This window comes from Streptosporangium sp. H16 (assembly GCF_051918855.1).
In the GTDB taxonomy this organism is placed as follows: Bacteria; Actinomycetota; Actinomycetes; order Streptosporangiales; family Streptosporangiaceae; genus Streptosporangium.
On the sequence record NZ_JBPXMD010000027.1, the window covers coordinates 56,688 to 110,609 of the forward strand.

Genomic DNA, 53,922 nt, shown 5'->3' on the forward strand with positions numbered 1-53,922 from the left:
TTCGGAGACAGCGCGAGAAGCAGGGACGGCTGTCCGGAACCCCTGCGTCGCGCGGTTCCGGACAGCCGGGGCACGGAAAGCCAGGGCGCGGAAAGCCGGCCGTCCGGCTCCCTGGACGCCCGGCACTCCCGCCGCATGACTCGGCGCGACCCCCGCACGCCCGCACCCCACGGGACGCGGGGGCCGGCGAAGGGCGAAGGCCGGGACGAGGCCAGGACAGGACGGGGAAGGCGTGCGGTGGGGTCAGGCGGTGATGTCCTTGCCGGTGAAGCGCGCCCAGGCGACGGAGCCGAAGACGACGACATAGGCGGCGAAGACCAGCAGCCCCTGCCCCATCTCGCCGGTCGCCACCGGATCCCGCAGAACCCCGTCAAAGCCGTTCCACCAGTCGGTGAGCAGGTACGGCCGGATCACCGACAGCTGCGGGATGACTCCCAGCACCTGGGCCACGATGACGACGACCACGGTCGAGGCGATGGCCCCGACGGACACCTCGGTCAGGGTCGACAGGGCCAGCGCGATGGCGGCCAGCGCGGCCATGCCCGCGGTGACGTACAGCACGACGACGCCGATTCGCAGCACGCCGTCGAGGAAGGGGATCGTCCCTCCCGACAGCAGCGTGATCGGACCGGCGGGGAACAGCAGCAGGCCGGTGAGCAGCGCGGACAGCGCCACGGCGGTGACGGCGGCCAGGCAGAAGAAGATCACGCCGACGTACTTGACGGCCAGCAGGCGGCTCCGGCCGGCCGGGGCCGCGAGCAGGTAGCGCAACGTGCCGATGCCCGCCTCCCCGGCGATCGAGTCTCCGGCGACGACGGCGACGGTGACCGGCAGCAGCAACTGCACCAGGACCGAGAGCGCGGCGAAGGTGAGGAACAGCCCGTTGCCGGTGACCTGCTCGAAGATCGCCGACCCGCCACCGGGCCCACCGGGCCCGTCGCCCACGGATCCGCTGAAGGTCAGCAGCGTGATCCCGATCAGCGCCGGGATCACGGCGAGCACCGCGAGCATGGCGAGGTTCCTCGGCCGCCGGAAGATCAGGCCGACCTCCGAGCCGAGCAGCCGCAACCACGCCCGGGGGGCGCCCACCGCCCGCCCGGCGGGGGCCGGGCCCCCGGAGACGTGCCCGCCGCCCGCGAGGCCCGTTTCCGGCGTAAGGGCCGTTTCCGGCGCGAGGCCCGCACCCGTGGCGGGCTCCCCGCCGGGAGTGGCGCGTGTGGCGTTCTCGGTGGACACGGCTTCCTTCCCGCTAACCGTCGACATCGAATCCCTCCCCGGTCAGGCCCACGAACATGTCCTCAAGGCTGGGCCGCTGGACGGCCAGGCCGCGGACGGCGACGCCGCCCGCGACCAGGGCGGCGCACACCCGCTCCGGCACGTCGGTGCCCAGCGCGGCGCTGACGTCGCCGTCGCCGAGACGGATCTCCGACAGGCCGAGTCCGGCCAGCACGGCCGCCGCCTCGACGGTGTCGGGGGTCTCCACCCGGATCCTGACCGTCTCCCCCGCGCGCAACTCGGCGATGGATCCCTGGGCGACGAGCCGCCCGGTCCGCATGACGGCGATGTGGGAGCACATCTGCTCCACCTCGGCCAGCAGGTGGGAGGAGACGAACACCGTCGTCCCCTCGGCTGCGATCTCCTTGACCAGGCCGCGCACCTCGCGGGTGCCCTGCGGGTCCAGGCCGTTGGTCGGCTCGTCGAGGATCAGCAGTTCCCTCGGGCCGAGCAGCGCGGCGGCGATGGCCAGCCGCTGGCGCATGCCGAGCGAGTAGGCCCGGTAGCGCTTGCGGGCCGCGGCGGCCAGGCCCACCCGCTCCAGCGCGTACCCGATCCTGGCCGTGACGGTGCGCGGGTCGGCCGAGGGGTCGGCGGCGTCGTAGCGGCGCAGGTTGGCCTCGCCCGACAGGTAGGGGTAGAAGGCCGGCCCCTCGACCAGGGCACCCACCCTGGGCAGCACGCCGCCCGCCCCGCCGGGCATCGGCGTGCCGAGCAGTTGCCAGTCCCCCGCCGTCGGGGTCACCAGGCCGAGCAGCATGCGGATCGTGGTGGTCTTGCCCGAGCCGTTGGGACCGAGGAAGCCGAACACCGACCCGCCGGGGACGGCCAGGTCGAGGGCGTCCACGGCCACCTGGCCACCCCCGAAGCGCTTGGTCAGCCCGCTGGTGACGATGGCGAACTCCCCGCCGGAGGGGCTCGGGGCCGGTCTCTCGCCGGTCAGCACGGCGCTCCCGCCCGCCGGGTCCTCCCGGACCTCGCCGGTCGGGTTCTCCCCGCTCCCGCTGTTCCTCACGTTCTGGACGATCGGCACTTCTTCTCCACTGCTCGTCGGTTCCGGGGCGGCCGCGCGGCCGTCCCGGTCAGGGCTCGCGCCCCGGATGTTCACGAGCGCCCCCGAGCGCCCGTGAAGCGGCTGATACGTCGTATGCGCTGGATTTCCGGAACGTCGTACGTGGCCCGGACGGCCTCCCCGATTCGCGCCACCGGACCCTGGCCGGGAGCCCTGGCCGGGAGCCCTGGCCGGGAGCCCTGGCCGGGAGCCCTGGCCGGGAGCCCTGGCCGGGAGCCCTGGCCGGGAGCCCTGGCCGGGAGCCCTGGCCGGGAGCCCTGGCCGGGAGCCCGACGCCGCCCTGTGCGGGGGCGTCGGGCTCCCGGCGCCGGGCTCACTTCTGACCGGCCGCCTCGGAGAGCTTCTCCGGGGTGACGGCGCCGACCAGCAGGCGTCCGTCGTCGGTCAGCAGCGCGGAGACCAGCTTGGTCTGGATGACCTTGCCACTGCCCCACGTGCCGCTGATCGGCTTGGCCGACTTCAGCAGGGTGTCGGTGATCGCAGCGGCGTCCTGTCCCGCGCCCTGCCCCGCGGGGCCCTCGCCCTGGGGCGCCGAGGCCAGTTTCGCCATCTCGGAGGCGGGGATCACCGCGACCGTGGTCCAGCCCTTACCGACGGTCCTGGCCTTCTCCCTGATCTCCTCGCCCTGCCTGAGCTTCTCGCCCTGCCGCGCGCCGCGCTCCTCGGCGAGTTCGCCGATCGACGCCTCCTCGACCTTGGCCCCCGCGGGCGGGGTGAAGGTGAAGTTCTCCGCGGCGGGCGGGGTGAAGGTGACCGAGGTGAAGCCGACCTCGAAGGCGGGCTCGGCCGCGCTCCTGGCGTACACCTGGATCCGCAGCGGGACGAAGGTCTCCCCGTCCAGCGCCAGCTTGACCTCCTTGACCAGGGACGAGGTGTCCTTGGGCGCGAGGACGAGCTGGTAGGCCGCGCGGTCGGCGACCTTCTCGGTGTTGGTCACGCTGACCACGGTGTCGGCGCCGATCCGCCCCAGCAGCTCCTGGGCGAGCTGCTGCGGTGTGGTCGCCGTGGGCAGCGCCTTGTGCGCGTCGGCGGCACCCGGCTTCCCCTCTCCGAGGCCCTCGGCGCCTCCCGCCTTGACGCGGGTGGCCTTGTTGGCGTCGCTCTGCCACAGCCATACCTGGTCGCCGTTGGCGATCAGGTCGGTCTCGCTCATCCGTCCGGGGAGGGCGAAGCGGAACTTGTCCTCCCCGCCGTACCAGACCTTGAGCTCGTGCGAGCCCGCCAGCAGGGCGGCGGGCGAGGATCCCCCCATGCCCGGCACGCCGGGCAGCGCGGGCAGCCCGAGCGAGGCGGTCTGCATGACGGTGCCCGACATGGGCTTCAGCCCGCTCCGGCTCGCCTGGGCCGCGCTCGCCAGCAGTTGCTCCGCGGTGCGCTCGGGCAGCGTGGGATCCCCCTGGACGGCGGCGATGACCGGTCCGGCTCCGATGGCTCCGGCGACCAGCGCGATCGCGGCGGCCGGCACGGCCCACCTCACCGCGCGGCCCCGTCTCGCTTGCTCAGACATCTCATTCCTCCACGGTATGCCGTCAATCCCTGTCAACAGCAGACTGCGTGACAGGTCCTGTGCCGAAGCTGAGACAGACTGAGAGTGCTCACAGGCTTCTCAGCCGCCTCTCAGGCGGGGTGGTCGAGGATGGGCACGTCCGACATGGCGAAAGGGGCGTTCACATGCGGGTTCTCGTCGTGGAGGACGAGCGGAGGATGGCGGCCGCCCTGCAGCGTGGCCTGCAGGCCGAGGGGTTCGCGGTCGACCTCGCGCACGACGGGGAGGACGGCCTGCACCAGGCCAGGCACGGCGAGTACGACGTCGTGGTGCTGGACATCATGCTGCCCAGGATCTCCGGCTACAACGTCTGCAAGCAGCTGCGTGCCGAGGAGAACTGGGTGCCGATCCTGATGCTGTCGGCCAAGGACGGCGAGTACGACATGGCCGACGGGCTCGACCTCGGCGCCGACGACTACCTGACCAAGCCGTTCTCGTACGTGGTGCTGGTGGCCAGGCTGAGGGCGCTGCTGAGGCGCGGGGCGAACCGGCGCCCGTCCGTACTGAGGGCCGGGGACCTGGCGCTCGACCCGGCGCGGCGGCGGGTCACCAGGGGCGAGACGCCGATCGAGCTGACGCCCAGGGAGTTCGCGCTGCTGGAGTTCCTGATCCGCCACCACGACGAGGTGGTCTCCAAGACGGAGATCCTGGAGCACGTCTGGGACACCTTCGACACCGATCCCAACGTGGTCGAGGTCTACGTCGGCTACCTGCGACGCAAGATCGACGTACCGTTCTCCCGGAACGCGCTGCAGACGGTGCGGGGAGCGGGATACCGGCTGGCCGGCGATGGCGGCTGATCCGGCCTCCCCGGCCCGCAGGGACCCCCGGGCCCGCCAGGACCGGCCCGCCGCCGGAGCGGACGCGGGACACCCCGCCGGCACGGCCTCCCCGGCCGGCGCGGTCGCGCACGGAGGAGGGCGCGCGGTCGGCCGGTGGCGGCGCAAGAGCCTGCGCTTCCGGCTGACGGCGGTCGCCTCGGCCGTGCTGGCGGTGGCGCTGGTGGTCTCGGCCTACGTGATGATCACCGTGCTCGGCAACGCGCTGCTGGCCACCATCGACGACTCGATCTACCAGCGGGCCAGGGACACGGTCTCGCTGGCCGACGCGGGGCGGCTGCCCGACGAGATGACCTCACCTGACGGCACGCTCCTGCAGGTGATCGACGGCACGGGACGGATCACCCACACGACCACCGGCACCGACAGGCTGGTGCCGCTGCTGGGCGCAGGGGAGCGGGCGGCGGCGATCGGCAGGGGCGAGGCTCGCTTCCTGGACGGGAAGCCGTACGGCATCCCGCACCTGCTCCGAGTCCGGGTGCTCAGCGCCGACCGGGGGCAGACGGTGATCGCGGCGCGCCCCTTCAGCGAGGTGCAGACCAGCATCTCCACGGCCGGGCACGTGCTGATCGTCGGTACGCCGCTGCTGCTGATCCTGCTCGCGGGAGCCAGCTGGGTGATCATCGGTCGGACCCTGCGGCCGATCGCGGCGCTGCGCCGGGGCGCGGACGAGATCACCGACACCGCCCGCTCGCGCCGCCTGCCGGTGCCCGAGGCACGCGACGAGGTGCACAGCCTGGCCACGACGCTGAACGCGATGCTGGCCCGGCTGGAGAAGGCCGGTGTCCGGCAGCGGGCCCTGGTCTCGGACGCGGCGCACGAGCTGCGCAGCCCGCTGGCGAGCATCCGGCTCCAGCTGGAGGTGGCGCTCGGCCACCCCGAGGGACAGGACTGGCGGGAGACGGCCGAGGGCGTGCTGGAGGACACCATGCGCCTGTCCAGGCTGGCCGAGGACCTGCTCTCGCTGGCCCGGCTGGACGAGCGCGGCGGCACGCCCGCGCGGGGGGAGCCGGTGGAGCTGGACCAGCTGGTCGCGCAGACCGTCGAGCGGTACGGCGAGGCCGTCACGGTGCGGATCGCGGGCGAACCGGAGAGGGAACCGGGGAACGCACCCGGCGCGGCCGGCGACAGGCCGGAAAGCGGACCCCGCACGGCCGCCGCACCGAGGAACGGACCCGGCAGGGCCGGACCGGGAAGTGCACCCGGCACGGCCGGCGGACCGAGGAGCGGGCCGGTCAGGGTCACCGGGGACGCGCTGGACCTGAGCCGGGTGCTGGTCAACCTGGTCGACAACGCGCTGCGGCACACCTCCGCCCCCGTGGTGGTCGAGCTGCGGGCCGAGGGGGCCGACGCCGTGCTGACCGTCACCGACGACGGGCCGGGCATCCCCGAGGCCGACCGGGAGCGGGTGTTCGACCGGTTCACCCGGCTGGACAGCGCGCGCAGCCGCGACGAGGGCGGAGCCGGGCTGGGCCTGGCCATCGTGCGCGAGACGGTCCACGCCCACGGCGGCGCCGTCCACCTGGAGGACGCCTCCCCGGGCCTCCGGGCGGTCGTACGGCTTCCGTTATCTTGACCGAGGCATGTGAATCATCCGCTTGGCCGGGCGATCGATCGGGACCTAGCGTCACACTCATGACTTCCGTTGACGGCAGCCGGCGGGAGCTCATCCTGCGGGTCGCCACCGGCCTGTTCGCCGCGCTGGGGTACGACAGCAGTCCACGAGCCAGGTGGCCGAGGCCGCCGGGCTGAGCGTCGAGGCTCTCGGCGAGGAGTTCGACGGCAAGCGCCAGGGCGTGGAGGATCCCGCCGTTCTGCGGCGGTTCCGCACCTACCTGCACCGGATGGTCCACCGCGTCGCCGCCCTGCCCGGCCTCCCGCCCCTGCCCTGACCTCCGCCCGGCCCCTCCCCCGCCCTGACCTCCGCCCCGCTCCCCTTCCCTCCCCTGCCCGGCTCGCCGCCCCCTGTCCTGACCTCCGCCCGGCTCCCTGCCTCCATCCTGACCTCCGCCCGGTTTCCCGGCTCCGTCCCGTATGCCGGGCCGGTGCGCGCCACCGGATCTCCGTACGGCACGATTTCGTGTTATTTCGTGTGATGCTGGCATTTCCCTGGCGGCCCCTGCGGGCCGCGTCCTTCCGGCCCGCGCGAGCCGTATCCCCGAGGAGACCGATGAGCCTGCCTGACAAGGGCCGCAACACCGACGAACTGCTGGCCGAGATCGCCCGCCTCAAGCAGGACGACCTGCCGGTGCGCGGCGGCAAGGTGACCGCGTACGTCTACGACACCGGACGGCCCGAGGTGCACGAGGCCGCCGCCAGGGCCTACTTCGAGATGCTGGAGGTCAACACCCTCGACCCGACGGCCTTCCCCAGCGTGGTGGAGATGGAGAAGCAGGTCGTCGGCGCGGTCGCCGAGCTGCTCGGCGGGGGGTCGGGCATCTTCACCAGCGGAGGTACCGAGTCGATCATGCTGGCGGTGAAGGCCGCGCGGGACTCCCGCGAGACGGCGGGCCGCCCCCGGATGGCGGTGCCGGTGACCGCGCACCCCGCCTTCCACAAGGCAGGGCACTACCTGGGGGTCGTGGTGGACGCCGTACCGGTGGACCCGGTGACGTTCCGGGCCTCCGCCGCGGACGTCGAGGCCGCGATCACCGAGGACACCGTCCTGGTGGTCGCCTCGGCGCCGTCCTACCCGCAGGGCGTGATCGACCCGATCGCCGAGATCGCCGGGATCGCCGCCGCGCGCGGCGTGCTCTGCCACGTGGACGCCTGCGTGGGCGGGTGGCTGCTGCCGTGGCTGCGCGAGGCCGGGGCGGACGTCCCGCCCTTCGACCTTTCGGTTCCCGGGGTCACGTCGCTCTCCTGCGATCTGCACAAGTTCGGGTACGCGCCCAAGGGCGCCTCGGTCGTGCTGTTCGCCGACCCGGCGCTGCGGCGCAGGGCGTACTTCGCCTCGGCGTCGTGGCCCGGCTACACGGTGATCAACGCCACCGTGCAGAGCTCGAAGTCCGCGGGCCCGCTGGGCGGGGCGTGGGCCACCTTCCAGGCCCTGGGCCGGGAGGGCTACCTGGAGCTCGGACGCACCACCCTGGCGGCGGCCCGCGAGCTCCGCGAGGGCATCGCGAAGATCCCCGGGCTGCGGGTGCTCGGCGACCCGGAGTCGGCACTGGTCGCCTTCGGCTCCACGGACGACGTGGACGGGGTGGACGTGTTCGTGCTGTCGGACGAGGCCAGGAAGCGCGGGTGGTTCCTGCAGCCGCAGCTGTCCTACGCGGGCATCCCGGCCAACATCCACATCACGGTGACCGGGGTGACCCTGCGGGGCGTCGAGGCGATGCTGGAGGTGATCGCGGAGGCCGTGGAGGCGGCCCGCGAGCGGGGTCCCGCGGAGCTGCCGGAGGGGCTGGTGGAGCTGGTGGCGGGCCTGGACCTGGACGCGCTCGACGACGCCGCGTTCGGCGAGCTGGCGGCGGCGGTCGGGGTGGACCTGGGCGGCTCGGGGCAGCCGGAGATGGCCGTGGTCAACGCGGTTCTCGACGCCCTGCCCGCCGAACGGCGAGAGGCGATCCTGATCCGCTTCCTTTCGGTCATCTACTCCTGATCGTCAGCTCTCAACTCCCGATCGCCCAAGGACAACTACATAACAAATTGATTTACCCCTGTCACGATATTGCAGTAAATATCGTGCTGGCCGACGATGGGGACGCTCCACCGCCGCCCGGGATCCCCGACCGGGATGCCGGGCCCACCCCCCTCCAGGAGGTCCGCGAACATGAGCAAGACCCCCGCCCTCCGATTAGCGGGCTTGGTCACCGCCACACTCCTGCTCGCCCTCGGGTCGGTCACCCCGGCCTCGGCGCTGCAGCACACGGATTCCGCCGGTTCCGCGGATTCCACGCGTTCCACCGGTTCCATCGTCAAGGCGGACAGCGCGACCGCGCTCGCCGACAGCTACATCGTGGTCCTCAAGGGCCGCTTCAGCCTCGTCGACCGCGACCGCAGGGCGCGCGAGGTCGCCGAAGGCGAGGGCGCGCAGGTCGGCACCGTCTACCAGCGCGCCATCAACGGCTTCGCCATCCGGGCGAGCGAGGAGCAGGCCCGGCGGATCGCCGCGCGGCCCGACGTCGCCTACGTCGAGCAGGACCAGGAGTTCACCCTGGTCAACCAGGCCGTGTCCTCGTGGGGCCTGGACCGGGTCGACCAGCGGAACCTGCCGCTCGACGGCAACTACACCGCGCCGAACACCGGTTCCGGCGTGCGGGCCTACATCATCGACACCGGCATCCGGGTCACCCACTCCGACTTCGGCGGGCGGGCGCAGGCCGGACGCGACGTCTACGACGACGACAACGACGTGGCCGACTGCAACGGCCACGGCACCCATGTCTCGGGAACGGTCGGCGGCGGCCAGTACGGCATCGCCAAGGCCGTCACGCTGGTCGGCGTGCGGGTGTTCGGCTGTGGCAACAGCACCTCCACCTCGATCATCATCGAGGGCGTGGACTGGGTCACCGCCAACGCGGTCAAGCCCGCCGTGGCCAACATGAGCCTGGGCGGCAGCGCGAGCACCGCGCTCGACACCGCGGTCTCCAACTCCATCGCCTCCGGCGTCGTGTACGCGCTCGCCGCGGGCAACGAGAGCACCAACGCGTGCACCCGCTCCCCCGCGCGGCTTCCCGCCGCGATCACGGTGGGCGCCACCACCAGCACCGACGCCCGCGCGTCCTACTCCAACTTCGGCACCTGCCTGGACCTGTTCGCCCCCGGTTCGGCCATCACCTCGGCCTGGAACACGAACGACACGGCCGCCAACACGATCAACGGCACCTCGATGGCCTCCCCGCACGTCGCGGGCGCGGCGGCGCTGGTCCTGAGCGGCAGCCCCGCCGCCACCCCGGCGCAGGTGCGCGACACGATCGTCACCAACGCCACGCCCGGCGTGGTGACCAACCCCGGCACCGGATCGCCGAACCTGCTGCTGTACGTCGGAGGCGGCGGCCCCGGACCCGAGCCCACGGTGGTCTACTCCGACGACTTCGAGGCCGAGCGCGGCTGGACGGTCAACCCCGGCGGCACCGACACCGCGACCACGGGCCGCTTCGAGCGCGGCGACCCGGGACAGACGTCGAGCGGCGGCGTGACCACCCAGCCCGGCACCACCCCCAGCGGCACGTACGGGCTGGTCAGCGGCGCGGCGGCCGGGTCGAGCGCGGGTGACGGCGACATCGACGGCGGCGTGACGAGCGCGCAGTCGCCGGCGATCACGCTGCCCGCGAGCGGGACGCTCACGCTGTCCTTCTCCTGGTACCTCGGCCACCTGAACAACGCGAGCAGCGCGGACTACGTCCGGGTCCGCGTGGTCGGCACGACCACCACGACCGTGCTGAACCAGACCGGTGCCGCGTCCAGCCGCGCCGCCGCCTGGGCCACCGCCACGGCCAACGTCTCCGGCCACGCCGGGCAGGTCGTCCGTGTCGTCGTGGAGGCGGCCGACGCCTCCGGGGCGAGCCTGGTGGAGGCCGGGGTCGACGACGTCAAGATCACCTCGCAGTAGACCCTCCTGGAATGCGAGGCGCGCCCTCGCCTCGCGATCGGGCCACCCTTCCCCCCGAGGGTGGCCCGGCCCTTCTCTCCCTCGGGACGACGCTCTGAAAGCTCTCCCTCGGGACGGCGCTCTAAATGGACGCTCTAAAAGAGCGTGACCCCGCCGATCACGGCCACCAGGCGGGGTTCGTCACCGGCGGCCACCTCCAGCTCGGCCCGAGCGCGGCCAGGTCCGCGGCGACGGCCGCGGGGTCGGGGTGGCGGGCGGTGAGGGAGGTCAGCTCCACCACGGGCAGGCCGCGCTCGGCGGGATGCGCCGTCGTCCCCCAGTCGATCAGGAACGGGACCAGGCCGTCGCCGGTGTCGTCGGGCGAGGACGTGAGCCGCCACTCCAGCAGCTCGCCCTCCGGCGTGCGGCGCGACATCGGGTGGATCTCGCCCGGCTCGTACCCGCGCTCGCGGGCCCGCGCGACGGTCGCGTCGAGGTCGACCGGGCGGATCGCCCAGGTGACCAGGCGCGGGCCGGGCAGCAGGTCGAGGCCGAACGGCCGGGCGAGACCGGGATCGGGCTGGTCGGGATCCGGGCCGATGATCTCCAGGTAACGGCGCCCGCCCAGGCCCAGCAGGTGGTTGCGGGTGCCCAGGCCCACGTGGCGCCCGCCCTCCACGGGCTCGGCGCCGAACAGGCCGGCGATCTCCCGTACGGTCGCGTACAGGTCGGGGGTGGCGTAGACGAGGTGGTCGAGTCGTTGTTCCGGCATGGGTGGGGCTCCCGTCCGTGTTCGCGGCGGGCGCGGCGCCCGCGGGAGAGGTGTGCCCGCGAGGCGGGCGTCATCGGCGGCGCCGGCGCTGGAACGGTCATCGGCGCAGCCTCGCGACGGTGGCCAGGGCGGCGCGGGCGGACGCGGCGTCGTGGACCCGGAAGACCCGGGCCCCCTGCCAGGCGGAGACCGCCAGCGTGGCCATGGTCCCGGCGTGGCGCTCGTCCACCGGCAGGCCGCCGAGGGTCTCGCCGACGAAGTCCTTGTTGGAGACCGCGACCAGCACCGGCCAGCCGGTGGCGACCATCTCGTCCAGGCGGCGGCTGACCTCCAGGGAGTGCCAGGTGTTCTTGCCGAAGTCGTGCGCCGGGTCGATGAGGATCGACTCCCTGGGCACCCCCGCGGCGACGGCGCGCTCGGCGAGGTCGACGGTGTAGCCGATGACGTCGGCGACCACGTCGGCGTAGGCGATACGGTGCGGGCGGGTGCGCGGGGTCACGCGACCGGCGTGCGCGCAGACCAGGCCGATGCCGTGCTTGGCGGCGACCCCGGCCAGTTCGGGGTCGACCCCGCCCCAGGTGTCGTTGAGAAGGTCCGCGCCCGCCTCGGCGACGACCTCGGCGACCTCCGCGCGCCAGGTGTCGACGCTGACGATGAGCCGAGGGTGACGACGTCTCACCTCCGCGACCAGGTCGGCCACCCGGCGGATCTCCTCCGCGGGGTCGACCTCGTCGCCGGGACCCGCCTTGACGCCGCCGATGTCGACGATGTCCGCGCCTCCGGCTACGGCACCGTCCACCGCCTCCAGGGCCGCCGCGAAGCCGTACGTCCTTCCCCTGTCGAAGAAGGAGTCGGGGGTGCGGTTGACCACCGCCATGATCGCGAACTCGCCGGGCCGGAACTCACGGCCGCGCAGGCGCAAGATAGTCATCGAGACCGAGCCTATAGCCCGGTGTCGGAGAGGACGGCGCTCCCACCTGCGCCGCCTCTGGGGGAAAACTGGAAGAACTGACGAGCCTCGGGGCTCCTACGCGGCCGACCCACTTTCGGCCACGGACAGGAACTCCTGGGCGATGGCGGGCAACCGCCGTCGCGCGTGCACGATGGCGATCACCCGGCGGACCGAGGGATCGAGAGTGCGGACCACGAGCCCGGCGCGGGCGGCCTGCTCGGCCATCCCCCGGTACCAGAGCATCGAGGCCGTACCCGAACGGACGGTGCTCAGCCAGTTGCCGCGCTCGTCGAGCTGCGTCGCCACCACGGGGGCCACACCGTGTTTGGCGAAGAGCGCGTCGAACTCCCTGCGCCGGGAACTGCCGGGAACCGGCAGCACCAGCCGCATGCCGTTGAGTCTCCTCATCGGCACCGGGTCGGGCAGGTCCACGCCGGGCGGAGAGATCAGCACGATCTCCTGGCGCTCCAGCGGATGACTGATCAGATCGGTGGGGACGGGCAGGTCCGTCAGGCCGAGGTCGGCCCGCTGGTCCCTGATGGCGCTCACCACGCCGTCCCGCCCGTCACAGCGGACGATGTGAATGCGTACCCCGGGATGTTCGGCGGTGTACGCGGGGAGGAGGCGTCCTGCCAGCCCCGGTTCGAGGCTGGGTATCGAGGCGATGCGAAGCTCCGCCTCGGACGCGTGGCCGTGCGTGGACAGTGACTCGATCTCGCGGACGGCGTCGAGCGCCTCCCGGGCCAGTTTGACCACCCGGCGTCCCTGCGCCGTGACGACCACGCCACGTCCGGAACGTGCGAACAACGTCATCCCGAGCTCTCGTTCCAAATCCCTGATCGCACGGGAAAGGGCAGGTTGTGCGATGTACAGCGACCTGGCCGCGTCGGTCATGGTGCGATGCTCCGCCGTCGCGACCACATAGCGGAGCTGCTGCAGATTCATGATTTGAAGCTAGGTCACGAGCCCTGGATCGGTCCGGTACATCGCGGAGATCACCTCGGATGATTTCGGAATGTAATCGAATGCAGCGACATCCGTGACGGATGATAAATCAGTATGCTTACGCCCCAAATTCGGCAAAAGTCCGGACCTGTAGCTCAGATCGGACGCTCGGGTTAACGGGGAGACAGCGTGACAGGCAACGGGCACCATCCTCCACCGCCCCCTCCACCTCAGGGGCGACCACCTCAGGCACCACCCGGATGGACGGCTCAGGGCCATCCTCAACCGCCGGGATATCCGCAACAGCCGCCACCACCGGGACAGGGATACCCGCACCTGCCCACGTATCCGGGGCAGGCGGGCCCGCAGGCACCCCCGCCGGGACAGGCGGGTCATCCGCCGGCACCACCGGGACAGGGAAACCGTCCAGCGTCGCCGCCGGGGCACGGGAGCCACCCGGCGTCGCCGCCAGGACAGGGATTCCCGCCCGGGTACGGGTACCCGCCCCCTCCCTCCCGGCAGCCGGTCCCGCCCCCACCCCCGCCCGGCCGGGGGTACCCGCCGGGACCACCCCAGGGCCACCCCCAGCCGCCGCCCCCGGGATATCCGCCGCACTTCCCTCCCCCGCCGGCGCCTCCGCGGCAGCCACCGCCGGGACAGGGATACCCGCACCTGCCGACGCAGCCAGGGGGCCGCGCGCCGTACGGGCAGCCGGCCCCGCCACCGCCGCCGGACCCCTGGCAGCGGCACGCCCACCCGCCGCCGCAGTGGCAGCCGCAGCGCCCTCGCTCCGGCGGTGCCGGGGCGATCGTCGGCGGGATCCTCGGCGTGTTCGCGCTGGTGTTCGTCGGGCTCGTGGTGTTGGGCGCGGTGGCCAAGAACAGCCGCCGCTCGGATCCGGTCTCGCCGATCGCGATCCCCACCTTCTCGGACAGCAGGCCGTCGTACACGCCCACCGCGGAGCCCGCACGTACCGCGTCCGCCGAGCCGCGACGGACCACGGCCTCCTCCGACATCTCGGAAGACACGATCAAGCCCCCGGTCAAGGCGCGGACGCTCAACACCAGCCTGGAGAACAACACGCTCTACCGGGCCGGAGGGCTTCCCCGGGTGAACTGCCCGGCGGGGTCGGCCAGCATCTACAGCCACAGCCAGCTCAAGGCGCTGATCCTCAGGACGTCCAAGTGCATGGACCGGGGCTGGTCCCAGATCATGCGCAAGCAGGGCATGGACTGGCGCCCGCCCGGCTACGCCCTCACCGCGACGAAGGGCCGCGGCGCCTGTGGCGACTTCCCCTCGCCGGGCAGCATGGTGCCGTACTACTGCCCGCGCAACACCACCATCTACGCCTCGACCAGGGCGATGGCGCGGGGGGTCGGCAACTCCGGCGGGTACGGCTCCATCACCGAGTGGCACGGCGGGGTCATCAGCATGATGGCGCACGAGTACGGGCACCACGTGCAGCATCTGTCCGGGCTGTCCGACACCTGGTGGCAGCGGTCGCTGCGGTCCAGCAGTCGCAGCGGGAAACTCGCGCTGAGCCGCAGGTTCGAGCTCCAGGCGACCTGCTTCGGCGCGATGTTCATGCGCTCGGTCACGGCCAGCTACCCGGTGACCCCGGCCCGGCGCAACACCCTCTACTACTTCTACTCCCGCGTGGGCGACTGGCCCGGCTACCCCCGTGACCACGGCTCCCCGGCGAACAACAACCGGTGGTTCCGCCAGGGCTACGAGAAGAACAAGGCGTTCCAGTGCAACACCTGGTTGGCGCCCTCCTCGTCCACGTCTTAGGCGACATCACGACTTAAGGGATCATTAACCACAGATTGGCTATCTGTCTGTCATGTCCAGGTATGGGGACTAGAATCCTGGCAAATTCCGTTCAATCGGGGAACCTTGGCTGTTTTGCCAGGTAGACCGGGGCAAAACGTAGTAGGAAGCGGTGTGACGATGCGCCTTGGGCAAGACTCGGGGGATCTCGCCGGCGGCAGTGGGAAACGGCGCCCCCGGCGCCGCAGCGGAGGCCCGGCCACGGGCCGCGGCGGCGCGCAAGGTCCGGCCGAGACGCGAATCCCCCCTGGCCCACCCGGCACGCCACCGGCCCGGGACGCTCCCGCCGGGGACGCGCACAACGGGCTCCGGGCGGTTTCCGACCTGGTCCAGGGCGTACCGGACGGGCGGGGGACGCTTCCCCCGCAGCCTCGGCCCGGCGCACGGGGCGCCGCCAACGGGCAGGAGGCGCGCTCCCTCCCTGGCGCGCACAACGGGCAGGGGGTCAACGGGCAGGGGATCAGCGGGCAGGGGACGCCTCCCCCGCACGGCGTACCCAACGGGCAGCCCGCGCACAACGGGCACGACACCCTTCCGGCCCCGGGCGCGCCCGACGGGCTGATGACCTCTCCCTCGCAGACCGGAGCGGGCACGCGGCCCGGCCAGGACGCCGGGCCGGGCCAAGGCGCCGGCCCGGCCCAGGCGTCGGGGCAGACCGGAGGGCCCGCTGGGTCTCCCCCCGGACCCCCCGGACCCCCCGGTCCTCCCGGTCCGCCCGCCCCTCCCGGGAAGCGGCCGCAGTTCGCCAAGCCGCTGACGGTCGGCGCGCTCATCGGCTGGACCGCGCTGTCGGCGGTCCTCCCCGGCGCGGCGCACCTGCGGTCGGGACACCGCCGCACCGGGTACATCCTGCTCACGATCTTCGGCGCGCTGCTGCTGGCCGCCCTGGTCGGCTGGTTCGCCCTGGGCGGTACGAAGAACGCGGGTTTCGTCGCCCGCGACGGCATCCTGACGACCGCGGTGGTCCTGGCCGTCGTCGGCGCGATCACCTGGTTCCTGCTGGTGCTCTTCTCCTACATCTCCCTCGGGCCCGACCGGCTCAGCGGCAGGGGGCAGATCGTGTCGGGCATCGCGGTCGGCGTGCTGTGCGTGTCGGTGATGGCGCCGTTCGCGCTGACCGCGAGCACCGTGATGACCGGCAAGGAGACGGCCAACGCCATCTTCGCGTCCGCCGCCGACAACCCCACGGCCGTCCCCGTCAAGCACGAGGACCCGTGGGGCGGGCGCAAGCGGGTGAACTTCCTGCTCGTCGGCGGCGACGGCGCCGGGAACCGGGAGGGCGTGCGGACCGACAGCATGACCATGGCCAGCGTGCACGTCGCGACCGGCAACACCGCCATGTTCAGCCTCCCCCGCAACCTCCAGCACGTCCGCTTCCCGCCCGGCAGCGCGCTCGGCAAGCGGTTCCCCGACGGCTTCATGCGCGAGCTGCCCAACGGCGGCCTGCTCAACGAGGTCTGGCAGTACGCCGAGGACCACCCCGAGCTGATGCCCGGGGTCAAGGAGGGGCATCGGGGCCCCCGGGCGCTCATGGACGCCATCGGCTACACGCTCAACCTGAAGATCGACTATTACGCCCTGGTCAACATGTTCGGCTTCGCCCACCTGGTGGACGCCATCGGCGGCCTCAGGATCAGGGTGGAGCGCGACGTCCCGTGGGGCGGCCTCTACGGCACCGCCGGGACCATCAAGGCCGGATACCGGAAGCTCTCCGGCGAGGAGGCGCTCTGGTACGGGCGCTCCCGCGTCGGCAGCGACGACTTCTCCCGGATGGCCCGCCAGCGCTGCGTCATCGGCGCCTTCGCCCAGCAGGCCACCCCGTCGGTCGTGCTCACCAACTTCGCCAAGATCGCGGGCGTGGCCAAGAAGATGGCCAAGACCGACATCCCCCGCGAGCTGCTGGAGCACATCATCGAGCTGGGACTGAAGGTCAAGGACGCCAGGATCGTCAGCCTCCAGTTCGTGCCGCCGGAGTTCTACACCGGCTCGCCCGACTGGCAGAAGATCCGTACGGCGACCGCCAGGACGCTGCGCCAGTCGCTGCAGCCCGCCCGCCGCCCCCTGGCCGCGACGGCCTCCCCCGGCACGAGCGGTGCGACGCCCGCCGCCACACCCAAGCCCTCCAGGTCGGCGGTGGCCAAGCCGAGCCAGACGCCCACCCAGAACGGCAAGGCAGAGGCCCAGTCCCTGGACGAGCTCTGCGGGTTCTGACCGCTCCGCGCGAGCGGCTCCGCCGCTGACGGCCCCGCGCGATCGCCACACGCATGTGGCCCGCCCTCCTTCGCGGGAGGACGGGCCACAACGCTTTTTCCTGGCCCCGGGCTCCGGGCTTTCAGGACCCCGGGACCTCGGGCCCCCAGGACTTCAGGACCCCGAGACTTCGGGGCTCCGGGATTTCGGGGCTCCGGGATTTCGGGACTCCCCGCCGGAGCCCACCGGCACTCCTCGCCCGGAGCCCACCGGCTCAGCCGACCTTGTCAGCCGACCTTGACCGCGCCGCCGCCCCCGGTTCCCCCGCCGCCCGCGACGGCCCCGGAGGTCCTGGGCAGCAGGGCGAAGGCGCCCAGATAGACCAGGCCCGCCACGATCAGCAGCGCCTGGTAGCCGATGACCAGCGCCAGATACTCCAGGCAGCCGCCGACCATCGCGCCCAGCAGGTTCGCGCCGAAGGACACCGTGGCGTCCGCGGAGTCGGCGAAGCGCTTGGCGAACACCACGTTGGCCGCGAAGATCGGCAGGAACGCCACGACCACGGCGGTCACCGCGCGCAGCGGCAGCGGCAGGCTCAGCAGCCAGGAGTTGGGCACCAGCCAGGCCAGCACGAGCCCGGCGAGCAGCACGCCGTACATCACCGGCAGGGACGGTACCCTGAAGCGGCGTGTCACCTCCACCGCGGCGAGCACGGCGACCAGCACCCCGCCGAACACGATCGCGTTCACCACCCAGGTGGTGCCGAACAGCAGCGCGAACCCGGTGACGCTCTTCGTCTCCAGCAGCAGGAACGCCACCCCGAGCAGGAAGAGGTCGGCGTACGGGCGCATCCGCCGGTACGGACCGGCGACGGCGCGCACGGCGAGCAGGCTGACGATGAGGATCAGGCCGAGGGTGATGATGTAGATCTGCGGGATCGTCCGGTCCTTCAGGTAGAGGAAGGGCCGGTCGTCGCTCGCCGGCGGCGGGGTGTCGGCCTTCACCCCCGCCCACTCGGACTCACACCGCTGCGCCTCGGTGGTGAGCCCCGCGGTGATCACCGCCTGCTGGCCGGTCTCGCTGACGATGTCGACGCAGGGCTTGTGGCCGAAGGCGGCCTGCATGGTGGAGCCGAGGCGGTCCACCAGCCAGGTCTCGCGGTAGTAGTTGTACATCGAGAAGGCGCCGCCGGGCTTGAGGTGGTCCCTGGCCGCCTCCATCGCCTGCCGGGTGAACAGGTAGCTCTCCAGCCGCAGCGAGCTCGCCCCGGACACCAGGGTGAGCGAGTCGGGCAGTGCGAAGAGGATCAGGTCGTACTTGTCGGAGGTCCGTTCCAGGAAGGCGCGGCCGTCGGTGACGTGGGTGGTGACCCGGGGGTCGGAGTAGGGCTTGTCCGGGTGGTAGGAGCGGCCGAGTTCGAGCAGCTTGGGGTCGATCTCCACGGCGTCCACGTGCTTGGCGCCCTTCGACAGCGCGATGGACACGTCGGTGCCGCTGCCCGCGCCCACGATGAGCACGTTGTCCAGCTTGCCGGAGGCCGCGCGCTCGTAAGGCAGGGCGTACTGGCGCTCCCACTCCAGGCGGTTCTTGGCCGGGGTGGCCTGCTGGTGCGGGATGCCGTTGACGTCGATGTTCATCAGCGGCACGCCCTCCCAGTAGCCGCGCACGTAGGTCACCTTGTAGTAGGGCGACCACAGCGCCCCGGCCGTCAGCGTCTCCGTCGCGAGGACGCCGACGACGATCAGCGACGGCACGAGCAGCGCCGCGCGGGCCCAGACCTTGCGGGGCCAGAGCAGCACCGCGTAGGCGACCGCGGCGATCGTGCCCCACACCACCGGGGGCGCGCTGAGGAACGACAGCGCGGTGAACAGCGCGATGCCGCTGAGGCTGCCGATCAGGTCGTAGCGGTAGGCCTCCAGCCGTTCGAGCTCGGGGAAGCAGCGCCCGACCAGCTCGGCCGGGCCCATCAGCACGATCGCCGCCGCGGCGAAGATCACCGGAAGGATCAGCCAGGGGGGCGGCCCGCTCGCGCTCAGGCTCGTCCAGTACAGGACCCCCTCGGTTTGGCGGTCCACGGTGACCGGGAAGAGCCACACGACCACGACCAGGACGGCCAGCACGATCGGCGAGTAGTACGGCTGGCGGGTGCTGCGTCCCACCCGCAGGAAGCCGAGTCCGATGCCGAGGAAGGACCCCAGCAGGACGAAGTTCGTGAAGTAACTCAGATGAACGATGTTCGACCCGGTCCACCGGATCAGGGCCAGCTCCAGGAAGAGCATGAAGCCACTGGCCACTATCAGTCTGGGCCGCGTGCTCAGCCAGTGTGCGTGCCGGACATCGGGGCTGGGGGGTGGAGTCGTCTCCGCCGCTGCGGTCATGACGCCCAACGCTAGTGACCGGCACCCGCGCAGGGAAGGAAATCCACGCCCGTCGTTTGCACGGGTTACATGCCATGAGTCCGGATAGGGAGTGATTTCAACGGCTGGACGGGATCGAGGCGGATGCAGGAACGTGGTGGGACCCGATCCCCTCGAGCCCCGGTGGTGCACATGCGGGTCCTGCTCCAGCTCCGTCCCTCCCCCGACGTCGTCGCGGCCGTGGCCGACCCCACGGTGAGCGCGGCGGCCGCCGACGTCGCCGACGCGCTGCCCGGGGTCGTCGTGGACCCCTCCTTCACCCCGGTCATCGCGCCCCGGCCGGTTCCCGTCGCCGGGGGCGACCCCCTCTCGCTCAACCAGCCGCTGACGTTCTCCTTCGCCGACGACGAGGCCTCCGTCCTGGTCCGCGGGGAGATCTCCGACGACGAGATCTCCACCCGGATCACCCTGCTGCCCTCGCTCCGTCCGGACGTCGTGGGAGTCTTCGCCGACCCGGTGATTGAGCGGGGTCTCACCTGCGGCGGAACGGCCCCGGTGGGCGACTGGCGCGACGTGGGGCGGCTGCTGAACGTCGCCGAGCTGGCCCGCGAGGGTCTCGACGGCGCGGGCGTCGCGCTCGCGGTGCTCGACACCGGCATCAACGCCGCGCACGTGGCCCGGCGCCTCGACCGCGCCGTGGCCCTCGACGCGCAGCACAGCTGGAAGCCCTCGGGGGTACGGGGCACGGCGGGCGAGTTCCCCGTCGACCACGGCACGATGTGCGCCTTCGACGCGCTCATCGCCGCACCGGGGGCGTCACTGATCGACGTGCCCGTGCTGCTGTCCCGGCGCCCGGGAGGCAGCGCGCTGGACGGCCTGCTGTCGGACGCGGTGGCGGCCTTCGCCCACCTGCGCACCGTCCTCGAGGCCCAGCCCGCCGCCTCGCGCTCCCTGGTCGTCAGCAACAGCTGGGGCTCCTTCTCTCCCGACTGGGACTTCCCCGCGGGCCACCCCGGCAACTACTCCGACAACCCGGCCCACCCGTTCAACCTGATCGTCTCCAGCCTGGAGCGGGCGGGCGCCGACGTGCTGTTCGCCGCGGGAAACTGCGGGCGCGACTGTCCCGACGGCCGGTGCGCGTACCCCGACCGGCCGATCACGGGCGCCAACTCCCACCCGCGCGTCCTGTCGATCGGCGGCGTCGACATCCGGGGCGAGCGGGTCGGCTACTCCTCACAGGGTCCGGGCCGCCTCACCGCCCGCAAGCCCGACCTCTGCGCCTACACCCACTTCTCCGGCTCGGGGGCCTTCGGCGACGACGAGGCCGACTCGGGCACCTCGGCCGCGTGCCCCGTCGCCGCCGGGTTGGTCGCGGCCGTACGCACCCTGTGGCCCTCCTCGCGCCTGTCGCCCGCCCAGCTGCGCACCCTGCTCCGGCGCACCGCCGACGATCACGGCGACGTCGGGTTCGACCACGACTACGGCTACGGCGTCGTCGACACCGCCGGAATGCTCGCCTCGTTGCGCCGCCGCGCCAAACGCGTAGCGTGAGTGCATGCTCCTGATCACCGTACGGCTCCCGCCCGACGCGACGCTCGCGCAGGCCATGCGGCGCCTGGAGTTACCCGAGGAGGACGTCGACACCGACTACGGCCTGGTGCTCATCGACCCCGACCAGGGCCTGTACGGCCTGCGGGTGAGCGAGTCCGCCGCCCGCCGGGTCGCCCCGGAGGCGGACGGGGGCCCCTACTCCGACCCGAGGATCGAGCCGTACGGCCCCCCGGGCTGAACACCGCGCTCGCCGGGCGGGGCCCTGGTCCGGCCCGGCGACGGCGCCGCGGCCGCGAGAGCCGATCGGCGAGAAGGGCGGTCAGGCGTTCTCGCGATTGAAGACGCGGGTTCCCACGACGACGCAGAGCACCGACAGGGTCACGGTCACCGCGACGCCGAGGCCGACGGTCCCGTTCACGTAGTCGCCGTTGAACAGCTCGCGCATGGCCTCCAGCACGTAGCGGAACGGCGTGACGCGCGACAGGAGGTCCAGCCAGCCCGGTGCCATCGACATCGGCAGGAACGCGCCGGACAGCAGGACCAGCGGGACGATCGCCGTGCTCATGATCGGCGCGAACGCCTCGGGGTCCATGACGAGCGCGATCGCGTTGGACAGCGCGGCCAGGCTGACGCCGAGCAGGATCATCATCAGCAGCGCCACCAGCACGCCGGGAATCGCCGCGCGCAGGCCGAAGGCGTAGCCCACCACGATCAGCATGGTCGACTGGATCACCAGGGTGAGCGAGCTGGCCAGGACGCGGCCGAGCAGCAGGGAGACGCGGTGCGCCGGGGTGACCCGCAGCCGCTCCAGCACCCCGGCCCTGGCGTCCATGACGATGCCGAACCCGGCCAGGCCCGCGCTGAACAGCGCCACCTGGATGAGCAGACCGGGGATCAGCGTCTCCCAGGGACCGATCGTGACGAACAGCGGGCCGAACAGCACCAGGTAGAGCAGAGGCTGCAGCACCCCGAAGACGATCCCGGCCTTCTGCCGCAGCGAGATCCGGACGTTGTGCCGGAAGATCAGCCAGGTGTCGCGGACGACGCTCATCACCGCCCACCCGCCGGGTGAGCCGCCTGCCGCTCGTCGCTCGTTCCCGAGGAGCCCGGTGAGCCCGAGGAACCCGGCGGATCGTCTCTGAGGGAGCGGCCGGTGATGGACAGGAAGACGTCGTCGAGGGTGCCGGTGCCGCCCTTGAGCTCGGCCGGGGTGCCCTGGGCGACGATCACGCCGTCGTCGATGACGAACAGGCGGTCGGCGAGCGCGTCCGCCTCGTCGAGGTAGTGCGTGGTCAGGAAGACCGTGAGGCCGAACTCGTCGCGCAGGCTCGTGATGTGCTCCCACAGCGCGGCCCTGCTCTGCGGGTCCAGGCCCGTGGTGGGCTCGTCGAGGAAGAGCAGGACGGGGTCGTGGACCAGGCCGAAGGCGAGGTCGAAGCGGCGGCGCTGCCCGCCGGAGAGTGCCCCGCCCGGCCGCTCGCGCAGTTCGGTGAGCGCGAACCGGTCGAGCACCCTCCCGACCCGTTCGCGCGCCTCGGCCGGGCGCATGCCGTACAGCATGGCGTGCAGTTCCAGCTCCTCCCCCACCGGGTTCGACAGGTCCATCCCGCCGCCCTGTGACACATAGCCGATGCGCCGCCGCACGCCCCTCGGGTCGGTGAGCAGGTCGTGGCCCGCGACCGTGGCGGTGCCGCCGCTGGGACGCACCAGGGTGGTCAGCATCCGCATTGTCGTCGTCTTCCCCGCGCCGTTCGGGCCGAGGAATCCGACGATCTCCCCGGCCTCCACCGCCAGGTCGACGCCCCGGACGGCTTCCACGCCGCCGGGGAAGGTCTTGCTCAGTGCCGATGTCTTGATCATTTGATCGCCTCCATTTTTACAGTAACACCAATTTTGGAGTCACTGCAAAAATAGTCCGGCACCTAGAATGAGCCCCATGAGCGAGGGCCTGCGCGAGCGCAAGAAACGGGAGACCAGGCAGCGCATCTCCGACATCGCCACGTGGCTGTTCGTGACGAAGGGCTTCGACAACGTGACGGTGGCCGAGGTCGCCAGGACCGCCGACGTGTCGGTCAACACGGTCTTCAACTACTTCGGCACCAAGGAGGACCTGCTCTTCGACCGGCAGGAGGAGGTGGAGGACCTGCCGAGCAGGGTCGTACGGGAGCGAAGGCCCGGCGAGAGTCCGCTGGCGGCGCTGCGGCGCGACTTCCTGGACGCGCTCGACACCCGCCACCACCGCTACGGGTTCCACGAGGGAAGCGACGCCTTCACCCGCATGGTCTCCCGGAGTCCGTCACTTAACGCCCGGGTGCGGGAGATGAACGAGGCGCGGGAGAAGGCCCTCGCCAGGACGCTCGCCGAGGAGGCCGGCGCCGGTCCCGGCGACCTCACCCCCGCGTTCGTCGCCGCCCAGATCAGCGCGGTGCTGCACCGGCTGATGACCCACGCCATCGAGCGCATGCTGGCGGGCGAGACCATCGACGCCATCGCCCCCGACCTGCGACGGCACGCCGAGCGCGGCTTCGAGCTGCTGGAGTCGGGCATCGGCGACTACTGCCTTCGCCGGCAGGACACCTCCCGGACCGCCGCGACCGGGGACCCGGCCTAGCTCTCACGACCGGAAGGCCACGGACGGAAGGTCACGGGCGAAAGCCGGCCCGTGCGGCGGGCCGGGCCGCGCGGGACGGCCTGCCGCACGCCAGGGAAACAACGTACGCGGTGCACATTTTCGGAACATGCCATGTTTCCGGACAGCAAAGATCGAATGACCGGAATGTTTCATGACATCAACGGCGGATCCAGAACTTCACCAGTCCGTTATGATCTTGGCTTGTCCTTGGCCTCTCCGACCCCCGGGAGCCCCCGTGCCACCGCGCGAGCGTCTCCGCCGCCTGCTCGAAACGCACCGTTTCCAGCAGTTCATCGTCGCCGTCATCGTGATCAACGCGGCCACCCTCGGGCTGGAGACCTCCGCGTCGACCGTCGAGCGGTTCGGCACGCTGCTCACCATCGTCGACCACCTGGCGCTCTACGTCTTCGTCGTCGAACTGACCGCCAGGCTCTACGCCTACGGCTGGCGGTTCTTCCGCAACCCGTGGAACCTCTTCGACGCCGCGATCGTGACGATCTCGCTGCTGCCCACGGCGGGCGGGCTCTCGGTGCTGCGGGCGCTGCGGATCCTGCGGGCGCTGCGGCTGATCTCCGTGGTGCCGAGCCTGCGCCGGGTGGTGACCGCGTTGCTCACCGCGCTGCCGGGGATGAGCTCGATCGTGCTGCTGCTGGCACTGGTACTCTACGTCACGGCGGTGATGGGCACGAAGCTCTACCACGTCACCGCCCCGGAGTACTTCGGCGACCTGCCCACCTCGCTGTTCACCCTGTTCCAGATGATGACCGGGGACGCCTGGTCCGACATCACCCGCGAGGTGATGGCCCACCACCCCTCGGCGTGGGTGTTCTTCGTGGCGTTCATGCTGGTGTGCACCTTCGTGGTGCTGAACCTGTTCATCGCGGTGGTGGTCAGCGCGATGGAGGAGGAGCACGCCGAGGAGTCCATGCAGGCGACCGAGGACCTGGGCAGGGCGGTGCTCACCGAGCTGGCCACGCTCCGGGCCGAGGTGCGGGAGCTGCGGGACCGGGTCCCGGTGACACCGAACGGCGGTCCGGGCCCGTCCGCGAAGGGCCGCCCGCGCGCGGCGGGAAACGGCGCCCCGGACCCCGGACCGCCCCCCGGGAACACGGCGGCGAACACGGCGGCGAACACGGCGGCGAACGGCGACGCCCGCTCAGCGGGAAACGGCGGCCCGGACTCCGGGGACACGGCGGCGAACACGGCGGCGAACGGCGACGCCAGGGACACCGCGTCGAACACCGCGTCGAACGGCGACGCGCGCCCGGAGGGAAGCGGCGGCGGCTCGGACCCCAAGGGCGCGCGAAGGAACGGTGGCGCGAGAAAGCCCGCCACCCGGGGGGCAGCGGGCCGGCGCCGCGGATCGGCGTCAGGTCAGCGCGAGTAGAACTCCACCACGAGCTGCTCGTCCACCGGGACCACGATCTGCTCGCGTAGCGGGCGGCTGAACAGGGTGAACGTGAGCTCGGCGTGATCGACGTCGAGATAGGCGGCGATCCGGTCGTCCGCGTACACGCCCTCGGACGCGGCGACGAAGGGCTGCATCCGGCGTGACTTCTCGCGCACCGCGATGACCTGGCCCGGCTTGACCAGGTAGCTGGGGATGTCGACCTTGCGGCCGTCCACGGTGATGTGGCCGTGGGCGACGTACTGGCGGGCCGCGTAAATGGACGGGGCGAGGCCGGAGCGCAGGACCAGGGAGGCGAGGCGCGTCTCCAGCAGCACCACCAGCTCCGCGCCCGCACGTCCTGTGCCGCGCAACGCCAGGTCCCAGTAGCGGCGCATCTGCCGCTCGGAGACGTCGTAGTACCAGCGGAGCTTCTGCTTCTCCATCAACCGCAGCCCGTAGTCACCGGTCTGCCGCCGGTTGGTCTTGCGACCGTGCTCACCCGGCGGGTAGGGGCGCTCCTCGAAGTAGCGGACGGCCTTGCGGGTCAACGGCACGCCGGCCCTCCGGGACAGCCGCACCTTCGGTCCGGTGTAGCGCATGCTCACTCCTTTGTGGTTAGGTCTACCTTAGTTAGGCAAGGCTAATCTTACACAGCAACAGCTGTATCTCCCGACCTTCAAGGAGAGCCGGTCCATGCAGCCCGTCACCGCTCCGCCGATCCCCGAGCGGGTCCGCACCCTCGCCGCCACGGCCGCTCCCACCCACGTGTCCATCTCCGGATCCACCGGCCCCGCGAGGCCCGCCAGGGGCGGCGTGGACGGCGCCGGCCGGCCCGTGCTTCTCGTCCTGCCGGGCGACCCGCTCCATGACACGCGGGACGAGCCCATGGTGACCGTGGATCTGACGTCGAACCGCTCGCTGGGAGAGCACGAGCTGTCACGCGGCCTGCTCAAGGTGCAGGGCTGGGTGCAGGCCGTGCCCGAGGCCGAGGTGAGGGAGACGGCGGTGGCGATCGCCGAGCGCTGCCCCGACGAGGCTCTGTTCGAGGTGCTGGAGGGGACGGACGGCCCCCGGCTGCTCCGCGTCGACATCGGCAGGGTGATCTATCTCGCCGGGCCCGAGTCGGGTGTGCTGGACGCCGAGGAGTATCTCGGCGCCGCCCCCGATCCGCTGATGGGTGAGGCCGAGCGCATGCTCCGCCACGTCAACGACGCCCACCGCAGGCAGCTGGAGACCGCGCTGGGCTCCCTGCTCGCCGCGCCGGTGCCGGAGGCCTGGCTCTGGGAACTCGACCGCTTCGGGGCGACCGTCCGCTGCGGCGTGGACGACCCGACGCTGATCCGGCTTCCCTGGCCCTCGCCCATCACCGACGCGGAGTCTCTCGAACACGCCGTGCGCTGCCTGCTCTGCCACCACTGACGGGGTCACTGACGGCGTCACCACGGGCGGAGCCACTCTGCCGGAACCACACTGCCGAAGCGGCCACATGCGGAGCGGTCACGTGCGGCGGGGGGCGGCCAGAGGTGGCCGGGAAGCGGTCAGGAGGCGGCGGGTGACCGGAGGGCGGTCGGAGGGCGGCCAGGAGACTGCCGTTCAAGCGATCGGACGGCAGCCGTTCAATGGCCGGCGAGGCGATGCTTTATCGCCGTGGCGCCATTTCCTGCCTCAACGGGAAATGGCGCCATGCCATTCCGCGCGGAACCACCCCGGAAGCGAAATTATTCCCAGGTTGCGATCATCCCGAGAGAAAATCGCCCCGGGAACGAAATATCAGCCCTCGGACACCACCTCGCTGGTGTTCCGGATGACCTGGTCGACGAAACCGTAGTCTCTGGCCTCGGTGGCGGTGAACCAGCGGTCGCGGTCCCAGTCGTCCTCGATCCGCTCCAGCGGCTGGCCGGTGTGGAAGGCGATCCGCTCGCGCATCGTCTGCTTGGTGTAGAGCATCTGCTCGGCCTGGATGGCGATGTCGGCGGCCGTGCCCCCGAGGCCCCCCGAGGGCTGATGCATGATCACCCTGGCGTGCGGCAGGATGTAGCGCTTGCCCGGGGCGCCGGAGCAGAGCAGGAACTGCCCCATGGACCCCGCGATGCCCATGGCCACGGTGGCGACGTCGTTGGGGATGTACTGCATCACGTCGTAGATGGCCATTCCGGCCGACACCGAGCCACCGGGTGAGTTGATGTAGAGCCAGATGTCGCGCCGGTCGTCGTCGGCGGAGAGCAGGAGCAGCTCCCCGCAGATCCGGTTGGCGACCTCGTCGTTCACCTCGCTGCCGAGCACGACGATCCGCTTGCGCAGCAGCCGCTGATACAGCTGGTCTTCGGGGACGATCTGGGGACCGCTCATGTCTTCCACCTACTCCGAACCCGGGGTTTTCGAATAACGAACACTCGCGACCATAGTCCCGCCGGGGACCGCGTTTTCCGTTCGTTCGCTGTCAGCGCTTTCCGCTGAAAGCGCAGCGTCCGTTATTCCGTTTTCCCGCCGGACACGGCCACTCTGGAACCGGACACGGCGCCGTTCCGAAGCCTGGCACGGCCGTTTCGCGGTCACGGCACGGCGTTTCGCGGCCGGGGCGCGCCCCGCCTCCGGCGAGGGGTGCGGTCCCGCCGTACGGGCGACGTCCGGCGGCGGAGGCGACCCGGCGGGTACCGGCCGACCGGCGGCCCCGGGAGTGGGCATGACCCGCGCACCCGTCCTCATCGGCCGGCCGGCGCCGGATCGGCCTGGCCTCCAGGGCGGGCATGTTTACCCCCTCCGCTGCAGGAGAGGGGAACCACTGCATGGACAAAATTCCACAAACGGGAGGAATTGCACCATGGGTGCCGACGACAAGATTGCCAACAAGGCCGAAGAGCTCGGGGGCAAGGTCAAGGAGGGCGCGGGACGCGCCACCGGCGACGAGCGACTCGAGGCCGAAGGCAGGACCGACCAGGCCGACAGCCACCTCAAGCAGGCCGGGGAAAAGGTGAAGGACGGCGCGAAGAAGGTCAAGGACGCTTTCAAGAGCTGAACCTCGACCATGTGGCGGGGGTCCCGGTTCTCCGGGACCCCCGCCGCCGCGTTCGGGGAATGACTCCCCGAAGGCCGCCGGACCGGGAGGCTTCGGACAGGGAAGTTTCGGGCCGGGAGGCTTCGGACCGGGCGACTCTCAGGAGGCCGGGTCACTCCCGGGAGGCCGGGGTCAGGAGGCCGGGGTCAGGAGGCCGGGCCGACCTCCGGTTCCGGCGTCCCGTTGCCGGACGCGCCCTTCCTGTCCCCCTCGCTCTCCTCGGCCCCGACATCGCCGCCATCACCGCCATCGCCCTCCTCGGCCCCGACCTCGGATTCGGCCCCGTCGCCGGGCTCGTCGTCGGCCTTGTCGTCGGCCGCGGCCTCGGCCTGGCTCGCGCCCTCGGGGCTTTCCTCTTCCGGGGTGCGGCGCGCGTCGTCGGGGTCCGCCAGCAGCGGCCGCTCGGGGAAGGTCGTGTCCGACCCCGACCGCTCCGCCACGACGCGGGTCTCGCCGTCGGCCCCTCGCGGGCCCGCGGGCGGTGGGTCCTGCTCGGGAGTGTCACGCTCGGCCGTGTCTTCCGTGTCTTCGCTCACCTCAGGAGTCTCGGTCATGCCGATCCCCTCCCCTGGGAAAGTCCAAATATGTCGGCGGCAGGCATGGGTCCGGTCACCCGGGTAGGGAAACCCTCGACGAAGGGAGCGAGCTCATGACGGTCACCCGATTTCAGGATCTGCCACTGGCCGACCACGACAGGACCTGGGACGGCGAAGCGGCCGAGAAGCGCGTCCGCTCGTGGTCAGGTGCCACGGAGGAACCCAACGACCGCTACCGGGAGGCCCACCTCTGGTACGACGGCGACGAACCGGAGAACTTCGGAAGCTACAAGCTCCCCATCGCCGACGTGATCGACGGCAGGCTCAAGGTGGTGCCCCATGCCGTGCGGGCCGCGGGAGGGATCCTTCAGGGGGCCCGGGGCGGGGTCAAGGTGCCCGAGGAGGACCTCGGCCGGATCAAGGCCCACCTGGCCAAGTACTACGCCAAGATGGGCGAGGCCGCCCCGTGGGAGTCCTGACGGGATGACGCGTTTCGCGTTCGGCTTCGACCCGGCGTGGCGGATACCGCTACTGCTGTTCGGGGTGGGGCCCGGCAGGGCCTTCGCCGAGGTCCGCGAGGGCGAGTTCTCGGTCCGCTTCGGCTTCTGGTCGCTGCGCACACCCCTGTCCAACGTCGCGGGCACCACCGTGACGGGTCCGTACGCGCCGTGGAAGGCCATCGGGCCGCGCCTGTCGCTGGCCGACCGCGGGGTGACGTTCGGCACCAACGCCAGGCGGGGCGTGTGCGTCCGGTTCCACATTCCGGTGCCCGCTCTGGCACCCGGCGGTTTCCTGACCCATCCGGGCGCAACCCTGACGGTCTCCGACCCCGAAGGACTGGTGGAAGCCCTCGAACAGTCACGACGGACGTGAGCTGGACACATGACAGCGGGACATCCGGGTAAAGGGTGCGTCTCGACCAAGGAGGGAAGACATGACGGCCGAAGGACAGATGCCGGAGGAGACTTCGGCGAGCGGGAAGCCCATGGTCGCGGCCACCCCGCGCGACGTCGTTCACATTCGCCTGGGCTCGTTCGCCCTGATAGCGGTGATCGGCCTCGGAGTGCTCGGCGTCGTGGCCGGGATCACCTGGCTCACCGTCGCGATGGCCGTGCTGGCCTTGATCGCGATCGCGGACATCGTCCTGGCGATGCGCCGGCAGTCACGTACCGCTCCGGGCACGACGACGGAAGCGGGCTGAGCCGCCGCGAGCGGCTCCCGGGACGCGCCCGCCGCGCGTCCCCGGCCCGGACACCTTCCGTCCTGCGCGCGGGGCGGGACGGAGACGGGCCACCTCACGGATGACGTCCCGTACGACGGAGGGCGTACGGGAGAGGCCAACCGGTGGAGGACGGCCCGGTGGACGTTCCCGGCCAGAGTGGAGTGGACACCATGACGATCCCGCCCCGCTCCCGCCGGGCCGTTTCGCCGGTCCTCCCCACGCCCCGGGCCCCCTGACGGCCCGCGAGGCAGGGTCCGGTACGCGGCGCGGCACGTGCCCGGAAGGCGCCCATGCCCCCGACCGTCCCCTCCGACGACCGCACCGCGCGGCGTACCGCCCGCCGCCCCGTGCCGGCCATGCCGCCTCCGGTCCGCAAGACCGTCCTGACCCTGCACGTGGTGATCTCGGTCGGCTGGCTCGGGCTCGACCTGGGCCTGCTCAGCCTCGGGGTCGCCGCGCTGACGACCGGGGATCCGGAGGTGCTGCGGGCCTCCTACCTGGCCATGGACGTCTTCGGTGACGTGCTGATCGTCCCGGTGAGCCTCGGTGCGTTGCTGACCGGCGTACTGCTCTGCCTGAGCACGCCGTGGGGATTCGTCAGGTACCACTGGGTGCTGACCAAGCTGGTGACCACGCTGGTCGCGGCCACCGCGTCCGTGCTCGCGTTGCGCTCCCACATCGAGACGGCCGCCACCGCGGTGTCGAAGGCCCTCCCCGGGGAGCTGCTCTCCCTGGATCTCGGCGGCGTGGACCGCGTCCTGGTCATCGCGCCGAGCGTCGCCCTGACCCTCTACGTGCTCAATGTGGTGCTCTCGGTCTTCAAACCGTTCGGCCGGACAGCGTACGGACGGCGACGATCGGCCCGGCCGGATCGTGCGGCCGGACCGCGACGGGCGGCGACGACACCATCGGTGCCGCCGGCACCGTGACGGCGAACGGCGCCGGGCGTGGTCGGCCACGCCCGGCGCCGTCATGCTCGGCCATTACCGTGCTCTACCGTTTTCTGGCTTACCAGTGGGTGTGGAAGACAAAAGGACGGTAGTAAGGCCGGAAGCCGAAAGGAACGTATGTGTTGTAGACACCGAATGGCGAATACCGGGGGTAGAAGCCGAAGGGGTTGAAGGGGTCGAAGCTGCTGCCGCCGGCGGTCGCCGGAAGTGCCGACAGGGAGGCGACCTGCTGGGACGCCGCGCTTGCGCCGGCGGGCTGGGCCGCCATCGTCATGCCGACGATCAGGGTGGATGCCACCAAGGTTCCGGCGGCGAGAGCATGCTTGAACATGAAAAATCACTCCGTGTCTAATGGTTTAACCCGGCGTGCCGCCAGGACTTACAGGGCGTCGAACAGATTTCCAGGAAATATGCTGAATCGACGACACGTAAGACGCTAGTTCACGGACATAAGGACTTTCTCCCTAGAGAGGACAAAGCCTTGGTCCGGGATTGTCGCCGGAAAGGAAAGGCGGAGGTTACACCGGAGTGGAGATCACGAACCTGCCCACACCGGGCATCCGCACCCCGTCCGCCGCCCCGCCCGCCGCCTCTCCGGCCACCCCGTCCACCGTCCCTCCAGCCACCCCGTCCACTGTCCCTCCGGTCACCCCGGCCGCCGCCCCGTCCGGCGTACCGGCAGCTGGAAACGGCCGGTCCACCCCAGCCGGTCCAGCAGATAGGCCACCCCGCGCGCGGTGTAGGAGACCTGGAACCTCTCCGCGATCAGCGCGGCGACACGCTCGGTGGTCCAGCGGCTGTCGGCCCAGCCGTAGGCGGCGGCGCCCTCCTCCAGGGCCTCCTCCAGCCGTGCCAGTTGCTCGTCGGTGAGCTTGCGGCCACTACCCGTGCCCTTGGAGGCCAGTGCCGCCCTGCCGCCCCGCCGCCAGAGCGCGTACCACTCGTAGGCGGACTTCCGGGTGATTCCCAGCAGCCGGGCCACCCGCGCCGGCGCGATCTCCCCCGCGAACATATCCGCGGCCCGGAACCGCAGCCTCTCGCGCCTGGCCCGCTCCTGCGCGGACAGCCCACCACCCCTGTCTGAATATCTCATACTTTAAGGCTCTCACCTGGGCAAATAGGATCTAACAGGCACCCGCCTCGTGTCACCCCCGCGCTTCCCTGTCGGGACCGGCGAGACAGATCAGCCGTGCCCCTTCTCACCTCGGCCCAAGGGAGGCCGCCGATGTCAATCCCCTGAAAACGTGGAGAGGTTCCTATGCCACAGCGGCCCTCACCAGGGGCGATGACGCTTGCCTCCTCTCGATCATCTGACGCTCGAAAGTGACCGGTGGTAGCCCGTCGTTGGCGCTGTGCCGCCTGCGCGTGTTGTAGAAGTCCGCGATCCAGGTCGCGATCCTCAGCCGGGCCTCGGCCCGAGTGCGGAACCGGTGCCGGTGGACGAACTCGACCTTCAGCGTGCTGTTGAACGCCTCAGCCGCGGCGTTGTCGAGCGCGCAGCCGACCCGGCCCATCGACTGCACCACCCCACTGCGCAGACAGGCGGCCTGGTAGGCGGCCGCGGTGTATTCACCTTGCGACCCGCGGTCCGAATGGAACACCACCCCGTCCACGGCCCCGCCCCGGGTGGCGACCGCCATCTGCAACGACGCGACCGTCAGCGCGGCGTCGTGGTGCTCGCTCATCGCATAGCCGAGCAGCCGGCGGGAGAACAGGTCCTCGACCGTGGCCAGGTACAGCTTGCCCTCATCGGTGACGACCTCGGTGACATCGCCGCACCACAGCACATCGGGTGCGACCACGGTGAACTGGCGGCGCACCAGATCCGGCGCCGCCTGCCGCCTGCCCTGCCGGGTCAGCGAGCGCGGCTTCTTGCGCACCCGACCGGCCAGGCCGAGCTCGGCCATCCGCGCCGCGACCGTGTTGACCGAAACCTTCCAGCCTTCTTCCCGCAGGTCACGGGTGATGCGCGGCGAGCCGTAGGTGCCACCGGAAGCGGTGAAATGCTCCTCGATCGCCGCATCCAGATCGGCACGCCGCCGCTCACGCGGCGTCGGGGCCCGGGCCTTCCACTTGTAGAACCAGGACTGGGAAACCCCCAGCGCCCGGCAGGAGATGACGTGGCTGATGCCGTACTCGGTCTTCTGGGAGCTGACGGGAGGCCGCCACGCTCACCGGCCCATCGCCTCTCGAACCCACAAGACCACCGAGCGCTTGAGCACATCACGCTCGTCTTCCAGCTGCTCGCGCTCCTTGGCCCAGGCCGCCTTCTGTCGCGCGAGCTCCCGCGCCAACTCGGCCTTCTCGGCCCGTAGTCGGGCCAGCTCCTCCTGCTCGGACTCCTTCAGCGTTCCACCTCCGCCGCCGACCTGACCGCCGGCGTGCCGGTCCATCTGCACCCAATTGTGCAGCGTGTACTCGTTGATCCCCAGATCCCGGGCGACGTGCGCGACGGGTTTGCCGGTCTCCTTGACGATCCGCACCACTCCGGCCAGAAACTCCGGATCAAAGCGGCGCCGCGTGGTACCTGCCACGACCAAACCCCTCTCGGTTCGATCTCCACGCTACGAGGGGAAGCTCATGCCAAGAACATCGCGAAGTGGGGTTTGTAGTGAGTACGGTTGCCGACGCTCTGACATGGGACGGTGTGCGGTGCGTCATCAGTGTCTTCGTGGTCACCGTCGCCAAGACGGCACCCCGGGTGGACTTCCGCGACGGCGAGGTCGTCCCATCAGCGGTGAGGACATACGACCTCACCGCTGACGAGGACTACCTGCCGGGGCGACACGTGTTCGAGTACGACCTGATCTTCGATGACGTCCCGGAGGAACTGGCGAGGTACCTGGAGGTGTGCCTGCGGCGGGCTTGCGAGGGCGCTGTCGTGGCGTGGCTCGGGTTCGAGGGATCGTTCAACTACGACTACCTGCTGGTGCCGGAGGTGGCCGACCAAATCTACGGAGTCTGCGCCCCGGGCGCGCCGGCGGAGCTGGCCCTGGAGGACGAGGCCCTGGTGGGCGAGCGGTGGCGGGAGGCGCTCCAGCGGTACGCGCGGGCGCTCTCCTGACGGCGTGCGCCCCCGGCCGACGGGGGTCTTCCCGGGGTCGGGGGAATCCCACCGGACGGGCGGGGTCTCTCCACGGTCAGCGGGGCGCGGGGATCCGCGCGAAGGGGTGGGCGTTCAGGAACTCGCCCAGGACGAGGGTGGCGGCCCCGTGGGCCACGGCGTCGGGGCCGAGGCGGCCCAGGACGATGGAGGTCGCCGCGTACGGCCGGGGCAGGGAGTTCTCCGCCGAGGCGGCGCGGATGTCGTCGAGCAGGTGCCGGCCGAGCAGGAGCCCGAGCCAGCCGCCGATGACGATCCGCTCGGGGTTGATGAGGTTGATCAGGTTGGACAGGCCGACGCCCAGGTAGGTGACGGTCTGGGTGATCACCGGCGACCTGGACTCCACCAGGGCGGCCAGCTCGGCCTGCCAGTCGGTCGTCCGGGTGGGCACCCCGGCGCGGTCGAGAATGCCCTCGGCCCCGATGTAGGCCTCCAGGCAGCCGCGACCGCCGCACCGGCAGATCGGGCCGTTCACCACTATCTTGGTGTGGCCCCACTCCCCCGCGCTGCTGCTCACGCCGCGGAAGGTCACGCTGTCGGAGACGATGGCGGCCCCGACGCCGGAGCCGATCAGCACGATCACCGCGTCACCGGACCCGCGTCCCGCGCCGTCGCGGCCCGGGTCGCCGCCGCGGCGGAGGGCGGGCCACAGCTCGGCGCGTCCCAGCGCCTTGGCACCGTTCTCGACGAACAGCGGGAGCGCGGTGCCGGCCCGTAGGAGCGCTCCCATGGGTACGCCGTCCCAACCGAAGGTCCTGGTGTGGATGAGCGCGTCGGGACCGTCCTCGACGATGCCGGGGACGCCCACCCCCACGCCGAGGGCCTGATCGGCCGGGACGCCCGCGTCGTCGAGGACGGCCTCGACCCCGGCGAGGATGTGGCGCACCACGAGCTCGATCTGGTGGCCGCCGGGCCGCAGGGCGTACTCGGCCCTGGCCCGCTCGTTCATCTCGAGGTCGAACAGCTCGACGCGCACGTGGGTCTCGGCGACGTCGACGCCGACCACGTGGCCGTACACGGGGTTGACGCGGAGGATGGCGCGGGGGCGGCCGCCGTCGGATTCGGCCTGGCCGGCCTCGACGACGATGTTCTCGGCGAGGAGGTCGCCCGTCATGCTGCTGACCGTGGCGGCGCTGAGGCCGGTGAGCCTGGTCAGCTCGTTGCGGGTCACGGGACCGCTGAAGTAGAGGGTCCGCAGCAGCATGGCCCGGTTGCCCTTGCGCACGTCGCGGACCGTCCTGCGCTCGGGCCTCACGATGGCCCCCCTCCCCATGTCACGGCACATGGTAATTGAGAACTTGAAGATCTTGGCCCGGCCCCGAGCCTCCGGACGGTCCCTGCCCCACGGGCGACCTACGCCCACCTCTCCTCCGTGTTACCAAAGCGTTTCTCAAGGGGACTGAACTTTTTTCACAACTTACATTATCGTCCGTTGCACCCCCCATCAGGAGGAAGAAATGATCAGGAGAGTCACAGGGGCTGCGGCCGGTATGGCACTGCTCGCCGGACTCGTCGCCTGCGGCGGCGACAACGGGACGGCCTCGGAGGCCACGACACTGACCTACTGGATGTTCCAGGACCGCACCCCGCAGGCGGGGGAGGTCATCGAGAAGCTGCGTACCGACTTCGAGAAGGCCAACAACGTCAGCGTCAAGATCGTCAAGATCCCCAAGGACGACTACAACACCAAGCTGGGCAGCGCCGTCGCCGCCGGGACCGTCCCCGACGTCGGCATCCTGGACCAGCCGCTGGTCGCCAGGTACGCGCTGGACGGCACCATCAAGGAGATGCCCGCCGGCACGGTCGACGAGAAGATCTTCTACGAGGGCGCCCTCAACACCAACAAGGTGAACGACAAGCTCTACGGGCTGCCGCTCGACCACACCGCGGTGGCACTCTTCTACAACAAGAAGCTGGTGCCGACGCCTCCCAAGACCTGGGACGAGCTCAAGGCGACGGCCGCGAAGATCCACCAGGCCGACCCGAAGATCGCGGGCATGGTCGTGCCGAAGGGCGACGGCTACGGCGGCTGGATGTGGCCGGGCTTCGTCGGAGGCGCCGGGGGCTCCCTCGTCGACGAGAAGAGCAAGAAGATCCTGTTCGACCAGCCGCCCGCGGTCGAGGCGCTCCAGCTCTGGGTGGACCTGCTGCCCTCGTCGCCCCGGCAGATCACCGACTCGGACAAGCCCTTCGAGAACGGCCTCGCCGGAATGATGATCTCCGGCCCGTGGGACGTGGCCACCATCAAGGCGGACTTCCCCGACCTGGAGTTCAGCACCGCCCCGCTGCCGTACAAGACCGAGCCCGCCGGAAACATCGGCGGCGAGAACGCGGTGGTCTTCAGCAAGGGCAAGAACGCCGAGCTGGCGTGGAAGTGGCTGACCTTCCTGACGAACGCCCAGAACAACACCACGCTGGCACAGGCGCTGGGCGGCTTCCCGACCAACATCGAGGCGGCCGAGCGGGACGCGACCACGTTCGGGCCCGACCAGGCGGCGTTCCTGGAGCAGCTCAAGGTCGCCCAGGCCAGGCCGGCGCTGCCGGAGTGGATCCAGATCAACGACGAGATCATCGCACCCGCCATCGAGTCGGCGCTGAGCGGCAAGGTCACCTCCCAGGAGGCGCTGACCGAGGCCGCGAACAAGACGCGCGCGCTGCTCGGCTGGAACGGCTAACGCGAAAGCGAGGCAAACGTGGCATCTCCGGTGCTGGCTGACAAGCCCGCCGTGACGCCTCCTCCCGGGCGGCGCGGCCGTCGCCCGGGTTTCGGGCGACGCGACCACGTCATCGGGTGGCTGCTGATCGCCCCCGCGGTGATCTATTTCGTCATCTTCCTGCTCTACCCCGCCCTGGCCGCCCTCTACTACAGCTTCACCGACTGGAATCTGCGGACGGCGCCGAACTGGGTGGGCCTGGCCAACTACACCGACCTGCTGTTCGACGACGTGAAGTATCCGCACTTCTGGAAGTCGGTCCAGGTCACCCTGCAGTACACGCTGATCGCCGTACCGCTGACGCTGGGCACCGCGCTCGTCCAGGCGCTGCTGATCAACGCGATCCGCCGGGGTTCCAACATGTTCCGGCTGCTGCTGTTCCTGCCGGTCGTGACCGCCGAGGCGGCCGTGGGCGCCATCTGGCGCTGGCTCTACGACCCGCAGTACGGCCTGGTCAACACCATGCTCGGACTGGTCGGCATCCCGCCGCAGAACTGGCTCAACACCCCGGACCTGGTCATCCCGGCGCTGTCGTTCATCGCCGCCTGGCAGTGCGGCATCTCGATGATCATCTATCTCGCCGGGCTGAAGGGCATCCCCGACTCGATCCGCGAGGCGGCGATCATCGACGGCGCGGGACCCGTCCAGCGGTTCTGGAAGATCGTCGTGCCGATGCTGCGGCCCACCACCTTCTACCTGCTGGTCACCGGCGTGATCGCGGCGCTCCAGGTCTTCGGCCTGGTGTACGTGATCTTCTCGGGCGGCGGCGGCAGGAGTGTCACCGGCGGCCCCGAGCAGTCGGGCCTGACCTACGTCCTGCACCTGTACCTGTTCGCGTTCCGCTACGACGCGATGGGCGCGGCCTGCGCGATGTCGTTCATCCTGTTCGTCTTCATCATGATCATTACTGCGCTGCAGTTCAAGTTCGTCAAGCAGGAGGCGTCGTGAAGGCCGCGAGGAACGTACGGCTCGCGCCCATCTACATCGCGCTGGTGCTGCTGGCCCTGGTGTCGGTCGTCCCGTTCCTGTGGATGCTGGCGACCTCGTTCAAGCACGGCTCGGACGTCTACACCAAGGTGCCCAGCCTGCTGCCGCTCGACCGCAAGACCGGAGAGTTCTCCCCCACCCTGGAGAACTACGAGCACGTCCTGCAGGTCAGCGGGCTGGGCCAGGCGTTCGTCAACAGCGTCTGGGTCTGCCTGATCCTGGTGCCCGCCAAGCTCCTCGTGGACGCGCTGGCCGCCTACGCCTTCGCCAGGATCCCCTTCCCCGGCCGGGACAAGCTGTTCGTCGTCCTGCTCGCGGGCATGATGGTCCCCACGATCACGCTGCTGGTGCCGCGCATCCACGTCACCCAGGCGCTCGGCATGTTCGACTCCGGGTGGGGCCTGATCCTGCCCAACATCGCCTCGGTGCTGGACATCTTCCTGCTGCGCCAGTTCTTCATGTCGCTGCCCACCGAGCTGGAGGAGGCGGCACGCATCGACGGCGCGGGGCGGATGCAGATCTTCTGGCGCATCATCATCCCGTTGTCGAAGCCGGTGCTGGCGGTCGTGACGATCACCAGCTTCATCTTCCACTGGAACGACCTCGTCTGGCCGCTGGTGGTGCTCAACGACCCCGAGCTCTACACGCTGCCGCTGGCGCTGCAGCAGCTGGCCAGCAGTGAGTCCGGGCGGGCGTACTACATCATGGCGGGCGCGGCCCTGGCGGTCATCCCAGTCATCGTGGTGCTGCTGATCTTCCAGCGCCGCATCATGCAGGGAATCGCATTCACCGGGCTCAAGAGTTGACCCCTCCCCCGGCTCCCCCGGCCGCGGGCGGGGCGCCACGCGACCGCCACGATCCGCCGACCGCGAGCGAGGCGATGCGCGACCGCCACGATCCGCCGGCCGCGAGTGAGGCGATGCGCGGCCGCGAGGACATGCGCCGGCTCGTGACCGAGCTGGCCGAGCCGCTGCTCCCCCGCTTCAGCTCCGGGCGGGCGCGCCTGCGGCTCGGGGCGAACGCGGCCCACTACGGCGACGAGGCCGCCGAGCTGGAGGCGTTCGCCCGCCCGCTGTGGGGGCTGGCACCGCTGGCGGCCGGAGGGGGGCCCTTCGGACACTGGGAGCTGTGGCGGCGGGGGCTCGCCGCCGGGACCGACCCCAAGCACGGGGAGTTCTGGGGGGCGGCGACCGACGTCGACCAGCGGCTGGTGGAGACCGCCGCGATCGGCCTGGCGCTCGCCCTCGCCCCCGAGGCCGTGTGGGACCCGCTGAGCGGCGCGGAGCGGGACAACCTCGCCGCCTGGCTGCTCCACGCGATGACCCGCGAGACCGCCGACAACAACTGGCGGTTCTTCCCCGTGCTGGTGGGGCTCGGGCTGAACCGGGTCGGGGTGCCCTTCGACCCCGGGCCCAACCTCGCCCGGCTGGAGCGCCTGGAGTCCTTCGCCCTGGGCGGCGGCTGGTACGGCGACGGCCCCACCGCGCAGCGCGACTACTACGTCCCCTTCGCGATGCACTTCTACGGCCTGGTCTACGCCGCCCTGGCCGGCGACCGCGACCCCGGCCGGGCGGAGCGCCTGCGCGAGCGGGCGTCGGCGTTCGCGCTCGACTTCCAGCACTGGTTCACCTCGGACGGGGCCGCCGTGCCCTTCGGCCGGAGCCTGACCTACCGCTTCGCCCAGGGGGCCTTCTGGGGCGCCCTGGGCTTCGCCGGGGTCGAGGCCCTGCCCTGGGGGGAGGTGCGCGGCCACCTCATGCGGCACCTGCGCTGGTGGCTGCGGCGGCCGCTCCGCGACTCCTCGGGCCTGCTGACCCTGGGGTACGGCTACGCCCAGCCCGCCCTCGCCGAGCAGTACAACGCCCCCGGTTCCCCGTACTGGGCGATGAAGGCGTTCCTGCCGCTGGCGCTCGCCGACGGCCACCCCTTCTGGGCGTCGGGCGAGGAGCCCGCGCGGGAGCTTCCCGAGATCGGCGTCCAGCCGCAGGCCGGTGTCGCGCTGATGCGGTGCGAGGAGGGCCGGCAGGTCGTCATGCTGAGCGCGGGGCAGCACAACACGTGGGTGCGGCACGGCGCGGCGAAGTACGCCAAGTTCGCCTACTCGACGTCCTTCGGGTTCAGCGTGCCCGCCGGCTCGTGGGGGCTGGAGCAGGGCGCCTTCGACAGCACCCTGGCCCTGAGCGACGACGGGACGCACTGGCGGCCCTGCGAGGCGCCCGGGGACTTCTCCGCGCGTGACGGGGTGCTGCACGCCCGGTGGGCGCCGTGGCCGGACGTGGAGGTCGACACCTGGCTGCTCGCCCGCTCCCCGTGGCACGTGCGGGTGCACCGCGTACGGTCGGGGCGGGGGCTGCTGTCGGCCGAGGGGGCGTTCGCGGTCGATCGCGACCCCGTCGCGCGTCGCGTCGCCGAGGGGCCCGGCCACGCCCGCCTCGACTCCCCCGCCGGGCTGTGCGTGATCGAGGACCTCGGCGGGACGCCCGGAGCGGGAAGGGCCGGGGAACTCGTCCGTCCCCTGCCGGGGACGAACGTCGTCGTCCCGCGTACGGTCATCCCCACGCTGCGCGGCGAGCACGAGCCGGGCGAGCACTGGCTGGCCTGCGCGGTCCTCGGCCTCTCCGGCGCCGAGGAGCCCGCGGACTGGCCGGAACCGCCCGGCCTGGAAGGCGTCCTGGCGCTCCTCCCCGGCGGCCACCCCTTCGGGACCGGCTGACCGGCCGGCGGGCCGATCGGTTCCGGAAAACAGGTTCGAACGGGGTCCGACGGCGCGCGACCCCCGGCACGACCGGGGATCGCGGCCGTACGGGCGCAGGCCGAGGACGAAAAGGTGTCGAAGCAGGTCAGAATGGGAATTTTCCTCCCAGACCTACCTTTTCTCCCGGCTGCGCTCTCGACCGGGAGGGTGCCACGACGGCCGGGACGCCGAACGGAGCGCCGCGTCGTCACGACGACCCGCGAGCGCCGCGCGCCGGCCGCGCGCGTCACGGCCATGGATCTTCCAGATGCCCCACCCGGGAGGAGGCGACCGTGAAGTCCTTCACAGACGGCGCGTTGCCCTCGGACGATGTCGTCGTCGCGGCCCTGCGCGCCGGGGATGAGGCGATGTTCACGGCGCTGCTGGACACCTGGTCGCGGGGGATGCTGTGGCTGGCCCGCGCGCACGTGTCCACCAACGACTCGGCGGAGGAGGTCGTGCAGGACACCTGGCTGGCGGTGATCCGGGGCATCGAGGGCTTCGAGGGCCGCTCGTCGGTCAAGACCTGGGTCTACCGGATCCTGGTCAACACGGCCAGGAAGCGAGGCGTGCGCGAGAACCGCACGGTGCCCTGGAGCAGTGCCTTCGAGCAGGAGAGGCAGACCGTCGACCGCTCGTGCTTCCAGGGGGTGGACGACCCCCACCCTGGGCATTGGAAGGATTTTCCCGCCGCCTGGCCGACCCCGGAGAGCGAGGTGCTCGCCGCCGAGGTGCGCGGCCGGATCGCCGCCGCCCTGGCCGAGCTGCCGATCAGGCAGCGCACCGTGATCACGCTCCGCGACGTCGAGGGATGCACCTCCGAGGAGGTCTGCGAGATCCTGGAGATCTCCGCCGCCAACCAGCGCGTCCTGCTGCACCGCGCCCGCACGGCGGTACGCGGGCGGCTGGAGGACTACTTCGAGACGGCGAGACGGCCGGCGTAGCGCCGGGCGGCGCGGCAGGTCAGGTCAGGTCAGGTCAAGGGGTCGATTACAGGTCCGGTCATCGGGACGGTGAGGTGGTCACGGTTGTGAAGCGGTTCAGCTGCGAGGAGGCGGTGGAACTCGTCACCGCCTTCCTGGAGGGTGAACTCGACGAGCCCACCCGGGACCGGTTCGAGGAGCACCTGGGCGGCTGTGAGGGCTGCGAGCGCTATCTCGACCAGTTCCGCGTCACCGTCGAGGCCCTCGGCCGCCTCCGGACCGCCGAGGCCCCCGACCGGCTCCACACCGCCGACGACACCACCGACGCCCCCGATCGGTGCCACAGCGCCGGCGACGACATCGAGGCCGACGGCCCGCACCACGACAACGCCGGTGACGCCGGCGGCACCGGCGATACCGACACCGCCGACACCGCCGACGCTCCCGGCCCGTCGCGGCCGGAAGGTCTGCCGAAGGAGACGCGCGACCGGCTGCGGGCCGCCTTCCGCGCCAGGCGGCCCACCTGAGCCGGTGGAGACCCCTCCTCCCGCGACGCCGTACCGGCCCCCCTCGGCCCCGGCCACACCTCGTCGCTTCACCGCCCTGCCACCGCGAGGGCCCGCCCCGCCCTCGCCCCTCTGTAACGCCTGAGCGCCTCGCGGCTCTATAAATCCGTACACATCTGCATATATCAGGCGAAAGGGGATGGGGATGACCGGTCTGGCGACCGAGGACACACTGATCCGGAACGCCTCGGATGTGGAGACCTTCGCGCGACGATGCTTCCTCGGCTCCCCCGGTGACCAGGTGGGGATCGAGCTGGAGTTCCTGGTCTTCGACCGTACGGCCCCCGCCCGGCAGGTCCCGATGGCCAGGATCGCCGGCGCCCTGCCCCCGCTGCCCGGCGGGAGCCTGGTGACCTTCGAGCCGGGGGGCCAGCTGGAGCTCTCCGGGCCACCCGGCTCGCTGCCGGGCGCGATCGCCCTCCTCGCCGCCGACGTGAACGCCGCGCGCCGGGCGCTGCGGGACGCCGGCCTGGCGCTGGGCGGGGTGGGTCTCGACCCGCTGCGCCCGGCCAGGCGGCAGCTGCGCCTGCCCAGGTACGAGGTGATGGCGCGGTTCCTCGGCACGCCGTACGGGTCGCTGATGATGTGCTCGACGGCGTCGATCCAAGTCAACCTGGACCTGGGCGACAGGCCCGCGGCGCGATGGGAGCGCGCCCACCTGCTGGGGCCCGTCCTCGTGGCGGCCTTCGCGAACTCGCCGCTCAGCGAGGGCCGGCCGTGCGGGTGGATGTCGGGGCGCCAGGCGGTGTGGGAGCGACTCGACCGCACCCGGACGGCCGCCGTCCCGGCGAGCGGCGACCCCGGCGCCGCGTGGGCCGAGTACCTGCTCGACGCACGTCTTATGGCCGTGCGCGAGAGCACCGGGAACGGGGACGGGAACGGCGCGGAGCCGTACCGCCCGGTCCTCGACGGCTCGACCTTCCGCGACCGGCTGGCCTCGTCCGGACACCCGCCGACCCTGGCGGACCTGACCTACCACGCCACGACGCTCTTCCCGCCCGTACGACCGCGCGGCTGGCTGGAGATCCGCTACCTCGACGCCCAGCACCCGGCGAGCTGGCCGGTGTGCGCGGCGGTGACCCACGCCCTGGTGATGGACGACCGCGCGGCCGACGCGGCGCTGGCCGAGGCCGGACCGTGCGCGGGGATGTGGTCGGCGGCGGCGCGCCACGGCCTGTCGGAGCCCCGGCTGCGCAGAGCCGCCGGAGCCTGCTTCCGCGCCGCGCTCTCGGCGCTGCCCCGGCTGGGGGCGGGCCCGGCTCTGGTCTGCGAGGTGGCCGCGTTCGCCGACCGCCACGTGACACCCGGCCGTGCCCCCGCCGCGGACCTGCTGGATCTGGCGAGAGGACCGGGAGGGCGCCTGCCGGACTGGCTGGCCGAGGAAGGACGGATCTGAGCTCTCCCCGGAACCGGCCCGGAACCGGACCGGGACCGGAGCGGAAGCGGCCCGGGACCGGAGCGGAAGCGGCCCGGGACCGGAGCGGAAGCGGCCCGGGACCGGACCGGGACCGAATCGGTTCCGGGCCGGGACCGAATCGGTTCCGGGCCGGACCGGCGCGGACCCGACCGGGAGCCCGGGCCGGAAGAGCCCGGGGTCTCCACGCTGGAGGTATTTGATGAGCGACTTCAAGGAACGGATCGCCGCCGAGCTGACCGCCGCGCGCAACCGCTCCACGGCCTACACCGACGCCGAGGACGACCTGCTGGTCACCCAGCACTCACCGCTGATGTCACCGCTGGTGTGGGATCTCGCCCACGTGGGCAACTACGAGGAGCTGTGGGTGCTGCGGCAGGTCGGCGGGATCACCCCGCTCCGCCCGGAGATCGACGACCTGTACGACGCGTTCAGGCACCCGCGCGCGGATCGCCCGTCCCTGCCCATCCTCGGACCGGTGGAGGCGCGCCACTACATCGAGGGCGTGCGCGGCCGGGTGCTGGACGTCCTGGACACGGTCGACCTGCACGACCCCGACCCGCTGCGGCGGTACGGCTTCGTCTTCGGCCTGGTGATCCAGCACGAGCACCAGCACGACGAGACGATGCTCGCCACCCTGCAGCTGTCGGGGCGGCCGGGACTGGTCCGCGACGGCGACCTGCCGCCCGGCCGGTCCTGGCGGGCGCAGGGCGCCGACGAGGTGTTCGTCCCCGCGGGCCCCTTCATGATGGGCACCGACACCCAGCCGTGGGCCTACGACAACGAGCGCCCCGCCCACCGGCTCGACCTGCCCGGCTACTGGATCGACAGGCTGCCCGTCGGCAACCGCGCCTACGCGGACTTCATCGAGGACGGCGGCTACGACGACCCCCGCTGGTGGGCCCCGGACGGCCTGCGCTGGCTGCGGCGGACCCGCGCCTTCGCCCCGCTGTTCTGGACCAGGGAGGGCGACACCTGGTGGCGTACCCGTTTCGGCAGGACCGAGCCCGTCCCCATGGACGAGCCCGTACAGCACGTGTGCTGGTACGAGGCCGACGCCTACGCCCGGTGGGCGGGGCGGCGGCTGCCCACCGAGGCCGAGTGGGAGAAGGCCTGCGGCTGGGACGCCGAGGCCGGGCGGTCGCGGACGTACCCGTGGGGCGACGATCCCCCCGGGCCCGGCATGGCGAACCTCGGGCACCGGGCGGCACGGCCCGCGCCGCTCGGCGCCTTCCCCGCCGGAGCGAGCCCCTGCGGCGCCGAGCAGATGATCGGGGACGTGTGGGAGTGGACCGGTTCGTGGTTCCTGCCCCATCCCGGCTTCCGCAGCTTCCCCTACCGCGAGTACAGCGAGGTGTTCTTCGGCTCCCGATACCGGGTGCTGCGCGGCGGATCCTGGGCCTCCGACCCGGCCGTGGTCCGCACCACGTTCAGGAACTGGGACCGCCCGGCCCGCAGGCAGATCTTCTCCGGCTTCCGGTGCGCCCGCTCGGCCTCCCCCGAGCACTCCTCCGGACACTCTCCGGACTCCACGACACGCTCCCCGGGACGCTCGGCGGAGCGCCGGTAGATGTGCCGCCACGCGTCCTGGCTGGGCGCTCCCCGCACCCTCGCCTCGCTGATCCACGAGCCGGTCCACGGCCTGCTCCGGCAGTCCTACGCCCCGCGCCTGCAGCGCCACGGCACGGTCAACGCCGACGGCTTCGGCATGGGCTGGTACGACGCCGCCCGCGCGGAACCGGTCCGCTACCGCCGGACGATCCCCGCCTGGACGGACGCCAACCTGGCGGGTCTCGCGCGGACGGCCCGCTCCGGCTGCCTGCTGGCCGCCGTACGGTCGGCCAGCGCCGGGATGCCGGTCGAGGAGACCGCGACGGCGCCCTTCACCGACGGGCCGTGGCTGCTCAGCCACAACGGCCGTGTCGCGCGGGAGGTGGCCAGGGAGCTCGCCGACGACGCGGAGAGCACGTGCGACTCCGCGTGGCTCGCCGCCGCGGTGTTCCTCCGGCGCCGGGCGGGCGATCCGCTCGGCGAGGCCCTCGCGGAGGTCGTCACCCGCGCCGGGCTGAAGGATCCCCGCGCCCGCCTGAACCTCCTCGCCTGCGACGGTACGTCGATCGCCGCGACCGCCTGGGGCGACACGCTCTTCCTCCGCCTCGACGGCCCCCCGCACGACGGCGTGCTCGTGACGAGCGAGCCGCTGGACGACCGGCCCGGCTGGCAGGCCGTACCGGACCACAGCCTGGTCCTCGCCTCACCCGACGGGGTGCGCGTCCAGCCCCTGTGACCGGGCGGAGCGAGACCACAGGAAAGCACAACCCGGCCACGGACCGGCGAGCGGGACCGTGGCCCACACACCCAGGAGGCCCCGTGTCCGTCAGCCAGTCAGCCATCAGCCTGGTCAACCATCTCGGCCGCGACCATCTTCGCCAGGCACTCGAACACGACGTCCGCGCCGGGCTGACGTCGACGCCGAAGTGGCTACCGCCCAAGTGGTTCTACGACGAGGCGGGCAGCGAGCTGTTCTCCCGCATCACCCGGCTGCCCGAGTACTACCCCACCCGCCGCGAGCTCGCCATCCTGCGCAGGGAAGCCCTCGACATCGCCGTGCGCGGCGGTGCGGACACCCTGGTCGAGCTCGGCTCCGGGACCAGCGAGAAGACCGTCCTGCTGCTGGACGCCCTCTCCGCCACGGGGATGCTGCGCGTCTACACACCGGTGGACGTCGACGCGGTCACCCTGGGCGAGGCCGCGCACCGGCTCGCCTCCCGCTACCGGGGCCTGACCGTGCGCGCGATCTGCGCCGACTTCGAGGTGCACCTTGCCCTGCTGCCCCGTACGGGACGGCGGATGGTGGCCTTCCTCGGCGGGACCGTCGGCAACCTGGCCCCGGCGGCACGCGAGGTGTTCCTCAAGGAGCTGCGCGCCACCCTCCGCCCCGGCGACACCTTCCTGCTCGGCGCGGACCTGGTCAAGGACACCGACCGGCTGATCGCCGCGTACGACGACGTGAGCGGGGTGACGGCCGCCTTCAACCGGAACGTCCTGCACGTGATCAACAGGGAGCTGGACGCCGACTTCGAACCGGACGCCTTCGAGCACGTCGCGCTGTACGACGCGCGGAACGAGTGGATCGAGATGCGGCTGCGCGCGAGCCGCGCCATGCGCGTGCGGATCGGCGACCTCGGCCTGCGGGTCTCCTTCGCGACAGGGGAGGAGATGCGGACCGAGATCAGCGCCAAGTTCCGCCCGGAAGGACTGCGGCGGGAACTCCTCACGGCCGGTTTCGGGATGATCCGCCAGTACACCGACCCGACCGGCGACTTCGTCCTCGTCCTGGCCCACCCGTGATCCGCGGCCGCCACGACGCGCCCACGCCGCCCGTCGCCGTCGCGTCACGGTGAGGGCCGTCAGGACACGGCTCCCGGCAGTCTTACGCGGTGACGGTCAGGGCACAGGTCCCGGCAGCCGTACGCGGTGACGGTCAGGGCACGGCTCCCGGCTCCGGGACGGTGATCCTCCGGAAGACCGGGCACGGTTCGGGAAGCCTGCCGTCCCGGGCCGTGCACTGCGCGGCGATCCGGGCCGCCGTACCCGGCAGGAAGGGCGCCAGCTGATCGCCCAGCGTCTCGCACGCCCGGACGAGGGCGGCGAGGACGGCGTCGAGCCGGGCCGTGGCGCCGGGGTCGCCGTCGCGTTCGGCCCGGGCCAGTACCCAGGGCCGACTGTGGTCGACGTAGCGGTTGGCCTCGTCCACGATGGCCCAGACCGGCGCGGTGGCCCGGCGGAACTCGAAGTCGTCCAGGGCCGCGCGGACGAGATCCGGCGCCCGGCGGCAGGCCGCCTCAAGACCTTCCCCTCCCGGCGCGCCGGCTCCGGGCCCCGTCCGGGGAACACGCCCGTCGCGGTAACGGTGGACCATGGTGACGACCCGGTTGACGAGGTTGCCCAGCCCGTTGGCGAGCTCGTCGTCGGCGCGGGCGACGAGCCGGTCGACCGTGAAGTCGGCGTCCCCGACGCGGGGGACCTCCCGCAGCAGCCACCAGCGGACGGCGTCGGTGCCGTACTCCCCGGCCAGGGCGGCCGGGTCGGCCGCGCCCCCGCCGGATTTGCTGATCTTGCGGCCTCCGGCGGTGAGGTAGTCGTGCACCACCACGTCCGTGGGCGGCGGCTGCCCGGCCGACAGCAGCAGCGCCGGCCAGTAGACGGCGTGGAAGCGCAACACCCCCTTGCCGACCAGGTGGACGCGCCGGCCCGCGCCGGTCCACCAGCGCCGGTAGTTCTCCCCGCCGGTGCCGTAGTCCAGGGCCGTGACGTAGTTGCCGAGCGCGTCCCACCACACGTAGACGACCTGGCCGGGATCGCCGGGAACGGGGATTCCCCACCCGCGGGCGCGGGCGGTCGACCGGGAGACCGAGAGGTCTTCCAGACCACCGGCGATGAAGCCGAGGACCTCGTTGCGGCGTTCGGCGGGCTCGACCCGCAGGCGCCCGCTGGAGACGAGGTCGTGGAGCCGGTCCGCGTAACGGGAGAGACGGAAGAACCAGTTCTCCTCGGCGACCCGCTGGGGCTCGACACCGTGTTCCGGGCAACGTCCGCCGGTGAGCTCGGCCGGGGTGTAGAACTGCTCGCAGCCGACGCAGTAAAGGCCCTCGTAGTGCTTGCGGTAGAGGTCACCGGCGTCGGCGCAGGCCCGCCAGAGCCGCTCCACCCCGACCCGGTGGCGGGGGTCGCGGCTGGTACGGATGACGTCGTCGACCGCGAGCGCCAGCGGCTCGCGCAGCGCGACGAACGCCTCGGCGTTGCGGTCGACGAACTCCTGGACGGCGACACCCGCGGCCTCGGCGGCCAGCACGTTCTTCAGCGAGTTGTCGTCGGTGCCGGTCTGGAACCGCACCCGGTCGCCCAGCGCCCGGCGGAACCGTACGAGTACGTCGGCCTGCACGAGCTCAAGCGCGAACCCCAGGTGGGGACGGGCGTTGACGTACGGGATGGTGGTGGTGACGTAGATGTGCGGTGTGGTCATCGGAACCTCCGTGAGAACGGGGGCTCCGACCGGCGGGAAACGCGTCGAGGCCCCGTGAGCGGGCCTCGGAAACGATCGTCCGTGCAGCGTCAGCGGCCCCGTGAGCGGGGCATCGTCACCTGGTGCGCGGACGCGTTCATGCGGTCAGGCTAACACCCGCCGCCCGGCACGAGCCTGTGGTTTTACAGTGGAGTTAACCCGGTTTGGTGGACACCTGATTTCTGGGAAACCCCGGTTCCCGGAAGAAGGAGTCTGCTGTGCCGAACACCTATCCCCGGAGTCTCGCCGGCAGATGGTGGACCGGTGCGCGCGGGACGGTCACCGGAGGAGCCCGCCAAGGAGTTCGAGCCCTCCGCCCATTCATGCTGGAGCCGAGTCGGCTTGAGGCGCGGTGCTCAGATTTCTCTGAACCCGTCTCCTCAAGCCGCTCGCCGAACCCGCCGTGCGCCTCTCAACGCAACGGGCTCTCCACGGTCTCTGCCGTCATATGGGTGAATTCCAGGGATTGGGGATGTTGTTGCTCCGCCAGCGGTAGCGGGTCACCGCCACCTTGGCGATGTCGAACAACTCGGTCCCGCCCGTCGCCGTGATGGGCAGCCACCGCCCGGTCGGGGTGGTGAAATGACGTCGAACGTCCTTCCAGCTCCAGCGGTGCCGAACCTGCAGCATCCGGATCAGCCTCCACCACACGAACTGGTGAAGTGCGGAGAACCGGTCCTTGGCCACGGCGTGCTTGAAGTAGTTGGCCCAGCCGCGCATGATCTGGTTGAGCCTGATCAGCACGGATCCCAGGTCTTGTTGTGACTTCCTGTGGGTCAGGGCACGGATCTTGGCCTTCAACGACCGGATGGGCCGGTCGGCGGTGAAGGTATAGACGTGCCATTTATCGGTTCCCCTCTTGCGGCGCCACTGGATGCGGAACCCCAGAAAGTCGACCCCATCGCTCAGATGCGCGATCTGGGTCTTGGCCGGTGACAGCCGCAGCCCGATCGGTTTCAGCACTTTCGCGACGTCCTCGCGCACCACCTGCGTGTCGTGCTCGGTCCCATGGACCAAGACGACGAAGTCGTCGGCATAGCGGACCAGCCGCCATGTCGGCAAACCCTTGCGGCGGCGGTATCCGCGCTTGCCCTCGCTCGACATCGACCCGCTGCTCTTCCACGGCTCCATCAGATACTCATCGAGCACCGACAAGGCGATGTTGGCCAGCAACGGAGACAGGATGCCGCCCTGCGGCGTCCCGGTCGTGGTGCTCTTGTTCTCACCGAGCTCGGTCAAGATCCCGGCTTTCAAGAACGCTTTGACCAGCGCCAGAATGCGTTTGTCCTTCACCCGGGAACGCACCCGATCCATCAGGGCCGCATGGTCGATCCGGTCGAAGCACGCCTCGATGTCCGCATCCAGCACCCACCGATAGCCTCGGGTGCCGAAATGGAGGATCTCAGCGATCGCATCCTGAGCACGCCGGTTGGGCCGGAACCCATAGGAGACCGGCTCGAAGTCAGCCTCGAAGATCGGTTCCAGCACGAGTTTCAGCGCTGCCTGCACGACCCGGTCGCTCACCGTCGGAATCCCGAGGGCACGGACCTTTCCTGACCCACCCGGTTTGGGGATCTTACGTTCCCGCACTGGCAGAGGCCGGAACGAACCATCCTTCAGAGAGGTTCGCAGGTCGTCCAGGAACCCCGGAACACCGATGCGCTCCTCGACGTCGGTGACCGTTAGGCCGTCCACGCCGGGAGTGCGTGCCCCGCGGTTGTCCGCGACCCGATCAAATGCCACGAGCAGCGTGACCGGGTCATGCACGAAGTTGAACAGGTCGTCGAACCGACGGCCAGGATCAGCCGCCGCCCAACGGTGAAGTTTGGCCTGCATCTCCGATACCCGCGACCACGACCCCACCGGGGCCAGGACGCTGGCGCCGCCATTCGGCAGCGCGTCTTTCGGCATTGCAGCCTCCTCTCTTCTCGAATCCGCTGCCGCCCTTCGCCATGTGACCGGCTCTCCCGGCCTCGGACTACTACGGCGGCTCCGCCCCACCCGGCCCGTTCAGCGGTCGATGCGCCTATCCCGGCCGACAGGCTGGATGCCCATGACCTGGAGCTGCGACCGAGTGGTTCCCGTGTTCACCGTGATTCGCTCGACGAAGTAGGAGCCCGACTTTGTCCCTGCGGCATCGCCATGAGTACGCCGCAGACCTTCCTCATGGCCTCCTTGCCGACAACGGCAAGCCGGCCCAGGAGTTCCCCGCCGGCCCTCGGCCAGCGGGTGCGCACCGCGTCCTGCCCACATCCACCAGGTTCGAGCAGGCGTCCAGTGGAGGGACTTAACGACGTCGGTTCCTCTCGTACTCCTCTCCATCACGCTCACCGGACCCGCACCATCTGGCAGTACTGGCACGTCCCGGCTTTGTCAGGGCTGCTCCCGCCCTCCCCGGCATCACCCAGATCAGGCTGCCCTCAGCTCCACCGACCTGCTGCGACAGGCCGAAGGCGAAGGTCTCCCACCTCCGCTCAAATCACAGCGCCTCACGGCGCACGCCGTTAACCGGACAGACCCGCAGTAGACCACCCCCGCAGGTTCAGGCCACGGAATGGGTGATGACGCCGGTGTATTGGCCCGCTATCTGGAATGGGGAGAATGTGAAGGTCAGCGTGGGGTCCCAGGTCACGGAGTTGGTGCCCGTGCTGGTGGTCCAGGACGCGCCGATGCCGGGCAGGGATCCGTTGGCCAGGTTTGCCGGGACGAAGATGCCGGTGCCGGTGCTGTTCCCGGCTCCGGAGGAGTAGGCGATCTTGTTGACGGCGACCGTCTCATTGGTCGTCGCGGTGCCCGTTGTGAACGGGGTCGAACTGACCGTTACGGCCCAGGAGGCGGGTGTGACTCCGCGATTGTCGGTCACGGTTACCGGGCCGAGATGAGCGCTCAGCGTGAGGGTGCCGGAAACGACCGCTCCGAGGTCCGCCGACACTGGGGCGTTGATCGACAATGGGCCGGGGGTGACCGTCAGCGTCGTCGGCTGGGTGGCCGTCTGGTCTCCGGAGTCGGCGACCCTGACGGTGAAGGAGAAGGTGCCCGCCGTGGTGGGCGTCCCGGAGATGGTGCCGGTGGCGGCGCCAAGAGTGAGGCCGGGCGGCAGGCTCCCGGCGCTCACCGACCAGGTGAGCGGGCTCATACCGCCCGTGGCGGTCAGCGTTTCGCTGTAGGTCTGGCTGACCGTGCCTGCCGGTGGCGTGGAGAACGTCAGGGCCAGGGGATCGACGTAGGTGTAGGCGGTGGTCCCGGCCACGCCGTCGGTGACGACCTTGACCTGGACGGCGCCGGAAGCGTGTGCGGGCATCGAGGAGATGCTGAGGGTGCCGTTGCCGTTGTCGGTGAAACAGCCTGTCGCCGCTCCGGCTGGACAGGGCAGGAGCGTGGTGGGGGTGCCCGCCTGGAACTGGGCGGTGGTGCCGATCTCGACTGCGTTCGCGCCGATGATGTTCGTCCCGGAGACGGTTACGCCGTCGATGGTGAGTGCGTCGAGGTTGATGAAACCGGTGTCCCCGGTGTCGTAGCTGTAGGCGATGGTGTTGGTGCCGGCGTTGAGGGTGACGGTCTCGGTCGAGACCGCCCAGGTTTCCCAATCCCCCGTGGTGGGCATGTTGATCTGTCGCAGTTTGACGCCATTGACATAGAGGCTCACTGTCTTGGTACCCGCAAAGGGGTATGGCCCATTGGAATACCGCAAGCCGGCCCGATGGCTACCCGCCGAGCCGACGTTGACGGTGAATGTCGTCGTGGCACCTACGACGTCATACTTGTCAACGAAGCCGGTGCCGGTGTATCCGGTGTGATCATTGTTGACTTGTGCGCCGCCGCTGAGCGCGGCGCCTTCGGCCTGGTACAGGCCGGTCCCACCGGCGGCCGGGCCGCTCACCGAGCTCAGCGTGAGACTGCCCGGTGCCGTTGGCAGGGTGCCCGCCGTCGTCGACGACGAGACACCCTGGACGGCGCCGGTCGCGGACGCCGTGGCGGTGCTACCGCTCTGGATCAGTGCGGGCGTGACGCTGCCACCGGTGACGATGGCGACGACCGTGATGGGTGCGAGGGTCGCTCCGCTGGCGAACGGACCGTTGCTGTTGGTGCAGGTGACAGTCTGGCCGACGGGCGTCTGGCAGACCCATCCCGACCCGTACGCGCCCAGCGGTTTGACTCCGGTGGGGACGGTCTCGACGACCGTGACCGGGCCGGGCTCGTTGGTGCCAGCGGCGACTCCGGCGGTGACCGTGTAGGTCACCGGGTCGCCCGGCTGCGGTGAGGAGCCGGTGTAGCTGGTCTGGGCGACGGACAGCACGGGGGCCGGGTCCAGCGTGACGGCCTTGACCTCGTCGGCCTCATGGAAGTCGGTCACGCCGCCGGCCGTCGCCGTCAATCCGAAGGTGAGCTGCTTGGGGATCCCGGCGGCGGTGAGCCAGGTCGACAACGGGTACAGCCCGGCCGGGACGGTGGGCAGGGCGCCCGACAGGGTGCTGACCACACCGCCCACCTGGGTGACCTTTATTCTGTACTGCCCGGCTGCGACCGAGAGACCCGAGGGGGTCAGGATCGTCCCCGAGGTCGGGTTGATCACCACCTCGACCGGCACGGTCGATGCCGCACGCGTGGCTGCTCGCAGCGCGAGAGGTGGAGACGAGGTGTTCGCCGCCGTGCTGTTGATGGCGCAGTATCCGGTGATGCCCGCCCCTGGGCCACGTACGAGGACCTGACCTGGAACGGTGCCGGCCGCTGAGATGTAGGCCGGGTCGGTGCAGTTGGTCCCTTCTTTGTCCCTGCTGCTGAACGCTCCATAGATATCGAGGCCGACGCCGAGGTAGGCGTTGTTGAGGCCGACGAGGCTGCCGGTGCGCACCGCCGAATAGCCGAGTGCGCCGCCCCCTTGTCCGATGAAGCTTGGGGGTACTGGAGTGACCGGGTCCGCGGCCGCAAACGCGAAGGCCATCCCGTCGGCTCCGCCCCCGCCGTACTGGTAGGCGTTGAAGGTGACCGCCAAGCCCTTGCCCGCCGTGGTGGAGAAGGCGGTGGCACCGAAGAAGCCGCCCAGCCTTGTGGTGCTGTTGTCCGTCAAGCGCAGTTTTCCCGAACCCTGCGCGTCCGTGAACGTGGGGCAACTGCGCAGGACCCCGGTGGTGGTGTTGCCGCTCGCGGTCAGGCATACGATGTTCGATCCTGTCGCACCCGCTGGCAGCGCCGGCTTCGACACGGCCCCGACCCCGTCCGCGGTGTTGTTATGGAAGGGCTGGTCGAACACCGTCGTGACGACGGCCCGTACCACGGCCGGAGCCAGTGTCACCAGTGTCAGCCCGAGCAGGACCGCGACGAAACGTCGGCTGCGCAGCATCACAGCCTGCAGCGCACCGAAGATGCTTCCCAACGTGCTCGTCATGCCGTGTCGTTCTCCCGGACCCGATGTCGCCTATTCCGACCTTCGGCACGCTAACAACTCTCAGTATCCGGACAGATACTTCAAGTGATGGATTCTGGAAAATTTACGCATGACTGAGTGAGCGTTTGATCCTGTGAGTTCTGTCTGGTTCAGGTGTTCAGGTTCCGCGCCAGTTTGGGGTGTTTTCGCCGGTGAGGCGGCGGGTCATGTTGTCGATCATGGCGAGGTGGATCATGGCTTCGGAGCTGACGGGCAGGGTTTCGTAGTCACGGGCCAGGCGGCGATGCTGCATGAGCCAGGTCGATGGGATGGGTCGGCCGAGCGACGAGGTGTCAGCCGGGGCTGATCCTTTTCCGCTCGGCCTCCCGCCGAACCGGACTTGA

At 71.1% G+C, this 53,922-nt stretch carries 46 protein-coding genes and 3 pseudogenes; 28 read left to right on the plus strand and 21 right to left on the minus strand.

Annotated features, from left to right (window positions below; translation table 11 throughout):
• Positions 1-243: 243 nt before the first annotated feature.
• The 3 genes from ACTOQ2_RS33370 to ACTOQ2_RS33380 all read right to left on the minus strand — a co-directional run bounded on the left by ACTOQ2_RS33370 (position 244) and on the right by ACTOQ2_RS33380 (position 3,854).
• Positions 244-1,263: an ABC transporter permease gene (locus ACTOQ2_RS33370; RefSeq protein ID WP_440104802.1), complete on the minus strand. Its 1,020-nt coding sequence runs from the start codon at positions 1,261-1,263 to the stop codon at positions 244-246.
• Complete coding sequence (locus ACTOQ2_RS33375) at positions 1,250-2,308, minus strand: ATP-binding cassette domain-containing protein (RefSeq protein WP_440104803.1); 1,059 nt, start codon at positions 2,306-2,308, stop codon at positions 1,250-1,252. Before ACTOQ2_RS33375 ends, ACTOQ2_RS33370 begins: the two co-directional genes overlap by 14 nt.
• 352 nt (positions 2,309-2,660) lie before the next feature.
• Positions 2,661-3,854, minus strand: a complete 1,194-nt coding sequence (locus tag ACTOQ2_RS33380; RefSeq protein WP_440104804.1) for a LolA family protein — start codon at positions 3,852-3,854, stop codon at positions 2,661-2,663.
• 164 nt (positions 3,855-4,018) lie between these two features.
• Here ACTOQ2_RS33380 and ACTOQ2_RS33385 point away from each other — a divergent pair, with 164 nt between their 5' ends.
• From ACTOQ2_RS33385 to ACTOQ2_RS33405, 5 genes are all read left to right on the plus strand, one after another.
• Complete coding sequence (locus ACTOQ2_RS33385) at positions 4,019-4,693, plus strand: response regulator transcription factor (protein WP_362682642.1); 675 nt, start codon at positions 4,019-4,021, stop codon at positions 4,691-4,693.
• On the plus strand, positions 4,683-6,308 hold the full coding sequence (locus ACTOQ2_RS33390) for a sensor histidine kinase (RefSeq protein ID WP_440104805.1): 1,626 nt from the start codon (positions 4,683-4,685) through the stop codon (positions 6,306-6,308). Before ACTOQ2_RS33385 ends, ACTOQ2_RS33390 begins: the two co-directional genes overlap by 11 nt.
• Positions 6,309-6,462: 154 nt before the next feature.
• Positions 6,463-6,624: a hypothetical protein gene (locus ACTOQ2_RS33395; RefSeq protein ID WP_440104807.1), complete on the plus strand. Its 162-nt coding sequence runs from the start codon at positions 6,463-6,465 to the stop codon at positions 6,622-6,624.
• A 278-nt stretch (positions 6,625-6,902) separates the two neighbouring features.
• Positions 6,903-8,333 (plus strand): pyridoxal phosphate-dependent decarboxylase family protein, encoded by a 1,431-nt coding sequence (locus ACTOQ2_RS33400; protein ID WP_440104808.1) that lies wholly within the window; start codon positions 6,903-6,905, stop codon positions 8,331-8,333.
• 171 nt (positions 8,334-8,504) lie between these two features.
• Complete coding sequence (locus ACTOQ2_RS33405; protein WP_440104809.1) at positions 8,505-10,286, plus strand: S8 family peptidase; 1,782 nt, start codon at positions 8,505-8,507, stop codon at positions 10,284-10,286.
• Positions 10,287-10,443: 157 nt separating this feature from the next.
• Here the strand turns inward: ACTOQ2_RS33405 and ACTOQ2_RS33410 are convergent, their stop codons facing one another.
• The 3 genes from ACTOQ2_RS33410 to ACTOQ2_RS33420 all read right to left on the minus strand — a co-directional run bounded on the left by ACTOQ2_RS33410 (position 10,444) and on the right by ACTOQ2_RS33420 (position 12,934).
• Positions 10,444-11,037 carry a VOC family protein gene (locus tag ACTOQ2_RS33410; RefSeq protein WP_440104810.1) on the minus strand — a complete coding sequence of 198 codons (594 nt, stop codon included), beginning with the start codon at positions 11,035-11,037 and terminating at the stop codon, positions 10,444-10,446.
• 97 nt (positions 11,038-11,134) lie between these two features.
• A complete protein-coding gene (gene folP / locus ACTOQ2_RS33415; RefSeq protein ID WP_440071594.1) occupies positions 11,135-11,968 on the minus strand; it encodes a dihydropteroate synthase in 834 nt (277 codons plus the stop codon).
• A gap of 96 nt (positions 11,969-12,064) precedes the next feature.
• On the minus strand, positions 12,065-12,934 hold the full coding sequence (locus tag ACTOQ2_RS33420; RefSeq protein WP_350966547.1) for a LysR family transcriptional regulator: 870 nt from the start codon (positions 12,932-12,934) through the stop codon (positions 12,065-12,067).
• Between the two features lie 828 nt (positions 12,935-13,762).
• Here ACTOQ2_RS33420 and ACTOQ2_RS33425 point away from each other — a divergent pair.
• Both ACTOQ2_RS33425 and ACTOQ2_RS33430 read left to right on the plus strand, forming a co-directional pair.
• Positions 13,763-14,725, plus strand: a complete 963-nt coding sequence (locus tag ACTOQ2_RS33425) for a neutral zinc metallopeptidase (protein ID WP_440104811.1) — start codon at positions 13,763-13,765, stop codon at positions 14,723-14,725.
• A gap of 159 nt (positions 14,726-14,884) precedes the next feature.
• Positions 14,885-16,975 carry an LCP family glycopolymer transferase gene (locus ACTOQ2_RS33430; protein WP_440104842.1) on the plus strand — a complete coding sequence of 697 codons (2,091 nt, stop codon included), beginning with the start codon at positions 14,885-14,887 and terminating at the stop codon, positions 16,973-16,975.
• A gap of 266 nt (positions 16,976-17,241) precedes the next feature.
• Here ACTOQ2_RS33430 and ACTOQ2_RS33435 read toward each other — a convergent pair whose 3' ends face one another.
• Positions 17,242-19,332 carry a spermidine synthase gene (locus tag ACTOQ2_RS33435; protein WP_440104813.1) on the minus strand — a complete coding sequence of 697 codons (2,091 nt, stop codon included), beginning with the start codon at positions 19,330-19,332 and terminating at the stop codon, positions 17,242-17,244.
• A gap of 171 nt (positions 19,333-19,503) precedes the next feature.
• On the opposite strand from ACTOQ2_RS33435, the gene ACTOQ2_RS33440 reads away from it, so the two are divergent.
• The gene (locus ACTOQ2_RS33440; protein ID WP_440104814.1) at positions 19,504-20,862 is read left to right on the plus strand and encodes a S8 family serine peptidase; all 1,359 of its coding nucleotides are present in this window, start codon (positions 19,504-19,506) and stop codon (positions 20,860-20,862) included.
• A gap of 4 nt (positions 20,863-20,866) precedes the next feature.
• Positions 20,867-21,100, plus strand: coding sequence for a hypothetical protein (locus tag ACTOQ2_RS33445; protein ID WP_362682676.1), 234 nt, complete (start codon positions 20,867-20,869; stop codon positions 21,098-21,100).
• Between the two features lie 81 nt (positions 21,101-21,181).
• Here the strand turns inward: ACTOQ2_RS33445 and ACTOQ2_RS33450 are convergent, their stop codons facing one another.
• Both ACTOQ2_RS33450 and ACTOQ2_RS33455 read right to left on the minus strand, forming a co-directional pair.
• The gene (locus ACTOQ2_RS33450; RefSeq protein ID WP_440104815.1) at positions 21,182-21,913 is read right to left on the minus strand and encodes an ABC transporter permease; all 732 of its coding nucleotides are present in this window, start codon (positions 21,911-21,913) and stop codon (positions 21,182-21,184) included.
• Positions 21,913-22,722, minus strand: coding sequence for an ABC transporter ATP-binding protein (locus tag ACTOQ2_RS33455; protein WP_440104816.1), 810 nt, complete (start codon positions 22,720-22,722; stop codon positions 21,913-21,915). Before ACTOQ2_RS33455 ends, ACTOQ2_RS33450 begins: the two co-directional genes overlap by 1 nt.
• Positions 22,723-22,798: 76 nt before the next feature.
• Here ACTOQ2_RS33455 and ACTOQ2_RS33460 point away from each other — a divergent pair, with 76 nt between their 5' ends.
• Positions 22,799-23,473 carry a TetR/AcrR family transcriptional regulator gene (locus ACTOQ2_RS33460; RefSeq protein WP_440104817.1) on the plus strand — a complete coding sequence of 225 codons (675 nt, stop codon included), beginning with the start codon at positions 22,799-22,801 and terminating at the stop codon, positions 23,471-23,473.
• 256 nt (positions 23,474-23,729) lie between these two features.
• On the plus strand, positions 23,730-24,881 hold the full coding sequence (locus ACTOQ2_RS33465) for an ion transporter (protein WP_440104818.1): 1,152 nt from the start codon (positions 23,730-23,732) through the stop codon (positions 24,879-24,881).
• Here ACTOQ2_RS33465 and rpsD read toward each other — a convergent pair.
• Positions 24,869-25,483 carry a 30S ribosomal protein S4 gene (gene rpsD / locus ACTOQ2_RS33470; protein ID WP_440071607.1) on the minus strand — a complete coding sequence of 205 codons (615 nt, stop codon included), beginning with the start codon at positions 25,481-25,483 and terminating at the stop codon, positions 24,869-24,871. The two genes, ACTOQ2_RS33465 and rpsD, sit on opposite strands and share 13 nt — an antisense overlap.
• Positions 25,484-25,577: 94 nt before the next feature.
• On the opposite strand from rpsD, the gene ACTOQ2_RS33475 reads away from it, so the two are divergent.
• A complete protein-coding gene (locus tag ACTOQ2_RS33475; RefSeq protein ID WP_440104819.1) occupies positions 25,578-26,303 on the plus strand; it encodes a DUF2470 domain-containing protein in 726 nt (241 codons plus the stop codon).
• Positions 26,304-26,654: 351 nt separating this feature from the next.
• Here the strand turns inward: ACTOQ2_RS33475 and ACTOQ2_RS33480 are convergent, their stop codons facing one another.
• On the minus strand, positions 26,655-27,233 hold the full coding sequence (locus tag ACTOQ2_RS33480; RefSeq protein WP_440104820.1) for a ClpP family protease: 579 nt from the start codon (positions 27,231-27,233) through the stop codon (positions 26,655-26,657).
• 472 nt (positions 27,234-27,705) lie between these two features.
• On the opposite strand from ACTOQ2_RS33480, the gene ACTOQ2_RS33485 reads away from it, so the two are divergent.
• Positions 27,706-27,900 (plus strand): CsbD family protein, encoded by a 195-nt coding sequence (locus tag ACTOQ2_RS33485; RefSeq protein WP_440071610.1) that lies wholly within the window; start codon positions 27,706-27,708, stop codon positions 27,898-27,900.
• 185 nt (positions 27,901-28,085) lie between these two features.
• On the opposite strand, the gene ACTOQ2_RS33490 is transcribed toward ACTOQ2_RS33485, so the two are convergent.
• Positions 28,086-28,493 carry a hypothetical protein gene (locus ACTOQ2_RS33490; protein WP_440104821.1) on the minus strand — a complete coding sequence of 136 codons (408 nt, stop codon included), beginning with the start codon at positions 28,491-28,493 and terminating at the stop codon, positions 28,086-28,088.
• 95 nt (positions 28,494-28,588) lie between these two features.
• Here ACTOQ2_RS33490 and ACTOQ2_RS33495 point away from each other — a divergent pair, with 95 nt between their 5' ends.
• From ACTOQ2_RS33495 to ACTOQ2_RS33510, 4 genes are all read left to right on the plus strand, one after another.
• A complete protein-coding gene (locus ACTOQ2_RS33495; protein WP_440104822.1) occupies positions 28,589-28,954 on the plus strand; it encodes a hypothetical protein in 366 nt (121 codons plus the stop codon).
• Between the two features lie 4 nt (positions 28,955-28,958).
• Positions 28,959-29,348 (plus strand): hypothetical protein, encoded by a 390-nt coding sequence (locus ACTOQ2_RS33500; protein WP_440071613.1) that lies wholly within the window; start codon positions 28,959-28,961, stop codon positions 29,346-29,348.
• A gap of 61 nt (positions 29,349-29,409) precedes the next feature.
• Positions 29,410-29,676: a hypothetical protein gene (locus ACTOQ2_RS33505; RefSeq protein ID WP_362682720.1), complete on the plus strand. Its 267-nt coding sequence runs from the start codon at positions 29,410-29,412 to the stop codon at positions 29,674-29,676.
• A 311-nt stretch (positions 29,677-29,987) separates the two neighbouring features.
• Positions 29,988-30,626, plus strand: a complete 639-nt coding sequence (locus ACTOQ2_RS33510) for a hypothetical protein (RefSeq protein WP_440104823.1) — start codon at positions 29,988-29,990, stop codon at positions 30,624-30,626.
• A gap of 79 nt (positions 30,627-30,705) precedes the next feature.
• Here ACTOQ2_RS33510 and ACTOQ2_RS33515 read toward each other — a convergent pair whose 3' ends face one another.
• The 4 genes and pseudogenes from ACTOQ2_RS33515 to ACTOQ2_RS33530 all read right to left on the minus strand — a co-directional run bounded on the left by ACTOQ2_RS33515 (position 30,706) and on the right by ACTOQ2_RS33530 (position 33,181).
• On the minus strand, positions 30,706-30,978 hold the full coding sequence (locus tag ACTOQ2_RS33515) for a hypothetical protein (RefSeq protein WP_440104825.1): 273 nt from the start codon (positions 30,976-30,978) through the stop codon (positions 30,706-30,708).
• 324 nt (positions 30,979-31,302) lie between these two features.
• Positions 31,303-31,740 (minus strand): annotated as a pseudogene (locus ACTOQ2_RS33520) (winged helix-turn-helix domain-containing protein); the annotation flags it as partial.
• Positions 31,741-31,903: 163 nt separating this feature from the next.
• Positions 31,904-32,782 (minus strand): annotated as a pseudogene (locus tag ACTOQ2_RS33525) (IS3 family transposase); the annotation flags it as partial.
• Positions 32,783-32,818: 36 nt separating this feature from the next.
• Entirely contained in the window at positions 32,819-33,181 is a 363-nt protein-coding gene (locus ACTOQ2_RS33530; RefSeq protein ID WP_440104826.1) for a transposase, read from the minus strand.
• Between the two features lie 77 nt (positions 33,182-33,258).
• Between ACTOQ2_RS33530 and ACTOQ2_RS33535 the strand changes: the two genes are divergently transcribed.
• Positions 33,259-33,711 carry a hypothetical protein gene (locus tag ACTOQ2_RS33535; protein ID WP_440104827.1) on the plus strand — a complete coding sequence of 151 codons (453 nt, stop codon included), beginning with the start codon at positions 33,259-33,261 and terminating at the stop codon, positions 33,709-33,711.
• Between the two features lie 76 nt (positions 33,712-33,787).
• Here ACTOQ2_RS33535 and ACTOQ2_RS33540 read toward each other — a convergent pair whose 3' ends face one another.
• A complete protein-coding gene (locus tag ACTOQ2_RS33540; protein WP_440104828.1) occupies positions 33,788-35,023 on the minus strand; it encodes an ROK family protein in 1,236 nt (411 codons plus the stop codon).
• A gap of 184 nt (positions 35,024-35,207) precedes the next feature.
• Here ACTOQ2_RS33540 and ACTOQ2_RS33545 point away from each other — a divergent pair, with 184 nt between their 5' ends.
• The 10 genes from ACTOQ2_RS33545 to egtD all read left to right on the plus strand — a co-directional run bounded on the left by ACTOQ2_RS33545 (position 35,208) and on the right by egtD (position 46,439).
• Positions 35,208-36,425, plus strand: coding sequence for an ABC transporter substrate-binding protein (locus tag ACTOQ2_RS33545; protein ID WP_440104829.1), 1,218 nt, complete (start codon positions 35,208-35,210; stop codon positions 36,423-36,425).
• Positions 36,426-36,443: 18 nt separating this feature from the next.
• Positions 36,444-37,412 carry a carbohydrate ABC transporter permease gene (locus tag ACTOQ2_RS33550; RefSeq protein ID WP_440071617.1) on the plus strand — a complete coding sequence of 323 codons (969 nt, stop codon included), beginning with the start codon at positions 36,444-36,446 and terminating at the stop codon, positions 37,410-37,412.
• Complete coding sequence (locus ACTOQ2_RS33555) at positions 37,409-38,257, plus strand: carbohydrate ABC transporter permease (RefSeq protein WP_440071618.1); 849 nt, start codon at positions 37,409-37,411, stop codon at positions 38,255-38,257. The genes ACTOQ2_RS33550 and ACTOQ2_RS33555 overlap by 4 nt, the downstream gene beginning before the upstream one ends.
• Positions 38,254-40,164, plus strand: a complete 1,911-nt coding sequence (locus ACTOQ2_RS33560; RefSeq protein WP_440104830.1) for a DUF2264 domain-containing protein — start codon at positions 38,254-38,256, stop codon at positions 40,162-40,164. The genes ACTOQ2_RS33555 and ACTOQ2_RS33560 overlap by 4 nt, the downstream gene beginning before the upstream one ends.
• 314 nt (positions 40,165-40,478) lie before the next feature.
• Positions 40,479-41,129, plus strand: a complete 651-nt coding sequence (locus tag ACTOQ2_RS33565; protein ID WP_440071620.1) for an RNA polymerase sigma factor — start codon at positions 40,479-40,481, stop codon at positions 41,127-41,129.
• A gap of 86 nt (positions 41,130-41,215) precedes the next feature.
• Positions 41,216-41,635 (plus strand): anti-sigma factor family protein, encoded by a 420-nt coding sequence (locus ACTOQ2_RS33570; RefSeq protein ID WP_440104831.1) that lies wholly within the window; start codon positions 41,216-41,218, stop codon positions 41,633-41,635.
• Between the two features lie 184 nt (positions 41,636-41,819).
• Positions 41,820-43,070 carry a glutamate-cysteine ligase family protein gene (locus ACTOQ2_RS33575; RefSeq protein WP_440104832.1) on the plus strand — a complete coding sequence of 417 codons (1,251 nt, stop codon included), beginning with the start codon at positions 41,820-41,822 and terminating at the stop codon, positions 43,068-43,070.
• Positions 43,071-43,290: 220 nt separating this feature from the next.
• Complete coding sequence (gene egtB / locus ACTOQ2_RS33580; RefSeq protein WP_440104833.1) at positions 43,291-44,658, plus strand: ergothioneine biosynthesis protein EgtB; 1,368 nt, start codon at positions 43,291-43,293, stop codon at positions 44,656-44,658.
• Positions 44,659-45,375 (plus strand): ergothioneine biosynthesis protein EgtC, encoded by a 717-nt coding sequence (egtC, locus tag ACTOQ2_RS33585; protein WP_440104834.1) that lies wholly within the window; start codon positions 44,659-44,661, stop codon positions 45,373-45,375.
• Positions 45,376-45,458: 83 nt separating this feature from the next.
• On the plus strand, positions 45,459-46,439 hold the full coding sequence (egtD, locus tag ACTOQ2_RS33590) for an L-histidine N(alpha)-methyltransferase (RefSeq protein WP_440104835.1): 981 nt from the start codon (positions 45,459-45,461) through the stop codon (positions 46,437-46,439).
• 133 nt (positions 46,440-46,572) lie between these two features.
• Here the strand turns inward: egtD and ACTOQ2_RS33595 are convergent, their stop codons facing one another.
• The 4 genes and pseudogenes from ACTOQ2_RS33595 to ACTOQ2_RS33610 all read right to left on the minus strand — a co-directional run.
• On the minus strand, positions 46,573-48,114 hold the full coding sequence (locus tag ACTOQ2_RS33595) for a methionine--tRNA ligase (RefSeq protein WP_440104836.1): 1,542 nt from the start codon (positions 48,112-48,114) through the stop codon (positions 46,573-46,575).
• A 483-nt stretch (positions 48,115-48,597) separates the two neighbouring features.
• Positions 48,598-50,064 (minus strand): group II intron reverse transcriptase/maturase, encoded by a 1,467-nt coding sequence (gene ltrA, locus ACTOQ2_RS33600; RefSeq protein WP_440104837.1) that lies wholly within the window; start codon positions 50,062-50,064, stop codon positions 48,598-48,600.
• Between the two features lie 631 nt (positions 50,065-50,695).
• Entirely contained in the window at positions 50,696-53,527 is a 2,832-nt protein-coding gene (locus ACTOQ2_RS33605) for a putative Ig domain-containing protein (RefSeq protein ID WP_440104838.1), read from the minus strand.
• 169 nt (positions 53,528-53,696) lie between these two features.
• Positions 53,697-53,922, minus strand: a pseudogene (locus ACTOQ2_RS33610) (hypothetical protein); the annotation flags it as partial.

Bases quoted from the DNA above. Each gene is read 5' to 3' on its own strand.
- ACTOQ2_RS33435 (WP_440104813.1), bottom strand. From the start codon at position 19,332: ATGACCGCAGCGGCGGAGACGACTCCACCCCCCAGCCCCGATGTCCGG.
- ACTOQ2_RS33575 (WP_440104832.1), top strand. From the start codon at position 41,820: ATGACCGGTCTGGCGACCGAGGACACACTGATCCGGAACGCCTCGGAT.
- ACTOQ2_RS33540 (WP_440104828.1), bottom strand. From the start codon at position 35,023: ATGGGGAGGGGGGCCATCGTGAGGCCCGAGCGCAGGACGGTCCGCGAC.
- ACTOQ2_RS33510 (WP_440104823.1), top strand. From the start codon at position 29,988: ATGCCCCCGACCGTCCCCTCCGACGACCGCACCGCGCGGCGTACCGCC.
- ACTOQ2_RS33505 (WP_362682720.1), top strand. From the start codon at position 29,410: ATGACGGCCGAAGGACAGATGCCGGAGGAGACTTCGGCGAGCGGGAAG.
- ACTOQ2_RS33480 (WP_440104820.1), bottom strand. From the start codon at position 27,233: ATGAGCGGTCCCCAGATCGTCCCCGAAGACCAGCTGTATCAGCGGCTG.
- ACTOQ2_RS33430 (WP_440104842.1), top strand. From the start codon at position 14,885: ATGCGCCTTGGGCAAGACTCGGGGGATCTCGCCGGCGGCAGTGGGAAA.
- ACTOQ2_RS33410 (WP_440104810.1), bottom strand. From the start codon at position 11,037: ATGCCGGAACAACGACTCGACCACCTCGTCTACGCCACCCCCGACCTG.
- ACTOQ2_RS33455 (WP_440104816.1), bottom strand. From the start codon at position 22,722: ATGATCAAGACATCGGCACTGAGCAAGACCTTCCCCGGCGGCGTGGAA.
- ACTOQ2_RS33460 (WP_440104817.1), top strand. From the start codon at position 22,799: ATGAGCGAGGGCCTGCGCGAGCGCAAGAAACGGGAGACCAGGCAGCGC.
- ACTOQ2_RS33500 (WP_440071613.1), top strand. From the start codon at position 28,959: ATGACGCGTTTCGCGTTCGGCTTCGACCCGGCGTGGCGGATACCGCTA.
- ACTOQ2_RS33545 (WP_440104829.1), top strand. From the start codon at position 35,208: ATGATCAGGAGAGTCACAGGGGCTGCGGCCGGTATGGCACTGCTCGCC.
- egtB (WP_440104833.1), top strand. From the start codon at position 43,291: ATGAGCGACTTCAAGGAACGGATCGCCGCCGAGCTGACCGCCGCGCGC.
- ACTOQ2_RS33400 (WP_440104808.1), top strand. From the start codon at position 6,903: ATGAGCCTGCCTGACAAGGGCCGCAACACCGACGAACTGCTGGCCGAG.
- ACTOQ2_RS33595 (WP_440104836.1), bottom strand. From the start codon at position 48,114: ATGACCACACCGCACATCTACGTCACCACCACCATCCCGTACGTCAAC.
- ACTOQ2_RS33445 (WP_362682676.1), top strand. From the start codon at position 20,867: ATGCTCCTGATCACCGTACGGCTCCCGCCCGACGCGACGCTCGCGCAG.
- ACTOQ2_RS33380 (WP_440104804.1), bottom strand. From the start codon at position 3,854: ATGTCTGAGCAAGCGAGACGGGGCCGCGCGGTGAGGTGGGCCGTGCCG.
- ACTOQ2_RS33440 (WP_440104814.1), top strand. From the start codon at position 19,504: ATGCGGGTCCTGCTCCAGCTCCGTCCCTCCCCCGACGTCGTCGCGGCC.
- rpsD (WP_440071607.1), bottom strand. From the start codon at position 25,483: ATGCGCTACACCGGACCGAAGGTGCGGCTGTCCCGGAGGGCCGGCGTG.
- ACTOQ2_RS33475 (WP_440104819.1), top strand. From the start codon at position 25,578: ATGCAGCCCGTCACCGCTCCGCCGATCCCCGAGCGGGTCCGCACCCTC.
- ACTOQ2_RS33390 (WP_440104805.1), top strand. From the start codon at position 4,683: ATGGCGGCTGATCCGGCCTCCCCGGCCCGCAGGGACCCCCGGGCCCGC.
- ltrA (WP_440104837.1), bottom strand. From the start codon at position 50,064: ATGCCGAAAGACGCGCTGCCGAATGGCGGCGCCAGCGTCCTGGCCCCG.
- ACTOQ2_RS33405 (WP_440104809.1), top strand. From the start codon at position 8,505: ATGAGCAAGACCCCCGCCCTCCGATTAGCGGGCTTGGTCACCGCCACA.
- ACTOQ2_RS33450 (WP_440104815.1), bottom strand. From the start codon at position 21,913: ATGAGCGTCGTCCGCGACACCTGGCTGATCTTCCGGCACAACGTCCGG.
- egtC (WP_440104834.1), top strand. From the start codon at position 44,659: ATGTGCCGCCACGCGTCCTGGCTGGGCGCTCCCCGCACCCTCGCCTCG.
- ACTOQ2_RS33495 (WP_440104822.1), top strand. From the start codon at position 28,589: ATGACGGTCACCCGATTTCAGGATCTGCCACTGGCCGACCACGACAGG.
- ACTOQ2_RS33370 (WP_440104802.1), bottom strand. From the start codon at position 1,263: ATGTCGACGGTTAGCGGGAAGGAAGCCGTGTCCACCGAGAACGCCACA.
- ACTOQ2_RS33385 (WP_362682642.1), top strand. From the start codon at position 4,019: ATGCGGGTTCTCGTCGTGGAGGACGAGCGGAGGATGGCGGCCGCCCTG.
- folP (WP_440071594.1), bottom strand. From the start codon at position 11,968: ATGACTATCTTGCGCCTGCGCGGCCGTGAGTTCCGGCCCGGCGAGTTC.
- ACTOQ2_RS33420 (WP_350966547.1), bottom strand. From the start codon at position 12,934: ATGAATCTGCAGCAGCTCCGCTATGTGGTCGCGACGGCGGAGCATCGC.
- ACTOQ2_RS33485 (WP_440071610.1), top strand. From the start codon at position 27,706: ATGGGTGCCGACGACAAGATTGCCAACAAGGCCGAAGAGCTCGGGGGC.
- ACTOQ2_RS33515 (WP_440104825.1), bottom strand. From the start codon at position 30,978: ATGTTCAAGCATGCTCTCGCCGCCGGAACCTTGGTGGCATCCACCCTG.
- ACTOQ2_RS33490 (WP_440104821.1), bottom strand. From the start codon at position 28,493: ATGACCGAGACTCCTGAGGTGAGCGAAGACACGGAAGACACGGCCGAG.